Origin of the sequence: Brevibacillus brevis NBRC 100599, assembly GCF_000010165.1 — a bacterium.
Lineage (GTDB): Bacteria > Bacillota > Bacilli > Brevibacillales > Brevibacillaceae > Brevibacillus > Brevibacillus brevis_D.
Genome location: NC_012491.1, coordinates 2,234,722 through 2,292,392 on the forward strand (window position 1 = coordinate 2,234,722; position 57,671 = coordinate 2,292,392).

At 47.6% G+C, this 57,671-nt stretch carries 55 protein-coding genes and 1 other RNA gene (2 of these 56 only partly in view); 40 read left to right on the forward strand and 16 right to left on the reverse strand.

Going from position 1 to position 57,671, the window contains the following annotated elements:
- From BBR47_RS11030 to BBR47_RS11035, 3 genes are all read left to right on the forward strand, one after another.
- Positions 1 to 2,215 carry the 3' portion of a bifunctional diguanylate cyclase/phosphodiesterase gene (locus tag BBR47_RS11030; RefSeq protein WP_012685848.1) on the forward strand. It extends 203 nt beyond the left edge of the window, so 2,215 of the gene's 2,418 nt are visible here — the last part of the coding sequence; the start codon falls outside the window, past its left edge; the stop codon is at positions 2,213 to 2,215.
- A 145-nt stretch (positions 2,216 to 2,360) separates the two neighbouring features.
- Positions 2,361 to 2,504 (forward strand): hypothetical protein, encoded by a 144-nt coding sequence (locus tag BBR47_RS31225; protein WP_012685849.1) that lies wholly within the window; start codon positions 2,361 to 2,363, stop codon positions 2,502 to 2,504.
- A gap of 4 nt (positions 2,505 to 2,508) precedes the next feature.
- Complete coding sequence (locus tag BBR47_RS11035; RefSeq protein WP_012685850.1) at positions 2,509 to 4,041, forward strand: amino acid permease; 1,533 nt, start codon at positions 2,509 to 2,511, stop codon at positions 4,039 to 4,041.
- An 88-nt stretch (positions 4,042 to 4,129) separates the two neighbouring features.
- On the opposite strand, the gene BBR47_RS11040 is transcribed toward BBR47_RS11035, so the two are convergent.
- Both BBR47_RS11040 and BBR47_RS11045 read right to left on the reverse strand, forming a co-directional pair.
- Entirely contained in the window at positions 4,130 to 4,996 is an 867-nt protein-coding gene (locus BBR47_RS11040; protein ID WP_162023108.1) for an IS3 family transposase, read from the reverse strand.
- On the reverse strand, positions 4,963 to 5,292 hold the full coding sequence (locus tag BBR47_RS11045; RefSeq protein WP_012685852.1) for a helix-turn-helix domain-containing protein: 330 nt from the start codon (positions 5,290 to 5,292) through the stop codon (positions 4,963 to 4,965). The genes BBR47_RS11040 and BBR47_RS11045 overlap by 34 nt, the downstream gene beginning before the upstream one ends.
- 187 nt (positions 5,293 to 5,479) lie before the next feature.
- Here BBR47_RS11045 and BBR47_RS11050 point away from each other — a divergent pair, with 187 nt between their 5' ends.
- The 6 genes from BBR47_RS11050 (at position 5,480) to BBR47_RS11075 (ending at position 10,360) form a co-directional block, all read left to right on the forward strand.
- Positions 5,480 to 5,938 (forward strand): hypothetical protein, encoded by a 459-nt coding sequence (locus tag BBR47_RS11050; RefSeq protein WP_012685853.1) that lies wholly within the window; start codon positions 5,480 to 5,482, stop codon positions 5,936 to 5,938.
- A gap of 276 nt (positions 5,939 to 6,214) precedes the next feature.
- Positions 6,215 to 7,390 carry an amidohydrolase gene (locus BBR47_RS11055; RefSeq protein WP_012685854.1) on the forward strand — a complete coding sequence of 392 codons (1,176 nt, stop codon included), beginning with the start codon at positions 6,215 to 6,217 and terminating at the stop codon, positions 7,388 to 7,390.
- A gap of 27 nt (positions 7,391 to 7,417) precedes the next feature.
- Positions 7,418 to 8,248 (forward strand): DUF3100 domain-containing protein, encoded by an 831-nt coding sequence (locus tag BBR47_RS11060; RefSeq protein WP_012685855.1) that lies wholly within the window; start codon positions 7,418 to 7,420, stop codon positions 8,246 to 8,248.
- On the forward strand, positions 8,245 to 8,682 hold the full coding sequence (locus tag BBR47_RS11065) for a hypothetical protein (RefSeq protein WP_012685856.1): 438 nt from the start codon (positions 8,245 to 8,247) through the stop codon (positions 8,680 to 8,682). Before BBR47_RS11060 ends, BBR47_RS11065 begins: the two co-directional genes overlap by 4 nt.
- 93 nt (positions 8,683 to 8,775) lie before the next feature.
- Positions 8,776 to 9,564, forward strand: coding sequence for an ABC transporter ATP-binding protein (locus BBR47_RS11070; protein ID WP_012685857.1), 789 nt, complete (start codon positions 8,776 to 8,778; stop codon positions 9,562 to 9,564).
- 106 nt (positions 9,565 to 9,670) lie between these two features.
- On the forward strand, positions 9,671 to 10,360 hold the full coding sequence (locus BBR47_RS11075; RefSeq protein ID WP_012685858.1) for an MBL fold metallo-hydrolase: 690 nt from the start codon (positions 9,671 to 9,673) through the stop codon (positions 10,358 to 10,360).
- 52 nt (positions 10,361 to 10,412) lie between these two features.
- Here BBR47_RS11075 and BBR47_RS11080 read toward each other — a convergent pair whose 3' ends face one another.
- The 3 genes from BBR47_RS11080 to BBR47_RS11090 all read right to left on the reverse strand — a co-directional run bounded on the left by BBR47_RS11080 (position 10,413) and on the right by BBR47_RS11090 (position 13,900).
- On the reverse strand, positions 10,413 to 11,063 hold the full coding sequence (locus BBR47_RS11080; RefSeq protein ID WP_041749371.1) for a SurA N-terminal domain-containing protein: 651 nt from the start codon (positions 11,061 to 11,063) through the stop codon (positions 10,413 to 10,415).
- A 108-nt stretch (positions 11,064 to 11,171) separates the two neighbouring features.
- A complete protein-coding gene (locus tag BBR47_RS11085; RefSeq protein WP_012685860.1) occupies positions 11,172 to 11,858 on the reverse strand; it encodes a tetratricopeptide repeat protein in 687 nt (228 codons plus the stop codon).
- An 80-nt stretch (positions 11,859 to 11,938) separates the two neighbouring features.
- Positions 11,939 to 13,900: a beta-propeller domain-containing protein gene (locus tag BBR47_RS11090; protein WP_012685861.1), complete on the reverse strand. Its 1,962-nt coding sequence runs from the start codon at positions 13,898 to 13,900 to the stop codon at positions 11,939 to 11,941.
- Positions 13,901 to 14,083: 183 nt separating this feature from the next.
- Here BBR47_RS11090 and BBR47_RS11095 point away from each other — a divergent pair, with 183 nt between their 5' ends.
- The 5 genes from BBR47_RS11095 (at position 14,084) to BBR47_RS11115 (ending at position 19,378) form a co-directional block, all read left to right on the forward strand.
- Positions 14,084 to 15,619 carry a fumarate hydratase gene (locus BBR47_RS11095; protein ID WP_012685862.1) on the forward strand — a complete coding sequence of 512 codons (1,536 nt, stop codon included), beginning with the start codon at positions 14,084 to 14,086 and terminating at the stop codon, positions 15,617 to 15,619.
- A gap of 166 nt (positions 15,620 to 15,785) precedes the next feature.
- Positions 15,786 to 17,006 carry a metal-dependent hydrolase family protein gene (locus BBR47_RS11100; protein WP_012685863.1) on the forward strand — a complete coding sequence of 407 codons (1,221 nt, stop codon included), beginning with the start codon at positions 15,786 to 15,788 and terminating at the stop codon, positions 17,004 to 17,006.
- A 150-nt stretch (positions 17,007 to 17,156) separates the two neighbouring features.
- Positions 17,157 to 17,498: a LysM peptidoglycan-binding domain-containing protein gene (locus tag BBR47_RS11105; protein ID WP_012685864.1), complete on the forward strand. Its 342-nt coding sequence runs from the start codon at positions 17,157 to 17,159 to the stop codon at positions 17,496 to 17,498.
- A 100-nt stretch (positions 17,499 to 17,598) separates the two neighbouring features.
- The gene (locus tag BBR47_RS11110; protein ID WP_007724315.1) at positions 17,599 to 17,787 is read left to right on the forward strand and encodes a hypothetical protein; all 189 of its coding nucleotides are present in this window, start codon (positions 17,599 to 17,601) and stop codon (positions 17,785 to 17,787) included.
- 181 nt (positions 17,788 to 17,968) lie between these two features.
- Positions 17,969 to 19,378 (forward strand): MDR family MFS transporter, encoded by a 1,410-nt coding sequence (locus BBR47_RS11115; protein WP_050763826.1) that lies wholly within the window; start codon positions 17,969 to 17,971, stop codon positions 19,376 to 19,378.
- Between the two features lie 2 nt (positions 19,379 to 19,380).
- On the opposite strand, the gene BBR47_RS11120 is transcribed toward BBR47_RS11115, so the two are convergent.
- Positions 19,381 to 19,635 (reverse strand): alpha/beta-type small acid-soluble spore protein, encoded by a 255-nt coding sequence (locus BBR47_RS11120; protein ID WP_012685866.1) that lies wholly within the window; start codon positions 19,633 to 19,635, stop codon positions 19,381 to 19,383.
- Between the two features lie 31 nt (positions 19,636 to 19,666).
- Positions 19,667 to 20,782 carry a radical SAM/CxCxxxxC motif protein YfkAB gene (yfkAB, locus tag BBR47_RS11125; RefSeq protein WP_012685867.1) on the reverse strand — a complete coding sequence of 372 codons (1,116 nt, stop codon included), beginning with the start codon at positions 20,780 to 20,782 and terminating at the stop codon, positions 19,667 to 19,669.
- 77 nt (positions 20,783 to 20,859) lie between these two features.
- On the opposite strand from yfkAB, the gene BBR47_RS11130 reads away from it, so the two are divergent.
- On the forward strand, positions 20,860 to 21,543 hold the full coding sequence (locus BBR47_RS11130; protein ID WP_012685868.1) for a DUF1385 domain-containing protein: 684 nt from the start codon (positions 20,860 to 20,862) through the stop codon (positions 21,541 to 21,543).
- Positions 21,544 to 21,637: 94 nt separating this feature from the next.
- Here the strand turns inward: BBR47_RS11130 and BBR47_RS11135 are convergent, their stop codons facing one another.
- The gene (locus BBR47_RS11135; RefSeq protein WP_012685869.1) at positions 21,638 to 22,171 is read right to left on the reverse strand and encodes a gamma carbonic anhydrase; all 534 of its coding nucleotides are present in this window, start codon (positions 22,169 to 22,171) and stop codon (positions 21,638 to 21,640) included.
- Between the two features lie 13 nt (positions 22,172 to 22,184).
- On the reverse strand, positions 22,185 to 22,493 hold the full coding sequence (locus tag BBR47_RS11140) for an iron-sulfur cluster biosynthesis family protein (RefSeq protein WP_012685870.1): 309 nt from the start codon (positions 22,491 to 22,493) through the stop codon (positions 22,185 to 22,187).
- A gap of 116 nt (positions 22,494 to 22,609) precedes the next feature.
- Between BBR47_RS11140 and rnpB the strand changes: the two genes are divergently transcribed.
- The 8 genes from rnpB to BBR47_RS11180 all read left to right on the forward strand — a co-directional run bounded on the left by rnpB (position 22,610) and on the right by BBR47_RS11180 (position 32,371).
- An RNA gene (gene rnpB / locus BBR47_RS29905) (RNase P RNA component class B) lies at positions 22,610 to 22,999 on the forward strand.
- A 278-nt stretch (positions 23,000 to 23,277) separates the two neighbouring features.
- Positions 23,278 to 25,614: an S-layer homology domain-containing protein gene (locus tag BBR47_RS11150; RefSeq protein ID WP_041749372.1), complete on the forward strand. Its 2,337-nt coding sequence runs from the start codon at positions 23,278 to 23,280 to the stop codon at positions 25,612 to 25,614.
- A 162-nt stretch (positions 25,615 to 25,776) separates the two neighbouring features.
- Complete coding sequence (locus BBR47_RS11155) at positions 25,777 to 27,288, forward strand: monooxygenase (protein WP_012685872.1); 1,512 nt, start codon at positions 25,777 to 25,779, stop codon at positions 27,286 to 27,288.
- A gap of 103 nt (positions 27,289 to 27,391) precedes the next feature.
- A complete protein-coding gene (locus BBR47_RS11160; protein ID WP_012685873.1) occupies positions 27,392 to 27,877 on the forward strand; it encodes a MarR family transcriptional regulator in 486 nt (161 codons plus the stop codon).
- Between the two features lie 151 nt (positions 27,878 to 28,028).
- Positions 28,029 to 28,622 carry a TetR/AcrR family transcriptional regulator gene (locus BBR47_RS11165; RefSeq protein ID WP_012685874.1) on the forward strand — a complete coding sequence of 198 codons (594 nt, stop codon included), beginning with the start codon at positions 28,029 to 28,031 and terminating at the stop codon, positions 28,620 to 28,622.
- Between the two features lie 43 nt (positions 28,623 to 28,665).
- Positions 28,666 to 29,889, forward strand: a complete 1,224-nt coding sequence (locus BBR47_RS11170; RefSeq protein WP_012685875.1) for a DUF418 domain-containing protein — start codon at positions 28,666 to 28,668, stop codon at positions 29,887 to 29,889.
- A gap of 44 nt (positions 29,890 to 29,933) precedes the next feature.
- Positions 29,934 to 31,976, forward strand: a complete 2,043-nt coding sequence (locus tag BBR47_RS11175) for a molybdopterin-containing oxidoreductase family protein (protein ID WP_012685876.1) — start codon at positions 29,934 to 29,936, stop codon at positions 31,974 to 31,976.
- A gap of 83 nt (positions 31,977 to 32,059) precedes the next feature.
- Positions 32,060 to 32,371 (forward strand): hypothetical protein, encoded by a 312-nt coding sequence (locus tag BBR47_RS11180; RefSeq protein ID WP_041749373.1) that lies wholly within the window; start codon positions 32,060 to 32,062, stop codon positions 32,369 to 32,371.
- A 544-nt stretch (positions 32,372 to 32,915) separates the two neighbouring features.
- Here the strand turns inward: BBR47_RS11180 and BBR47_RS11185 are convergent.
- Complete coding sequence (locus BBR47_RS11185) at positions 32,916 to 34,097, reverse strand: NupC/NupG family nucleoside CNT transporter (RefSeq protein WP_012685878.1); 1,182 nt, start codon at positions 34,095 to 34,097, stop codon at positions 32,916 to 32,918.
- Positions 34,098 to 34,304: 207 nt separating this feature from the next.
- On the opposite strand from BBR47_RS11185, the gene BBR47_RS11190 reads away from it, so the two are divergent.
- The gene (locus BBR47_RS11190) at positions 34,305 to 34,841 is read left to right on the forward strand and encodes a DL-endopeptidase inhibitor IseA family protein (RefSeq protein ID WP_012685879.1); all 537 of its coding nucleotides are present in this window, start codon (positions 34,305 to 34,307) and stop codon (positions 34,839 to 34,841) included.
- Between the two features lie 56 nt (positions 34,842 to 34,897).
- Here the strand turns inward: BBR47_RS11190 and asnB are convergent, their stop codons facing one another.
- Positions 34,898 to 36,745 carry an asparagine synthase (glutamine-hydrolyzing) gene (gene asnB, locus BBR47_RS11195; RefSeq protein ID WP_012685880.1) on the reverse strand — a complete coding sequence of 616 codons (1,848 nt, stop codon included), beginning with the start codon at positions 36,743 to 36,745 and terminating at the stop codon, positions 34,898 to 34,900.
- Between the two features lie 131 nt (positions 36,746 to 36,876).
- Here asnB and BBR47_RS11200 point away from each other — a divergent pair, with 131 nt between their 5' ends.
- The 8 genes from BBR47_RS11200 to BBR47_RS11235 all read left to right on the forward strand — a co-directional run bounded on the left by BBR47_RS11200 (position 36,877) and on the right by BBR47_RS11235 (position 46,243).
- On the forward strand, positions 36,877 to 38,628 hold the full coding sequence (locus BBR47_RS11200) for a LytS/YhcK type 5TM receptor domain-containing protein (RefSeq protein WP_012685881.1): 1,752 nt from the start codon (positions 36,877 to 36,879) through the stop codon (positions 38,626 to 38,628).
- Entirely contained in the window at positions 38,628 to 39,356 is a 729-nt protein-coding gene (locus BBR47_RS11205; protein ID WP_012685882.1) for a LytR/AlgR family response regulator transcription factor, read from the forward strand. The genes BBR47_RS11200 and BBR47_RS11205 overlap by 1 nt, the downstream gene beginning before the upstream one ends.
- A 150-nt stretch (positions 39,357 to 39,506) precedes the next feature.
- The gene (locus tag BBR47_RS11210) at positions 39,507 to 39,854 is read left to right on the forward strand and encodes a DUF485 domain-containing protein (protein ID WP_012685883.1); all 348 of its coding nucleotides are present in this window, start codon (positions 39,507 to 39,509) and stop codon (positions 39,852 to 39,854) included.
- Complete coding sequence (locus BBR47_RS11215) at positions 39,854 to 41,380, forward strand: solute symporter family protein (protein ID WP_012685884.1); 1,527 nt, start codon at positions 39,854 to 39,856, stop codon at positions 41,378 to 41,380. The genes BBR47_RS11210 and BBR47_RS11215 overlap by 1 nt, the downstream gene beginning before the upstream one ends.
- An 88-nt stretch (positions 41,381 to 41,468) precedes the next feature.
- Positions 41,469 to 43,013: a solute symporter family protein gene (locus BBR47_RS11220; RefSeq protein ID WP_419761084.1), complete on the forward strand. Its 1,545-nt coding sequence runs from the start codon at positions 41,469 to 41,471 to the stop codon at positions 43,011 to 43,013.
- A 24-nt stretch (positions 43,014 to 43,037) separates the two neighbouring features.
- Positions 43,038 to 44,027: a patatin-like phospholipase family protein gene (locus tag BBR47_RS11225; protein ID WP_231850584.1), complete on the forward strand. Its 990-nt coding sequence runs from the start codon at positions 43,038 to 43,040 to the stop codon at positions 44,025 to 44,027.
- Positions 44,028 to 44,147: 120 nt separating this feature from the next.
- Positions 44,148 to 45,209: an HD-GYP domain-containing protein gene (locus BBR47_RS11230; RefSeq protein ID WP_012685887.1), complete on the forward strand. Its 1,062-nt coding sequence runs from the start codon at positions 44,148 to 44,150 to the stop codon at positions 45,207 to 45,209.
- Between the two features lie 167 nt (positions 45,210 to 45,376).
- Positions 45,377 to 46,243 carry a universal stress protein gene (locus BBR47_RS11235; RefSeq protein ID WP_012685888.1) on the forward strand — a complete coding sequence of 289 codons (867 nt, stop codon included), beginning with the start codon at positions 45,377 to 45,379 and terminating at the stop codon, positions 46,241 to 46,243.
- Between the two features lie 59 nt (positions 46,244 to 46,302).
- Here the strand turns inward: BBR47_RS11235 and BBR47_RS11240 are convergent, their stop codons facing one another.
- Together BBR47_RS11240 and BBR47_RS11245 are read right to left on the reverse strand one after the other, a co-directional pair.
- Positions 46,303 to 47,550, reverse strand: a complete 1,248-nt coding sequence (locus tag BBR47_RS11240; protein ID WP_012685889.1) for an MFS transporter — start codon at positions 47,548 to 47,550, stop codon at positions 46,303 to 46,305.
- 62 nt (positions 47,551 to 47,612) lie between these two features.
- Positions 47,613 to 48,206, reverse strand: coding sequence for a TetR/AcrR family transcriptional regulator (locus tag BBR47_RS11245; protein WP_012685890.1), 594 nt, complete (start codon positions 48,204 to 48,206; stop codon positions 47,613 to 47,615).
- A gap of 138 nt (positions 48,207 to 48,344) precedes the next feature.
- On the opposite strand from BBR47_RS11245, the gene BBR47_RS11250 reads away from it, so the two are divergent.
- Complete coding sequence (locus BBR47_RS11250; protein WP_012685891.1) at positions 48,345 to 49,187, forward strand: deoxyribonuclease IV; 843 nt, start codon at positions 48,345 to 48,347, stop codon at positions 49,185 to 49,187.
- Between the two features lie 51 nt (positions 49,188 to 49,238).
- Positions 49,239 to 49,640, forward strand: a complete 402-nt coding sequence (locus BBR47_RS11255; RefSeq protein ID WP_012685892.1) for a hypothetical protein — start codon at positions 49,239 to 49,241, stop codon at positions 49,638 to 49,640.
- 455 nt (positions 49,641 to 50,095) lie between these two features.
- On the opposite strand, the gene BBR47_RS11260 is transcribed toward BBR47_RS11255, so the two are convergent.
- The gene (locus BBR47_RS11260; RefSeq protein ID WP_012685893.1) at positions 50,096 to 51,517 is read right to left on the reverse strand and encodes a sigma-54 interaction domain-containing protein; all 1,422 of its coding nucleotides are present in this window, start codon (positions 51,515 to 51,517) and stop codon (positions 50,096 to 50,098) included.
- Between the two features lie 280 nt (positions 51,518 to 51,797).
- On the opposite strand from BBR47_RS11260, the gene BBR47_RS11265 reads away from it, so the two are divergent.
- From BBR47_RS11265 to BBR47_RS11290, 6 genes are read left to right on the forward strand one after another with little or no spacing between them, the layout of a single operon-like run.
- Positions 51,798 to 52,463, forward strand: a complete 666-nt coding sequence (locus tag BBR47_RS11265) for a CoA transferase subunit A (RefSeq protein WP_081437295.1) — start codon at positions 51,798 to 51,800, stop codon at positions 52,461 to 52,463.
- Positions 52,463 to 53,125, forward strand: coding sequence for a 3-oxoacid CoA-transferase subunit B (locus BBR47_RS11270; protein WP_012685895.1), 663 nt, complete (start codon positions 52,463 to 52,465; stop codon positions 53,123 to 53,125). The genes BBR47_RS11265 and BBR47_RS11270 overlap by 1 nt, the downstream gene beginning before the upstream one ends.
- A gap of 45 nt (positions 53,126 to 53,170) precedes the next feature.
- Positions 53,171 to 53,989 carry an ABC transporter substrate-binding protein gene (locus BBR47_RS11275; protein ID WP_012685896.1) on the forward strand — a complete coding sequence of 273 codons (819 nt, stop codon included), beginning with the start codon at positions 53,171 to 53,173 and terminating at the stop codon, positions 53,987 to 53,989.
- Positions 53,990 to 54,038: 49 nt separating this feature from the next.
- On the forward strand, positions 54,039 to 54,704 hold the full coding sequence (locus tag BBR47_RS11280) for an amino acid ABC transporter permease (protein WP_012685897.1): 666 nt from the start codon (positions 54,039 to 54,041) through the stop codon (positions 54,702 to 54,704).
- A 17-nt stretch (positions 54,705 to 54,721) separates the two neighbouring features.
- Positions 54,722 to 55,462, forward strand: a complete 741-nt coding sequence (locus BBR47_RS11285) for an amino acid ABC transporter ATP-binding protein (protein WP_041749374.1) — start codon at positions 54,722 to 54,724, stop codon at positions 55,460 to 55,462.
- A gap of 28 nt (positions 55,463 to 55,490) precedes the next feature.
- Entirely contained in the window at positions 55,491 to 56,672 is a 1,182-nt protein-coding gene (locus tag BBR47_RS11290; protein ID WP_012685899.1) for a thiolase family protein, read from the forward strand.
- Between the two features lie 73 nt (positions 56,673 to 56,745).
- Here the strand turns inward: BBR47_RS11290 and BBR47_RS11295 are convergent, their stop codons facing one another.
- Entirely contained in the window at positions 56,746 to 57,117 is a 372-nt protein-coding gene (locus BBR47_RS11295; protein ID WP_012685900.1) for a hypothetical protein, read from the reverse strand.
- Between the two features lie 124 nt (positions 57,118 to 57,241).
- A protein-coding gene (argS, locus tag BBR47_RS11300) for an arginine--tRNA ligase (protein WP_012685901.1) crosses the window boundary here: on the reverse strand, positions 57,242 to 57,671 show its final stretch. The gene runs 1,286 nt beyond the window's last position; 430 of the gene's 1,716 nt are visible here — the last part of the coding sequence; the start codon falls outside the window, past its right edge — the gene reads right to left on this strand; its stop codon occupies positions 57,242 to 57,244.

A 57,671-nucleotide genomic window follows, 5' to 3' on the forward strand; every position in this document is an offset into this window, starting at 1 on the left:
GCATCTGCCGATTGCTGTCGAGTATGATCACTTGATTGTATTTTTCTCGATTGTTTTGGCCGTGTTATCATCAGCGCTTACATTATGGATCGTGAGCGAGCAGTCCATGTCCAAGACGAGGGTGGTAAAAGGATCAGTTGTCATTGGAACTGGTATCGCAGGAATGCATTATACAGGGATGGCAGCGATGATGATGAACGCCGTTATTCTGTACGATTGGCTATGGTTTACTGTATCCATTTTCGTGGCGATCTTGTTTTCGATGGTTGCGTTGATTCTTACGTTTCAATTGCGTTCGGTGGACCCAGTAGAAGGTCTCTGGCGTAAAATTTTTGCAGGGCTGTTGATGGGGGCAAGCATTACCGGCATGCATTACACTGGAATGTACGCCACCACATTCGTCGCTCACGAGCACATGACAATCGCAGTGATCCCATATGATGATTCGGGGCTGATCGCTACCATGATTGGCATTGTCAGCGTGTTGATTCTAGTCGTGACCTTGGCTTCTGTATACGTGGACAAGCAATTCGCAGGGAAGACCTTGCGCGTTCTAGAAAGTGACCAGCGCTATAAATCGCTATTTGAGCACAATTACGACGGAGTAATCTTTTACTCGATCGATGGTACGCAAAGCGTCATGAATCCAGCGGCGATGCGATTGACAAAGGAGCAGAGCTTGCCACTCGAAAAATTAAAGACGATGTGTATTTCTACAGATGCCGAGCTCATATCGACCCATTTTACAAATGCCGTGCAAGGTGACGCGCGCAACTGCGATATTACCTTGACGACGCGCGAGGGCTGTCAGCTTCATCTGAATATGACTCATACCCCCGTATTTGTCGATCAGCAGATTACGGGTGTCTTTATGATTGTGAGAGACATTACCAATAAGAAGGAATACGAGGCAAAAATCAATTATCTCGCTTTTCACGATTCGTTGACGGGTTTGCCGAATCGCCGTTTTGTCGAACAGCAACTGGATCAGGTGATCATGGAGGCACAAAAAACAGATCAGCAAGTTTACGTGCTGTTTCTGGATCTCGACCATTTCAAACTGGTAAACGATTCCTTGGGGCATGATTTTGGTGACCTGTTACTTCAGGAAGCCTCCTTGCGTTTGCGGGAATGTGTAGGAAAAAAAGGAACGGTGTATAGGCTCGGCGGAGACGAATTCATGGTGATTCTGACAGATGTCACGGAAAGAGAAGTATCTTCCATGGCGAATGAAATCAACGAGACGATTGAACAGGCATTTTTTATCCATGGGCACGAGCTGTACATAACGACGAGTATCGGGATTTCTCGCTATCCAGAGGATGGGCAAGACAGAAGTGTCTTGATGCGGAACGCAGATGCGGCGATGTATGCAGCCAAAGACAAAGGGAAGAACAGCTTCCATCTGTACGTACCGAATCTGGAGCAAGCAGTGAATGACAAAATGAATATTCAAAATGAATTGAATCGCGCTTTGGCCAGGCAAGAATTTTTATTGCATTACCAGCCACAGGTAAGTGCCAAATCAGGCGCAATCGTTGGCGTAGAAGCACTGATTCGGTGGGATCATCCTGAACGAGGCTTACTGTTGCCAGACCAGTTCATCTCGGTAGCAGAAGAAACCGGGTTGATCGTACCGATTGGAGAATGGGTGCTGCGGACGGCCTGCAAGCAGAACAAGCAATGGCAAGATCAGGGACTCAAGCCGCTTCGGGTAGCCGTCAATCTATCTGCACGACAATTCCTCAAACAAGATTTTACCCAGATGATCGCTGAGATTCTGCACCAGACTAGGTTAGCACCGGAATACTTGGAGCTTGAAATCACAGAAAGCAGCATGATTGACGTCCACCGTGCCACACAGGCACTTAAGGAACTGAAGCAATTAGGCGTGCACGTTGCGATTGACGATTTTGGAACGGGCTACAGTTCTCTCTACTATCTGAAAGAATTCCCGTTGAATCGTTTGAAAATAGATCGCTCGTTTGTGCGCGACATGATCGAACAGCCTTCCAATCAGGCCATTGTGTCCACGATTATTTCCATGGCGCATCATTTGCAAATGCATGTGATCGCAGAAGGGGTCGAGACAAAGGAGGAGCTTGCGTTTTTGCAGGAGCATCTGTGTGAAGAAGTGCAAGGCTATTTATTTAGCAGACCGTTACCGAGTGAAGACGTAGCATTTTATTTGCAAGCCCAAAAAGGCGTTAGTTAAACAAGAGGAGCAGCTCTCACGAGTTGCTCTTTTGTTTTGCTTCTGCCAGCCGAATGAGGTGGTATAGCTGTCAAATTGGCACGTAAAATGTACTATTCCTGCTAACTTGTCTAGGAATTGCATCTAGGACGAAAGGAGGGAGAGAATGCTAGCTCTAGGTGTCATCTTATTGCTGTTTACCATTGGAGTTGCGATTGCCATTGGGTATCGGGCAAACGAAAGCGTCAGGCACTTTGATGAAAGCGCGCATGAAAGTTTTATCGGTTCCCAAGCAGAGAGGGAGGGATAACGAAATGCAGCAGGAAAAAGAACAGCAATTGCTCGAGGACAGGAGAGACCTGAACAAGTTTGGTTATGCGCAGGAATTACTGAGGGATATGGGTGGCTTTTCGAACTTTGCGATCTCATTTTCGATTATCTCTATTTTAACAGGTGCAGTATCCTTGTATGGGCACGGATTACTGTATGGCGGCTCTGGCATGATGGGCTTCGGATGGACCTTGGTCGCGCTATTCGTCATCCTGATAGCAGCATCGATGTCTGAGCTCGCATCTGCGATCCCTACAGCCGGAGCATTGTATCATTGGGCAGCTATTTTAGGCAGCAAACGGTGGGGCTGGTACACAGCGTGGATCAATCTCATCGGCCAAATCGGGATTGTCGCAGGTATTGACTATTCGTTCTCTTTGTTTGCGGACCCGCTGCTCGCGAGTGCGTTTGGCTATACCTCAACGGAAACGACTACGTTAATCCTGTTCGGGATTACACTCCTTTTGCACGGTACGTTTAACCACATTGGAATTCGACTCGTTGCCCGGTTAAATGATTTCTCTGCTTGGTACCATATAGGCGTCGTCGTCATACTCGTCGGAAGTCTCGTTTTTTTCTCCCGTAATGATCTGCAACCGCTTGATTACCTCTTCCAAGTCGGTCAAACCTTTTCAGACAAACCGTACGCGATTGCTTTTTTGATTGGGTTGTTACAGGCGCAGTGGACATTTACTGGGTATGATGCATCGGCGCATACGATTGAAGAAACGATTAATCCACGGGTTCGTGCTGCTTGGGGGATTTATACGTCTGTGGCCTTTTCCTTTATTTTTGGATTTATCATGCTTGCTTTTGTCACTTTATCCATCAAAAACGCAGCGGCTGCCAGTGAAGCGGAAAATGCATTTATTTATGTGATTAGCGAAGCATTAGGTGGCACATTTGGTTCCGTTGTGCTGTGGCTCGTCACCTTTGCGATGTGGTTCTGTGGCTTGGCATCGATTACTTCCTTTTCGCGAATGTTGTATGCGTTTTCGCGTGACAAAGGAATGCCGTGGAGCCATCAGTGGGCAGAAATTTCGACCAAATACCGAACGCCGGCAAAAGCAATTTGGCTGGTTATCATTCTTTCCTTTGCGCTTGCCTTGTTCGATTACATCGTGAAAAGCATCAATCCGAACACGTCGTATACGACCTTGGCATTTTTGACTGCGGTAAGTGTCGTTGGGTTATATGTCGCTTACGGGATTCCGTTGTACCTCAAGCTCCGGGCGGAATCCCGGGGACTTTTTCAGCGGAAGCATTACGGTCCTTGGCATCTGGGGAACTGGAGTAAACCCATTAATGTGTTGAGCCTGATTTGGATCGTCTTCATCTCGATAATGATGGTGATTCCGCCGAATCAAACAGCTGGGTATGCCTTGATCGCCATGTTTTTGGTGCTTCTAATCATGGATTTGGCTTATTACCGGAAGCATTTCAGGGGCCCGCAAGCTGCGCTGGGCAATTCAGAGGAAGACATAAAACGTCAGGAAGCAAAATTTCGTGACTCCTAATGGAAAAGAAGATCTGGCTCACGGAATGTGAAGGGCCACCCTTATGTCAGTTGGTCAAGACCCCATTTAGTGGACATTGAAATAAGCCCTAGGCTATAAGCTGGCGTCGGTATTCAACCGGCGTCAGCTTATTTAGTTTTCGTTGTGCTCTTTTCTCGTTATAAAAGAGAATAAATTCTTCTATTCGCCTTTGTGCTTCCTCTATACTTCGGATATCATAGGGATAGAGTGCTTCAACTTTCAGATGCGAAAAAAAGCTCTCCATAGAGGCGTTGTCATAACAATTGCCTCGGCGTGACATGCTGATTTGGGCTCCAACCTTTGGCAGCATGTCGTGGTAAGCATGGGACGTGTACTGGTACCCTTGATCGCTGTGAACGATCAATCCAGCCACGTCTTTTTGTTTTTCAAATGCTTTCTTGAAGGTTTCTAACACAAGTGGATTATCGTTACGCTGGCTTAGATGATAAGCGACAATCTCATTGTTCCATAGATCTTTTATAGCAGATAAGTAAATCCGATGGTCAAATACCCGAAACTGTGTGACATCCGTTACCCACTTTTGATTAGGCCCTTCCGCAGTGAAATTCCGTTGCAGCAAATTTTCCGTGATTCTGCCATCCGACACAGCCGTTTCATAACTGGTACGGTGGATGTATTTACGACGGATGATTGCCTGCATGCCTAGCTCCTGCATGAGACGTAGCACTTTCTTGTGATTTACTTTCAGGTTATATTGGCGGTATAACTCGTCCTGGACACGACGATAGCCAACCGTCTTGTCCCGTTCTTCATAAATGCTTCTGATTTTGCGTTTGAGATGTTCGTCGGGATCATTGTCCTTGCGTTTCACATACGCATAGTAACCGCTTCGGCTTATACCTAAACAAGCGCACAGTTCTTGAACGCTTCGTTTGTCCCTTAGCTCGTCAACGACGATGTGCTTGTTTTGCAACCCTCCCGATTCAAGATTTGTAACCACTTTTTTAAGACATCTACCTCCAGTTGTAGACGCCGAATTTCCCGGTCCTGCTCCGTTTCAACCCGATAAGGATTTCCACGCCCGTCCTTGAATGATGCATCTCCATTTTCACGATACTTTCTCATCCAAGTTCTGACGCGGTATTTATCCTGGACCCCTAGGTGTTCTGCAATCTTTCTGTAGCTCCATCCTTCTTCCACGTGCAAGCGAACCGCTTCTACCTTGAGTGTTTCTGGATAATGTTTACATTTGTGTCCTTTCACTGCCATGACGAAAAGCACCCCCTAGAATTACATCGGATTAACCTAGGGGTTTTTTCCAATGTCTATTCTAAGGGGTGCACTTCAAGTATTGGCATAGGGGTTTTTTTCGTGAAGGACGGTTTTGCATAACGAATGGCAGAGGACGAAAAGCTATCAGTAGGAAGGAAATAGCAATACAGATGGGAGGTAGGCGATGAAAAGGATGAGATGGCTGCTACTAACAATGGGAATCGTGCTGATGGCTCAAGCAACGAGCTTGGTTCCACAGGTGAGTGGGTATGACAAATATGTGCGAGAAGGAAACTCCTCGAATCGGTATGAAGTCGCGGGTATTACAAATGCAGGCGCATTCGAAGCCTTTTTTGAAAAACTTCAAGAAGCGGTCAAAAATAGTGACAAGACAGAAGTAGCCAAGCATGTCAGGTATCCTCTGCGAGTGAACAAAGACGGAAAAAGTCAGTTTATCCGAGATGAACAGCAATTTTTGGAAGAGTACAATCGAATCATGACTGAGAAGGTAAAGGAAGCGTTTTTACAGCAAAAGGTAACCGACACGTTTGTTAATGATCAAGGTGTGATGGTAGGGAATGGAGAAATCTGGCTGGGGCAATTTTCGAATCGCTTTGTCGTTTTTGCAATAAATGTGGAATAGGACAAGAGCTTTTCTCTAGAAAAGCTCCCACTCTAGTAGCATAAATCTTTTTATTGTTACAAATAGTATATTTAACATGGACATTATCGGTGGAAAATTCTAAAATAACAAATAAATAGACAGCTACAAATGTGGATTCGACAGCCTTGTCCTCGTGGAATGGACATTTGTTATTTTCATCGTTCCGTGATAGAATTCACAAAACGATATTTTTTTTAGCTAAACTTAACTGACTCGGGAAATGTTGAGGGATAAGGCAAAAAGAGGAGTGATTGTGTGAGTTTGGAAACGAAGAAATGGGCGGATGAAGTAGCTGAGCAGGTAATCTCATGGCGACGATATCTCCATCAGCATCCAGAATTGTCGTTTGAAGAGGAAAAGACGTCTCAATTTATTTACGAAACGTTGGAATCTTTCGGGAATTTGGAGCTTTCGCGGCCAACCAAAACGAGCGTGGTCGCTCGACTGATCGGATCACAGCCAGGAAAAGTTCTTGGCATTCGCGCTGACATTGATGCTCTCCCGATCCATGAAGAAAATGATGTGCCATATGCATCAGGAAAAGCTGGCGTGATGCACGCGTGCGGACATGACGGTCATACAGCGATGCTGTTGGGAGCCGCAAAAATTTTGTCCCAGTACAAGGATCAAATCAAAGGTGAGGTTCGGTTCTTCTTCCAGCATGCCGAGGAGCTGCCGCCGGGTGGGGCTGCTGAAATCGTAAGAGCTGGTGCAGCGGACGGACTGGATTCGATCATCGGTATTCATTTGGCATCGTACATGCCTGTAGGGAAATTTGGTGTACTTTATGGGGCACTTACTTCATCGACAGATCGCTTCGATATCAAGATTCAAGGAAAAGGTGGACACTCCTCGCAACCGGAGGCATCCGTTGACCCGATCGTCATTGGGGCACAGGTTATTACTGGCCTACAACAAATTGTATCCCGCAACGTCAGTGCGTTGGACAAGGTCGTTATTTCGGTGACGATGCTGAATGCAGGGACAGCTTATAACATCATCCCAGATTCGATGACGCTGACGGGCTCCACACGCTGCTTCGATGCACAGATTCGCCAAAATATTCCGATGTGGATTGAACGAATTGTCAAAGGAATTACCGAAGCGCATGGAGCAAGTTATGAATTCACGTTCTCGCACGGCTACACATCCGTTGTCAACGACAAGCAGGTGACGAAGCTGATGGAGGATACGATCCGCGAGCGTTGGGGAGAAGAAGAGATTATTTACATTGATCCTTTGATGCCGGGTGAAGATTTCTCTGAGTATTTGAAAAAAGCTCCTGGCTGTTTTATTCAATTGGGTGCTGGCAATCCGGACAAAGGCTTCACGTATCCGCACCATCATCCTCGCTTTGATTTTGATGAGGATGCAATGGTACGCGGCGTGGAATTGTTTGTTCGGGCAGCTCAAAAAGTTGTCATGGAGTAGAGCGAGATAGAATGAGGGGGATGTTGTATGGCAGAGGCACGCGTCAATGAGTACAAGCTGCATTTTCTCGTACTTATTCTCGTCGCATTGACAGAATTTATCGGGACAAAAAAAATCAGTATTGGCATCGGGGTTATCGCTCTGTTTCCGATGCTTTACGCGCTCGTTTTAGGCGGGGCAATCAGTTGGCCTAAGTTTAAATTCTTGAGTGAAAAAGAAATGAACGTCGCAGCCAATATTTTGGGTGTTTCGTTTTTGATCTTTATTGCGAAGCTGGGAGCCAATATCGGTCCTGAGCTGCCTAAGCTGCTCGGCTCTGGTGTATCCTTGGTTGTACAAGAGATGGGACACATTGTAGGGACAATTGCACTTGGTCTGCCCATCGCATTGTGGCTGGGTCTGAAGCGTGAAGCAATTGGGGCGACTTATTCTCTTGACCGCGAACCAAACTTGGCGATCATTGTAGAAAAGTTTGGAGGAAACTCTGCCGAAGCTCGCGGCGCGCTGGGCGTCTATATTTGCGGAACCTTGTTTGGTGCCATTTATATGTCGATTCTTGCAAGTATTTTAGGAAGCAGCGGGTTGTTTCACCCGATTTCACTGGCGATGGGAGCCGCAGTTGGTTCTGGTAGTATGATGGCAGCAGCTACAGGCTCATTGGCTGTTATTTTCCCGGAAGCGCAAAAAGACATTGCCTTTTATTCCGGAGCGGCAAATTTGATGATGAGTATCGTCGGAACGTACGTATGTATCTTCTTCTCCTTGCCGGTTACACAAAAGCTGTACGCATGGCTTGAGCCTATCATTGGACGTAAAAGCGCTTCTTCTGCAGCAGAAGGGGGGAGAAAAAGCGCATGAATCAAATCTTGACGATTTTTATCATCGGCTTCATTGCTCTCATCGGTAACTGGATCGGTTATAAAGTACCAATCATGGATTCTTTGCCAGGTATTTTGCTCTTGGCGGTCATTACGCTGATTGGAATGGGCTTCACGCGCATCCTGCCGTTCAAATCTCCCGTCATTGTATGGATTTCTTTGTTTGCGATGCTTGCGACATCCCCGTTTTTCCCAGGGAATGAATATACGGCTGCTGCGATTGCCAAGATCAATCTGCTCGCATTGGCCACACCGATTCTCGCCTATGCAGGTCTGTCACTCGGAAAAGATGTTCATCTATTCAAACAGCTTAGCTGGCGTATCGTAGTCGTGTCTCTCGTCGTCTTTACTGGCACGTTCCTCTTCGCTACGTTGTTTGCGGAGATTGTCTTCAAGATTCAAGGTAAATTTTAACGAAACTGTTTTTGGGTTAGGGCCTCCGTGTGCTTCCATATGCCATGGAGGTTCTTTTCACATAAAACTGTGAGAGTCAGGAGTGGAGAGAGTATGGTCATTGATGTAAGAAAGGTTACCTGGCAAAGAGATGAAACAACCATTCTGCGAGACATTGCCTGGCAAGTACAAGACAAGGAGCATTGGTGTTTAGTCGGGTTAAATGGCTCTGGTAAAACCAGTCTGTTGAAAATCATTTGTGGTTATGTATGGCCGACAAAGGGGGAGGTCAGTGTATTAGGCAACCTTTATGGAACCGTCGACTTGCGCGAGGTGCGTAAATCAATCGGCTGGGTAAGCACAGCGTTGATGGCACAGCTTCATGAGCATGAAACTGCACTCCGTGTCGTCTTGAGTGGACGGGAGGCAACCATCGGCTTGTATTCCGTTCCTGAAGAGGCGGACGTAGAGAAAGCGTCGGATTTACTCGATACATTTGGATGCCGTGCACTGAAAAACAGACCTTTTGCGGCTTTATCGCAAGGGGAGAGACAAAAAGTACTGATTGCTCGCGCATTGATGGCTTCCCCTCGCTTACTCATCCTAGACGAGCCTTGCACTGGGCTGGACCTCCTATCAAGAGAACAGCTGTTGGCCATGATTGAACAAATCGCCAAGCAGCCTAACGGACCCACTCTCATTTATGTCACCCATCACATCGAAGAAATTTTGCCTTGCTTCACGCATACTTTGCTGCTAAAAGCGGGGGAAGTTGACCAGGCTGGAAAAACCGATGAGGTCCTAACGGCGGAACGTCTGACAAGCTTTTTCGGCGTACCTGTTCACATTCAACGTTCGCAAGGAAGATCTTGGGTCAGCTTAGGGGAAGAGGCGACCGTGTGATTGTGTAGTGTGTTGGATAAGTTTGGGCACGAGTCAGCACGGTTGTGCATGATTGTGTATAATAACAATAAGAAATTGTATCTGGGAGGAGAGGAGAGATGGAGGCATGAACAATGTGATTGCACCAATCACAGACTCCACCTGGGCGATCATCACCTATGAGGAAGCGTGGAATAGCTACGTGAACAGCTATGTGATCAAACAAGGGAATGCCTTTGTATTGATTGATTCTCACCAGCGCAAGCAACGCTCATTTTTTCAACAGGCGTTGGAAGAGATCGGGGTCAAGCCAGATCGAATGGAATATGTCTACTTCACTCATCGACATGCTGATCATATTGGAAATGCCGATATGTTCCCTTCTCGTAACAATTGGATTCACCTCGACGATTATTACGAACTGGATGATTTTTCACAGACGCTATTCGGCCATACGTTTACAGGTAGTGGGGGGGATCTGCCGTCCCTGCGTTTCCGACAGCTTTCTTTTCATACAGAAGGCTCCGTTGCCTTCTTTGATCCCCAGTCGAAAATATGCTTTGTTGGCGATCATTTATGCTTTGAAAACACAGAACTCGGCCAAATCGTTGGCGGAGAAGTGGACTGCCGGGCAGCTTATCAAGAACAATTGAAGCAATGGGTAGCACGTGAACCAGAGCGAGCGGCGGAGTTTACGGGGGGCTTGGAGATTTTGCAGGATTGGCCCATTGAGTATTTAGCTACTGGTCATGGCCCCATTCTTCATGGCGAAATCAAGGAGTTTTTGCAAGAGCTGATTGCGATTGCTCGTCCGTAACAAAAAAAGACTTGTGTGCCGCGCATTGACGGCTCGCACAAGTCTTTTTGCATTACTTGCTGGAAGGTGTTGTTTCTTCTTCTTCACCCACTTGTTTTTCGCTTTCTAAATCTTTATCCATGATTTGGACGTTATGCTTTTTATACAATTCTTCGATCCATTTATCCATATTATTTCGTTTGTTTCTGGATTTTACTTTTTCGATTACTTTCGGGCGAGCTTCTTCAAATGTTCCCTCGAACTTATCTTTGTTTTTCTCATAGTATTCTTTGATTTGCTCTTCGGTAATCGGGTTATCCTTCTCGAACAGCTTGTCCCGCAGCATAACAGCGCGCACGCCTTCACGGAGCTCTTGCTCAGTCATTTGCTTATCCTTCAAATACTGTTGGAATCTTTCAGGTGATCCCAATTTTTCTTTGACTGGGTTCACACGTGCATCGAGTTCTTGATCGGTTACAGTAATTCCTCGTGCAGCGCCTTCCTGTTTGTACAGCTCCAAGGTGATGATATCAGCCATGACACGCTTACCAGCATCTTTTTTCAATTTGTCGTACATTTGCTCTTGCGTAATTGTCACATTACCGATTTTGGCAACAGGGTTATCCGCAGAGAATGCAGAATCTTTTCCAGGTGTACAGCCCGCTACAGCGAGACCGAGTACAAGTGCTGAGGCAGCAAGTATAGATACATTGAATTTTTTCATGAAAAATACCTCACTTTCTTGATAGTAATACGACTGTGCATAGAGCAGCGTTACGGGAAGCGGAAAATAAAAACCGCACACATAAAGCAATGTGCGGTCGTCAATCGATTAGCTGGCTTGTGTAGAGGCTTTTTTCCACTCTTCCAAGCGTTTTTCCAGTACGGAGTGATTCAGATGCACAAGACTAGCTGATTTGTCCATCAATTGTTTCAGATAGGAAAGGGCTCGCTCATAATTTCCTTTGGCAGCTTCAATCTCTGCCAAGCAAAAGAGCTTCCAGTCCTTTGCCGAGCGTTTGCTTGCGATCAGCTGGTAAGCTTCTATCGCACTCTCCACTTCACCCAAGCGGGCATGCGAGCAGGCAATAAGTGCTAAGGAATCAGTCATTCCCTGATCACGCTGGTAAATACGAAACGCCACTTCCAATGATTCGTTGTATCGTTCGGAGGAATAGTAAACGATCGCCAGGTTGTAAAACAAGTAGTGAATCATCGCTTGATTGAATAACGTTGGTCGTTCCTTGCAGACGTTGATTCCTTGAACGATATATTTTTCGGCCATTTCATAATTGCCAAGCATGATCTCATGGGTTGATTTATCCAGCATAGCGACAGCACGGGAACGGTTCTTCCGATAGGAAGCCTCCAGCCAGCGCAATCGAATATTCAAACGGCGTTTGAACAGATTGGCCATGTACTGAAAGCGGAAGGGCCAGTGCAGGCGAATAAACATAACCAACAGCACAGCCGCAATCCCTGCCAGCGTTGATGTCAAATTAAAACTCAAATACTCCACTTAGTGACACCCTCTCTATATACGCTGCATCTATTAACCCATCTTAGCACAGAACCTGTCCGCATGACAGAGCATTACCGCTATTTCGCCAATGGCAAGATATTCTCTTTTTTAGATGCAGAGAGCTGCTGCGTTTTGACGTAATCGTCTGAAACGGTATAGAGTGTGTCGCCAATCGTGAGTATCCGCTTAATGTTACTGGAGCTGTCGTACCAGCCTTCGCCTGCTTTCGCAACATCTTCCTTCGAGAGATGGGTGATCTGATCTCTCAGCTGAAACCCTTTTTGTAGATCAAGCTGATATACGTAGGCACCTTGGAAAGTAAAGTGGCCATACTCGCGCATATCGTTTTTGGCTTTTTGTTCAGCCGTGCGTTCGTGGACGGATACAGGAAAGGCGAGCAGATTTTTTTCTTTGGAGAACAGCAGCGCCTTGTGATTGCGCAACAGCTCGGAATCCGTTCCTCTGTCCCCGATCACAGTCTTGAACTTTTCCTTCGGTTTCGTTACATCACTGACATCAAAGAGGGCAATTTTCATCCCTTGGTAGTACGCCCAGTCTTTATCTGATTCTGCGTCTTTGCCAAAACCAATGATATGGTTTTCATCATACGGGTGTAAATAGTCGCTGTAACCTGGAATTTTCAGGGCACCTAGTACGCTTGGTGCAGAAGGCTTCTTCAGATCGAGAACGAACAGCGGGTCGACTTTTTTGAAGGTGACCATGTAGGCACGATCTCCCATGAAACGGACCGAATATATACGTTCTCCTGGAGCGATGCCTTCCAGCTTCCCAAATACCTCAAGTTTATTGTTCAGCACATACAAGTTGTTTTTGGACGTAAGCTCATCGTCCCGCCACATGTTCCCGCTCGTGGTGGCGATTCGGAAATAACCGTCGTTTTCATCCATGGAAAACTGGTTCAGAATGCGTCCAGGCACCGACCCTTTTCCTGTAAATCGAATGTCACCCTTATTCATGGCAAATCGATAAATGGTTGTATCTGACTCAAGGGGAGGGGCAATCAAAGGAGCTGTCACTCCTTTTTGCTTAACGGCTACTGGCTGGGCATTGTTCTGCGTGACGGCTACATACAGATTTTTGGTGGATGCATAGATGTTCTCACCAGCACCAAGGTACGTATTCAGTGACATCTTTTGTTTCGAATCATCCAGATTCACGCCAGTGACGATCAAATACTCTGGACGAAAGTGATCCGGGAAGTAACGAATCTCGCTGTAGGGAATGGTTTGGTATTGGTTATGATGGGCGCTGTCTTTATATGTTGGGCCTGGCACTTCTGCTTTCTCTTGCATGATACGATACGCATCCATGTAATGGTTGGCTGTCACGTACAAGCTCGCGCCGATTTTGCGGGACGACATGTACTGGCCTTCCAGCTCCAGTTGACGAATGAGCCGCGGTTGTTTTTTGTCCGTAATATCGTAGATCATGGTTTTCACGGACTGCATGCTTTGGAAACGGGGGATGCCTCTTTTGGAAGCGATACCAGGAGGATAGGAGATGTTCTCATCCGCTTGCCCGATAACGATGAGTCTGCGATCGTCTACGTACATTTCTTGTGGTACGAATTTTCCATTGTCATAGCTGATACGGCTTGCGACCTTCATCTCGGTTGCTGGATACGCTTTAATGATGCGCACTTCATTTTGCGTGGATTGATAAAGATAAGTTCCGTCTGATTTGACGATATCTGCTTCATCGACGCCTTGCACTTGTGTGTTCGTTGTGGAAAAATCACCGCGAGCAGCGCCGCCGGAAGTGTCCGCTACTTTGTTGGCTGTGCTAGGTGCGGCTACTGGCATAGCGGCAGTCGTTTCCAAGATGCCGTAATGATAGCTATCCAAGTCAGATGATTGGATGAGCTTTTTTAGCTCCGCATAGGAATCGACTACTGGCAACTCTTCTGTAGTTGCTGCGGCTTGAACGGTTGGCTCCGCAATTGTACCTGTCGTGAACAGGAAGGGTATAGAGGCCACCACCATCACGGAGGCGAGAAGCCCGGTAAATGTTCTTTTCATTATTAATCCCCCTCATATCTGCTTCTTGCCAAAATTTGCTGTCGGTAATAAGACGACGCACGTTTACGGAATGTTTCACACACTCTTTGGGCAGCAATCTACGGACAGGTGGGGGAGCGTGTGCTATAATAATAGGCGGTTTATGCTACCATTTACACCACTACGTCAAAAGGGGCGTCATAGATGGAAAACTTGAAGAAAAGCATTCTGGAACTCATCACGGATACTTCTACGAATCTACCACCAGACGTGCGTCGTGCCGTCAATGCAGCTAAAGTGAAAGAGGATCTTGGTACACGTGCAGCGCTGTCTTTGTCTACAATTGCGCAAAACGTCGTCATGGCAGAAGAAAATGTTTCTCCGATCTGCCAAGATACGGGGATGCCTACATTCGAAGTGAAAACTCCGGTTGGAGTCAACCAGTTGATTATTAAACAAGCAATCAAAGAAATGATTGCAGAAGCAACCAAAACGGGTAAGCTGCGTTCCAACTCCGTAGATTCCTTGACAGGTACAAACACAGGGGACAATCTCGGACCAGGTACTCCTGTCATTCACTTTGAGCAATGGGAAGAGAATGAAATCGAAATCAAGCTGATTCTCAAAGGCGGCGGCTGTGAGAACAAAAACATCCAGTACTCCCTGCCTTGTGAGCTTGAAGGCCTGGGCAAAGTGGGCCGCAACCTGGATGGTATTCGCAAGTGCATTCTGCATGCGGTATATCAAGCGCAAGGACAAGGCTGTAGTGCCGGCTTCATCGGCGTAGGAATCGGTGGCGATCGCACCTCCGGCTATGCACTGGCGAAGCATCAATTGTTCCGCAAAGTGGACGATGTGAATCCAATTGCTGATCTGGCTGCTTTGGAAGACTACATCATGGAAACAGCGAACCAACTCGGAATCGGAACCATGGGCTTTGGTGGTAACTCGACTCTCTTGGGCTGTAAAATCAGCGTGGAAAACCGCCTGCCAGCGAGCTTTTTCGTATCCGTTGCGTACAACTGCTGGGCATTCCGCCGTCAAGGTGTTCGCCTGAATCCGGAGACTGGCGAAATCCTCCATTACCTCTATAAAGACGAAGAAGTGGCGATGGACTTGTCCCCTGTAGCAGCTACGGACGATGCGGGCGAGAAGCGCAGAGAGGTTGTTCTGCAAGCGCCAATCTCTGAAGAACAAATCCGCAGCCTGCGAGTGGGCGATGTGGTCATTATCAATGGTGAAATGCACACAGGACGCGACGCCCTGCATAGCTACCTGATGGATCATGACTGTCCAGTGGACTTGAACGGTGGCATCATCTACCACTGCGGTCCAGTCATGCTGAAGGACGAAGCAGGCGAGTGGCATGTAAAAGCGGCTGGCCCGACTACCTCCATTCGCGAGGAACCATACCAAGGCGAAATCATCAAGAAATTTGGAATCCGTGCCGTTATCGGAAAAGGTGGAATGGGTGCGAAAACCCTGAAAGCATTGAACGAGCATGGCGCTGTGTACTTAAATGCGATTGGTGGAGCGGCTCAGTATTATGCAGAATGCTTGGAAAAAGTAGAAGGTGTCGACTTCATGGAATTCGGTATTCCAGAAGCGATGTGGCATCTGCGCGTAAAAGGCTTCGCAGCAATCGTCACCATGGATTCCCATGGCAACAGCTTGCACGCGGATGTGGAAAAGTCTTCCGCGGAGAAATTGGCTCAGTTTGCTGCACCTGTATTTAAATAAGGAATGTAACACGAAAGCCTCTGGCGCACTTCACGTGCTGCCGGAGGCTTTTTTTTTCAAACTAGACGAAAGAGGAGAAGGAAATAGTCGGATAGATGATGAACTTTCGAGGAACTAGCCACGATTGCGGACAGATGGATTTTCATTTTTGACAGGGGGGACAGAAATGAAATGGTTGATTGCTGATCGCGTCATTATCGGAGATGGAGAGCATGTAATCAAACAAGGCGCTGTCGGGATTGATGAGCGTGGAAAGATTGTAGCAGTGGGGACAGAATCGGAGCTTACGGATTCCATATCGGGAGGAGAGGTAAAGCGGTACAGCGGATGCTCCATTTTGCCAGGCTTGATCGATTTACATGTTCACATCGGGTATTGGTGGAGCAAACCAGACTCCGCTGAGTATCGCAACAACGACGGACTCGTGGCTTTACTGGCGACAGCGAATTTGAAAGAGGCACTTTCCTTGGGGGTTACGACGATCCGTGATGTGGCAGCACCGGATGGATTGTGCAGTACGCTGAAGCTGGCAGCCAAGAAGGGCTTCATTGTTTCCCCTCGTCTTTTTCATGTAAACCAAGGGATTATTATGACCGGGGGGCACGGCTGGCAATTAGAGAGTGCCCTGCGAGAAGCAAATGGTCCGTGGGACGTGCGGACAGCCGTACGTGAACAAGTAAGAGCAGGAGCAGACTGGATCAAGCTCATGACGAGCCATCGTACACCAACGCCGGAGTTCACACAAGAGGAGCTGGATGCGGCGGTTGATGAATCTCATCGCTTGGGACGAAAATGCTGTGTACATGCCTCGCTCCAACCGGCGATCCAGATGGCGATTGATGCGGGATTTGATACGATCGAGCATGCGACGTTTATGACCGTTGAACAAGCAGAGCAGATGAAAGAAAAAGGACTGGTATGGGTACCGACTATGGTTACCTTCTTCCAGATTGCTGATTATTACAAGCATATTTGGAATGAGCAGCAACAGGCGAATCAAGGCAGCTTGAGCGAAGAGATTATCGAGCAGGGAGCCTTTTTCATCGAATCGGAAAAGGCGTATCGCGAGAACTTCGTACAATTGATGAATACAGGCGTAAAAATCGCTACGGGTACGGATATCGTATTGGAAGGCTATCCAATTACGCCTGTGGCAGAGGAAATCAAGCTGATGGTGGAGCTGGGGATGGAGCCAATTCGGGCGATCCAGGCTGCTACTCAAAACGCAGCTGAGGTGCTGGACCAAGGAAGTAAGATTGGGACGTTAGCGCCAGGTTATTTTGCAGATTTGCTTGTGGTAAAAGGTGATCCATTACAAGAGATAGAGGGATTGAAGCAAGTAGAAGAAGTGTTTCTTGAGGGTGTTTCTGTCTATTCAAAGTGTTGATGGGACTGAGCCTTGCTCTTTCAGGTTTGTAACGGCGTTTGTACTGGGTGTTTGACTATTTTCAGACAAAATGGGTATTGGTTTATTGCGCGTGTACCAGGGCGGGCATAGGTTAATAGCGAATGATCACAGAAAAAAGGAGTGAGATTCGTGAACTATGTAGTCCGTTCGGGAGATACGCTAAACAGCATTGCGGCTCGATTTGGTGTATCCGTTCAGGAATTGATCCGTGTGAATAATGTCGCCTATCCCTACTACATTTACGTTGGTCAAAATTTGTACATCCCAATTACGCCGACACCAGCTCCTGGTGGGGATGTCGAGCGTCGTCTGAATCGACTGGAGAATCGAGTAGATGCGCTGCGTGAAGACTTTCGCAGGCTGGATAATCGAGTAGATCGGTTGGAGAACCGTGTCACTCGTCTGGAGCGGGCCACTACGCCGACACAACCTCCGCGCCCGCGTCCGACCGCTACGCCTCGTCCACGCTAAGCAGCTGGATAGAGGGCCAAATAATTTTCCACATTTGGCAATTTCCTCTTCGCTTGATCCTGCATAAAGTAATACGAGAGGATTAAGAGGAGGTGCGGCCATGCTAGGGTTAAATGGAAAAAACGTCCGACACCATTTCATGGGCGTCTATGGAAAAGTGGTGCAGATTCGGGAACTGGTGGATGTGATCGACCAAGTTTTTGACTCTGTAAACAAAGTGGGCGACATAGGTAAGGCGATGCTTGGACCTCGTAAGGCAAGTGCCAAAAAGCTCGACAAGCTGAGATGAATGGCAAAACAAAAAAACCGCGTCCGTAATGGAGGCGGTTTTTATTTATAATTCATTCGTGATTCCTAGGGGCAGACTCTATCATCAGAATAACTCATCGGAAAGAAAAAGTCTAGTCTTTTTCTAAAAATTCCCTTATATTTTTGGAGCTGTTATCAACTACTTCAAAAAGGGGAGTGCGATGGAGATGGAAAAGGAAAAGCGTCGCGTAGGCTTAGTCACGTGTGGAGTGCTGATGGGATTAGTCTTGTCAGCGTTGGATCAGACGATTGTCTCAACAGCCATGCCGACAATTACGAAAGAGCTGGGAGGTCTATCTCTTTATAGCTGGGTGTTCGCGATTTATATGCTCACATCGACCACGAGCATGCCCATTTATGGGAAAATGGCGGACTTGTTTGGAGCGAGAAAAATGTATTTGATCGGGTTGTTTGTGTTTCTTTTAGGATCTCTCCTGTGCGGCATGGCGAATTCCATGACGGGTCTTATTGCAGCGAGAGGTGTTCAAGGCTTGGGAGCTGGGGCATTAATGCCGGTTGCATTCATCATTGTGGGTGAACTGTATCCACCCGAAAAGAGAGGCAAATTTCAAGGACTTTTCGGAGCTGTCTTTGCCATGACGAGTATATTCGGTCCCTCGTTGGGAGGAATGATCGTGGAGCATCTGCCATGGGGATGGATCTTCTTTATCAACCTTCCTATTGGTATTGTTGCCTTTTTGATCATTGCGCTAGCCTTTCGTGATCAGCGGCACTACGATAAGAAGTCAGTCATCGACTGGTACGGGGCGATTAGCTTGAGTGCAGCCATCATTCTCATCCTGCTGTCCCTTGTCATGGAGGGGAGGGAATACAAGATCGGATTAGGGGGAGCAGGTACCTTATTTCTCGGCTTGTTCATCTGGATTGAAACCAAAGCAAAGGAGCCCCTGCTTCCGCTCTCCCTATTTCGCATTCCGGCCATTGGATATGGCAATCTCGCAGGATTCTTTGTGAGTGCCGCTTTGTTCGGTGCAATCGCATATGTCCCTCTGTTCGTCCAAGGGGTACGCGGTGCGAGTCCCTCAGAGGCTGGATTCCTTTTAGTCCCACTCATGCTGTCCGCAGCGATTTCTTCGACGATTGGGGGAAGATGGATGGCAAAAGCTTCATTTCGGGCGATTCTGATTCCCAGCCTACTCATCATGGCGACAGGCTTCTTCCTTTTAAGCACCATGGATGGAGAGACAACGAACGCACAGCTCGTTATCTACATGATTGTCACAGGTCTAGGCATGGGGGCAATCTATCCGGCACTCGGTACAGCAGCACACAGCGCTGTCAAACCGGAAGATCGGGGTGTTGCCATGTCGACATCGCAATTATTTCGTTCCATTGGGGGGACGATTGGAGTGAGTGTGTTTGGGAGCATCGTAGAATGGCGGATGCGGGCAGGACTGGTGTTTAGTGAAGCTTTGCACGACGTCTTTATCACTGGTCTGATTCTGATTGGAATCAGTTTGATAGCCAGTGTCCGACTTGGCAATACTCGATTACTCGACAAAGAACCCCGCCATTCGCATTCAACAAATAGCGGGGTTCCCAAACAATAGAATTACGGTTTTTTATTCATACCTTCCATTGCCATCCGAACCATCTCTTTGACCATACTGCCGCCTAAGCGTCCTCCGATTCGACCGGCATCGTGAGAGGTTAACTGTCCATTGTAGCCAGGCTGCAATGGGACATGAATTTCTTCTGCGACCTCGAATTTGGCCTGCGCAGGATCAGCAACGTGTGCAACCTGCGCTTTTAGGGCGTCCAGCCCTTTTCTCGCCTCGGGAACGAGAGGGCGTTTGCGTCTGCTCATGGTAGATCACCTCACGCCCTAGTGTGCCCAATTAGACGAATGCTTTTCGCAGAGTAAAATCAGTCTCCTGATAGTAAGTATTAGCAACGAGCAGGTTCGGTCCTGCACATCCAGCAGCAGGGCAGAAGCAATTGATCTTCTGATTCAGCGTGTGTTCTTGCCATTTTTCAAACATCGACTTGAGCTGATCGGTTTGAATATTGCCCAATGGCTCTACATCCCCGAAATCGGTCACGATGACATCACCGGTGAAAATGTTGATGTTTAGACGATTCCGACCATCTGGATCATTGCGAGTCGTCACATTTTTCGCAGAGCGCAGTCTGCTGATCAATTCCCTGTCTGCTGCTTCAGAACTACAAGCAAAAAACGGAAGCGTCCCGAAAAGCATCCACAAATCTTCATTACGTACATCGAGCATCCGATGTATGGCTTGACGGAGCTCATCGAGCGAAAGGACATCCAGATCACGGGCAAAATCACTCGCATACATCGGGTGTACCTCATGTCGCTTGCTGCCCATCTCCTGAATTTGACGGTGGAGAGTATCGAGCTTTGTCCATGTGCGGTGATTCAGCATCGTTTCGGCTGAGACAAATACACCTGCTTCCGAGAGCTTGCGTGCATTTTCTATCATCTCATGAAATTGTGCTTCCGCTCTTTTCATTGAAACCGGCTGCCGTGCTTTTGCGTAAACAATATCATGGAATTCTTCGGGAGTAGACCAGTTCCATGAAATATGCATAACATCGATGTAAGGCAGGATCAACTCATACCGAGAAAACGGCATGGACATGTTGGAGTTGATTTGCGTCCGCAGCCCACGATCTGCTGCATATTGTAGAATAGGTGCGATCACAGTTTTCACGGTGCGCTCGCTGTACATCGGTTCTCCGCCTGTTATACTGAGAGTAAGCAGATCTTTTGCTTCATCGAGACGACGGAGTATGAGATCAACAGGAAGAGCGGGATCGTCTTTGTATCGCAATGTATCACCAACCGCGCAATGCTCACAGCGGAGATTGCACAGATTCGTTACAGTAAACTCGACGCTGGTAAGTTTATAGGCGGGGGGTGTCGCATTGAACAACGGCTCCCATGGATCGTGTAAAGGTGTTAATGGTGTAGTTGGAACCATGCGGATCAATTGTGAAACCTCCTTCATTCTGCGTACAACTCAACCTATTATAACGACATTAGGGCGGAAGGAGAATAGCTAACGAGATGATTATGGGGATGTCTTTTGGACGTGGTGTGCTTTTTCATGATCGAAATGTGCTGGCTTGCGCGGAAGTAAAAGACGGCGTGATTCATATGTGGGCAGAAAAAATCACATTGAAAACGATAGGGAAGCTCTGGTATCGAATATTTTTCTCCTTTCCTTGGTACTATCAATTGTTTCATCTCCTGCTTGCTGGTTATGTACTGGTAGCGATCGTGAAGCCTGACTGGGCCATCCTCGATCCGATGTGGGTAGCTGTATACATCGCAGGCTTTCACTTCGTTTTTCCGAAAAAGATGAAAAAATTTCACGGTGCAGAACATAAAGTGTTTAGCTATGGAGGGAAGAAGTCACTAGGAGCACTGAATGAGATTCAACGGGCAAATATTGTGAATGACGGTTGCTCGACGAATCTGGTCGTGTGGTTTTTTACAGGATTCATCTTGTCTGTATTCTTTTTACCTTTAGAATGGAGCGTCGCATGCGGGGTAGCAGGACTGCTTGTTGGCATGCTCGGTGATCGCTACGTGCGTAAATATTTCGGTTTTCTTTACAAGCTGTCGGCTTTCTTTCAAAAATACAGCACGACCAAAGAACCGGATCAGCTTCATTTAGAGACAGCGATCCGCTCGTATATGCTATTTGAGCACATTCGTGAGGTAGATCGATTGCAGAATGCTTCGTAAGGAAAAAGCGGTGTTAATCGGCTTGGATCGCCAATCATAAAAAACAGGGAGGATAGAAGGTGCTTATGCGCCCTCGACCTCCCTTTTCTTTTTCCTACTCCCGTTCGAGCGGGCTTTCTTCCAGTTGGCGATACATCTTTCCTTTATCCACATACGATTGGCGAATGCGTACGAATTCTTTCAAGTCTGCCTCGTTGAGTTCACGTTTTACTTTTGCTGGGTTGCCGACAACAAGCGAGCGAGGTGGCACCTTCATGCCAGGAGGAACGAGTGCACCCGCAGCAACCATCGCTTCTTCTCCGATTTCTGCACGATCCAGCACGATCGCACCCATTCCAATCAATGCGCCGCGACGTACCACGCAGCTATGTAAAACGGCGTTATGTCCAACGGTCACCTCGTCTTCAAGGATCAGCGGGTTGTTCGGGCTTTGGTGCAGGGTGCTGTTGTCTTGGACACTGACGCGTTTTCCAATGACGGTCGGAGCGATGTCCCCGCGGATCACAGTGTTGTACCAAATAGAAGAATCCTCGCCGATTTCGACATTGCCAGAAACGACGGAGCCTTTTGCCAGGAAAACGGTAGGGTGAATCTTCGGTTTGATGTTTTCAAATGATAAGAGCAGCATAGTTACCTCCTAATCAATGAGTAAGCGAGCAATCTGTTTGCATCGGACGCGGATGGAAAATAGAGAAGCGGCCAGTTGCAGGGTCGCAGTCGATGACTGTCCCGGAGAGCTGGTCTATCTCATGTGTTTGATAAAAGAAACGAATTCCACTTATTTCTCGGGCGTGATCATGTTTGTCCGCTTCCGTAATGGCGATGCTATATGTATAGCTGCCACAACCCGTCGTAGTCGGGACGAGTCTGATTCCGAGCTGTTCTGCATCCGATTCTTCCGCGATCATTTGTGCAAGACGTACCGCCGCAATTGGAGTAATGGTTATCATCGTCATACCTCCTTGTAGCCATTTCTATTGTACTACAAATGGCCCTTCCAAATCCTGCTTGTTGACCATGTAGGAGGCATGTGATAGAGTAAATGTTACTGATTCTGATGTGCAGGAAATGTGGGTAGTCGCTGCCGCAATCGTTTCGACGATTGGCGGTAGAGGAAAGTCCAGGCTCGCCCAGGCTGAGATGCCTGGAGTGTTCGTACCTGGTGCAAGCCAGGGCAGTAAGGTGTTGAGCCTTGCTGACGGCGTGGAAAGGGCTCTCTCTGAGGCCCGAGTACGCTGAAAGTGCCACAGAAACGTAGCTTTTCTGGCGACAGAAAAGATGGAACGCGGTAAACCCTGCGAGCGAGAAACCCAAATTAGGTAGGGGAACCGTCCTGAAGGAATCAAACGGAAAGGACGGATGGTATCTTCGGATGCCATAGATAGATGGCTACCGCTCTTAGTGCGAGGGATTGCCCCGCTTGAAGCACGGGAGAGACAGAACCTGGCTTATAGCATTTCCTGCTGGAATGAAAACGTAAAACCACCTGAGATCTCAGGTGGTTTTTTTACGTTCTGCGAAATATCGTGAACCCGCTACCTATTCATGTTTGAGGAGCAGTGGAATGATTTACCCGAACAAGCTTTGAAACTTTTTCGGAAATCGTGTCGTCTAAAAAGAGCGTTCAGCCGAAGAAAACAGTTCTACTGTGGACTATTCCATCATTTCTTCAAATGGGAGAGTCTGCTGGAGAGAAAGAACTGATAAACGGTTACATTGATGGAGGGGTTTATTTTGAAAAAAGAAAAGAATCGAGCAACCATGGATTTTAAAAAATTAGTAGCGACTGCGGTTCTGGCAGGATCGCTTGCGCTGCCGGGTACCGGATGGGCTGCTACGGCACTGCCATTCTCCGACATCGGAGGAAACGTGAACAAAGACGCGATTCTGAAATTGAACTATGCGGGTGTTCTGAAGGGGTATACAGATGGCACATTCAGACCGTATAAAGAAGTGACGAGAGCAGAGTTCGCCAAAGTTGCGGTGCTGGCACTGGGGTACACAGACGCGCAAGCAAAGCTGCTGCAAGGAAAGACCGCATTTAAAGATCTGCCAGCAGATCACTGGGCAACTGGGTACATTAATCTTGCGGTATCCCAAGGCATCATCAAGGGATATCCAGATGGAACCTTCAAACCGAACAACAATGTAAAAATCGCGGAAGCATTGACTGTTTACGTACAAGGCTTGAAGATTGACGTTCGTCCATCAGGCTCAAGCGAGTGGTACATCCCATACTTGCTGGAAGCGGACAGAGCAGGTATTTACGATGCAAAAGAAACACCGACAGCAGCAGCTCCGCGTGATATCGTCGCGAAGTACACGGATCGCTTTATGGAAACGCCTGTATACGCAAACGGCGCGTACTACGACAAAGATGGTAGCGCAAAAGGAACCAATCAGAAGCTGCAAGTAGTGAAGGGCGCAGTTGCTTCGTATGACAAGTCTGGCAAAAAGCTGAAGCTAGTCGGACAAAACAAAGAAATCGAATTGGCTGATTCCGCGCAAGTATACGGCAATCTGATCGTAGGCGCGCAAGTCGAATACATTACGAAAAATGGCCGAGTGGCTTTCCTCACCGTTGTTACTTCTGACTCCGAAATCGTGGAAGGAATCGTGAAAACTGGGCTTAATTTTACAACGGCTGTAGGCGATGAAAAGAAATTCAAGGCAATCGTCAATGGAAGAGAAGTTGTTTTGGAAGTAGAAGATGGCGTAAATGTAAGCCGCTCTCACATCGGCCAAAAGTTTGTGGCAGTGGTTGGCGACAATGGCAAAATCAAGTCCATCACGATCAGCGACAACACGACAAAAGGAATCGTGGAAAAAGTATCTTCCGTGAGCGGTTCCAACTCGAAGAAAGAGCTGAGAGTAGACGGCACGACCTACACGCTGGATTCCAAAGCAACGGTCAAAGGTAAGGCGCATCCAGAGGCAAAAGCAACGAGTGCTTCGTTCTCTGACATCGAAAAAGATGACTTGGTCGAGCTGACACTCAATGTGGACGGCAAAGTATCTGAGCTTGTTTACACGAAGCTGAGCTTCACAGATACGATCACCGTTGATACAGACAAAAACCTGATTCGCGTTGGCGGCGTCAATTACGAGGTGCATGAAGATACAGAGTTGTTCGTAGACGAAGACGAAGTAGATGAGCTGGATGAGTTGACGAGCGGCAAAATTGCAGTGCTTACGTTTGACAAAAATGGAAATCTGGTGAAAGTAGAGCAGGGTGTAGGGGCAGCTACGAACAAGCAGGTCTCAGACACAACTGCGTATGCCCCAGGAAAACTGGCAACCGTGAAAATCGACGGGAAAACCTACGATATCTTGACCAACGCGAAGCTGACTGTCGATGGCAACTCCGTATCTCCAACGACGATTAAAAACGATCAGTTTAATGACCACCGCATCCTTACGTGGAAATACAACGTCGGCACGAATGACATTGTGGAGCTGACTTTGGAAAAGCAAACGGTAAAAGGATACGTGACGAAAAAATCCGGTTCCAAAATTACCGTGAACGGGAAAGTGTATGAGCTCTTGTCCGGGGTTACGATTGACAGCGATGCAGCATCCAACGACAACGAGTACACGCTGACACTCAACAACGATGGCAAAGTAAAGGCCATTACAGGTGCACCTAAGAAAGTAAGCGGCGTGGTTGACTCTGTTGAGGTCCGTAACGATAACGGCAAGGTGACTTCCGCAAAAGTAGAGGTTAACGGCAAGACGTACGATGTAACGGATGAGGACGCGATTGAAGATGTCGATCAATTTGAGTACGTAACATTGACTCTGGATCGTGACGGTGATGTCATTGCTGCTTCCGTCAGTGGAAAGCTGGCGAAAGAAAACGTGCGTTTCGTCGGAATTGAATCCCGTGTGAACAAAGACAAATACGTATTTTTCGATGACGTATCGACGAGCTTGAAGCTGACAGAAGACGCGAAGATCAAATACTACAACGGTAAGGACATGAAAGAAAGCGAGCTTTCCTCCAAGGACAAAGTGGATTTGTGGACAAATGATCAAGGTCTTGTCTATGCCATTGTCGTAGCAAAACGATAAGAAAATAGAAAAGGGCGATCTCTTCCTCCATTCGAGGAGAAGGGGTCGCTTTTTCTTTTGTTGGCATAGGCTTTAAAAGTATTTAATTGAAAATCGTTTTCAATGAAAAGAAGATGTGATATATTTATTTTGTTTCGCACAAAACAAAAAGGAGTGATTTCAATGCAGGTCGATTATGAAGTGATTATTGTTGGTGGTGGACCAGTTGGCATGATGGTGGCTGGTGAGCTGGCGTTGGCGAAAGTGAAGGTGTGCGTACTTGAGCGCTTAAAGGAAACGACTCCGTATTCACGGGCGCTCACGGTACATCCGCGCACACTGGAAATCCTGGATATGCGCGGGTTGAAGGCGAAACTACTTGAGAGAGGAAAGCCGATTTCGACGACGCATTTTGCTGCGCTTGATACACGCTTGGATTTTTCAGTCTTGGATTCTTCCTCCAACTACACCCTGATTATTCCCCAACATGACACGGAGAAGGTACTAGAGGAGTGGGCGAAAAGTCTAGGGGTAGAAATACGAAGGGAAGAGGAGGTAGTGGCCATACACCAAGATCAGCATGGGGTTGAGATTGAGGCTTCCGGGCCGAATGGAAAGGCTGTGCTGACAGCAAGCTATGTCGTCGGTGCAGATGGCGCTGGCAGCATTGTCCGCAAGCAGGCAGGCATTCCGTTTGTCGGTAAGAATGCGACCTTTACGGCTATGCAAGGGGATGTTGTTTTGAAAAATCCGCCGGAATCAGGAGCTCCTTCCTACTTTAATGAACAAGGCTTGGTCATGATTGTACCCTTGCCAAAAGGGATGCATCGGGTGGTACTGATCGATACGGAGCGAATGGCTGTACCAAAGGAAGAGCCAGTTACTTTGGAGGAACTGCGCACTAGTTTGCTGCGTATTCTTGGAGACGATTTTGGAATTTCCGATCCGTTTTGGATGACTCGTTTTGGCAATACGACCTTGCAAGCTCAGCGTTATCGAGAAGGGCGGATTTTCCTGGCGGGAGATGCTGCCCATATTCATTTTCCAGCCGGAGGACAGGGGATGAACGTTGGCTTGCAAGAGGCAATCAACCTGGGGTGGAAGCTGGCGGCCCATTTAAAAGGCTGGGCACCGGATTGGCTGTTGGACAGCTATCATACGGAGCGTTTCCCCATCAATACCGCATTACTTACGAATACACAGATGCAATCACTGCTGTTCGGTAGTTCGGAATTCTCCCCATCCGTTATCGCTTTAAGAAATATGGTGTCCGACCTGCTGCAAATACCCGAGGCAAATTATCGGTTGGCTACTCAAATCTCTGCGTTCAATGTCCAGTATGAACCGGTTGGGGAGATGCCGTCGCATGTATTGAACGGTCGACGTTTTACAGAGTTGAATCTGCGTCTGGAGAACGGTGAGTGCCAGAATGCATACGAGCTTTTTCATTCTGGTTCATTCCTGGTGCTGCATTTCGGCTCGGATGAACGATTGGATGAAGCTCTCGATTGGTCGAAATATAAGCATGTCCATGTAGTTCGTGCTTCGCTTGCAAAGGGAGCTGCTAATTGGCATGACGTGCATACAGCGTTGATTCGACCGGATGGATATGTCGCGTGGGCTGTTTCCCAAGAGGAGTCTAATCCGCTGGAAGCGATTCGGAAAGGAATCTCCTACTGGTGCGGACATGATTGATTGAAAACGGAATTGTTTTGCGAAAAACAAAATAAAATTGTTTTTCTCGAAACAATCAGTATATAATGGAGGCGAGATGAGATGGTAATCTAGGAGACATGATATGCAAAGCACAGAACTTTCCAAGCAGCGGATCATACAGCTTTACATACAGCTAGTCACGCAGCAAGAGCTGCGAGAAAGCAAATTGACTGCGCGAATGGCAGAGGAGATGCAGAAGCTGGAATCCGAGATGGGGATGAAGCTAAATCTTACCCTATCCGAAATTCATTTCATTGCCTGTATCGGGGATCATGGTCCCATCAATGTCACCACGATTTCGGAAAAAGTCAATTTAACGAAAGGATCCATAACACGGATCAGCAAAAAGCTATGGAAGCTTGATTTAATTAAAAGGCAACAGCTGGTTGATAATAAGAAAGAAGTGTACTATCGGCTAACTGCAAAGGGTCAGAAGCTGTACAAGATTCATCACCAGTTGCATCAGGACATTGAACAGCGTTTTAAGAGCTTTCTGGATAAATACACACCGGAGCAATTAGCATTTTCCCGCGAATTGTTGGAGGACTTGCTGGATTGGGATTTCTGAGAACGGAAACAAAGGGGCGCCATCGACTGATGGTGTCCTTTTTATTGTCTTGGGGTCTTCTTGACAAATGAAACTATTCTTCATACAATTTGGTCGATCAATCAATTTTTTGATTAATTGATCAAAAATGAGCATCAGGAGTGGAATAATAATGACTGATTCTTTTATTGCCGAGGCTAGAAGAGAGCAGATTGTTCTTGCATGTATGGATACATTAGAAGAGGTCGGCTATCACAACTTAAGCCTAACGAAGGTAGCAAAAAAAGCCAGGATCAGCACGGGACTTATTTCTTATCACTTTCATGACAAGCTTGATCTCATGAATCATACTTTACAGTTTCTAGTAGAGAAGCGACTTGATTTTATTCGTATGAACGTTGTGTTATCACATTCTGCAACGAAAAAACTGGAAGCTTTTATAAAGGCACATCTGACCTATCAAGAAACCCATTATAAACATACGATTGCCTTGATTGAGATTGTCTTTACTGCTCGGAATGAAAATGGGGTGCCTTATTACAGGATGGAAGAAGAACAGGAAGAGGACGGACTACGAACGATATTAGTGGATATTCTCAAGGAAGGCCAACAGAATGGGGAATTTACGTCATCCTTTCAAACAGAAATAGTCGAATCTTTTATTATCGGGGCAATCGAAGAAAGAATGCTTAAGCCAAATTCATCTATACCCATGGAGCAATACGCTGTTGAGCTCGTAAAAATGGTGATGAAGCTCATTGTCTAACGATACCGTTGAACTTTTGGCAATGAACAAAGGAGAGGATCGTATGTCCGCTTTACCTCATATGAAAACGGCGGAGACAAAAAAACGTGCCGTTTCATTAGATCTGGCCAGAGGCGCTATGTTATTACTTATTGTACTCGCGCATGCCCCACTGTATCTGTACGCTTTGGAACCCGGGATCGTTCACAGAATGGAAAGTCAGAATTTCTTTGATCAAGTTGTCAATCTTTTTGGTATGTTCATCATCGATAACAGAGCGAGAGCGATGTTTGCCGTTTTATTTGGTTATGGTTTGGTACTGGCTTTTGATAGTCAAATGGCGAAAGGAAAAAGAGAAAAAGATGCTTTAAAGGCAGTCCGTAGCCGTTCCTGGTATTTGATTGTATTTGGAGCCGTTTTAGTGGTGATCATTGGCGGTCAAGATATTTTAATGGCCTACGGGGTAGCTGGACTTCTCGTCAGTTGGCTGTTAACACGTGAAATCAAGACTCTGATCCGAACCTTTATTGTTATCACGGTATTTTATATCATCGCAAATCCGATAATGTGGGGCTTCACGATGGAATCCATCGGAGATTATGGGTTTCCTCCAGAGGTTTTAGCTACAGACACCTATCTGAGCACACTGATACTAAGCTTGACTTATTTTCCGTTTGTTCCCGTTTTTATTCATGGTATGTTTCCGATTCTTCCTTCCGTTTTGTTGGGTATGTGGATTGCCAACTATCAATTATTAACCAAGCCCGAGCAACAGTTACGAACACTTTCTATTATTACAACGATCGGCTTAGCTGTTTCCATACTAGGAGCATTGCCTGTAACCTTTATTGGGAGCATATGGAACCCAAGCTTTTTTCTCGCTGGTTTCGTTTATGGATTCCACATTTTAACTGGAATTGCTGGAGGATTAGCCTACGCGGCTTTCTTTGGAATTATTGGGGCAAAGGTAAAAAAAGCGGGGCCTTTACTCCAGTCATTTATGGCTTTAGGAAAACGTTCCTTAACATTCTATGTATGGAATGAGGCGATGCTGGTTTTATTCTTGTCGCCAGTAGCACTTGATTTAGGGGGACGCGGTAGTAACGGAATGGCTGCTTTGGTTGCGGTTGGAATATGGATTCTCTCTCTGCTACTGGCCACAATTTTAGAAAAATACAAGCGGAACGGACCATTAGAAATCGTAATGAGACGATTGGTATATAAAAATAAAACTCATGAACTTATCATTCGCGCAGGGGTAGTGCCTTCTTTTTTCAATCGATTATAATAGCGTATAGAAGCGATTACTGTTATGAGAAAGAAGGAACCTCCATGACCTATACGACCCAGGAAAACGGTGTTTTTCCAGCAGTCTGTTCACTTGATTGCCCGGACCAATGTGGATTGCTCCTTCATAAAAAAGACGGGAAAATCGTCAAAATCGAAGGGGACCCGAATCATCCGGTGACGAAGGGGAATATTTGCAACAAAGTCCGCAACATGACTGAGCGCATTTACGATCCCAAGCGACTCACGCATCCGTTAAAGCGTATTGGCAAAAAAGGGAGCGGGGAGTTTGTTCGAATCAGTTGGGAAGAAGCCATCACTACCATAACCGAACGCTGGCGTGCCTTGATCGATTCAGACGGTCCCGAGAGCATTTTGCCTTACAGCTTTTACGGGAACATGGGGCGGATTAGTGTTGAGGGAATGGATCGCCGCCTTTTCCATCGGATGGGGGCTAGTCAACTTGACCGTACGATCTGCAACAGTGCAGGGGCTGTAGGCTACAGCTACACGATGGGCGGAGCCTTTGGGACAGATCCGGAAGACACTGTACATTCCAAGCTGTTCATCATGTGGGGGATCAATACGGTTAGCACCAACATGCATCAAGTGGTGTTCGCGGAACAGGCTCGAAAAAATGGGGCGGAGATCGTCGTGATTGATGTCCATAAAAATCAGACGGGTCGATGGGCTGATTGGTTTATCCCGATTTTACCCGGAACAGATACGGCTTTGGCTCTGGGCATCATGCATGTGCTTTTTGCAGAAAACTTGGTGGATTCAGCCTTTATGGAAAAGTACACAGTAGGACATGAAGAACTCAAGGAGCATGTACGCACCTACGATCCTGCCACCGTATCATCCATAACGGGTGTCCCTGTCGACGATATTTATAAATTGGCAAGAATGTATGGCACCATTTCTCCATCCTTTATTCGCATTGGAAACGGCATTCAGCATCACGACAATGGTGGAATGTGTGTAAGGACGATAGCTTGTCTTCCGGCCCTAACAGGGCAGTGGCTCGTTAAAGGTGGTGGGGCGAATAAAGGGAATAAAGGTTTCTTGGAGCACAACAAGCTTGCCGTGCAGCGGCCAGATTTGCTGGTCAATAAACAGACGAGAGTCATCAATATGAATGAGCTTGGAAAAGCGTTGCTCGATGCAGAGCCGCCGGTGAAATCGCTCTTCGTCTATACGAGCAATCCAGCCATTGTTGCACCGGATGGAAACAAAGTGCGGCAAGGCTTGGCGAGAGAGGACTTGTTCACAGTCGTACATGACTTATTTTTGACGGAGACGGCTCTTTATGCCGATATCGTTTTGCCAGCGACGTCTTCCTATGAAAATACGGATTTTTACACGTCGTATTGGCATCATTACATTCAGCTTCAGCAGCCGGTGATCGCCCCATTTGGAGAGAGCAAGTCCAACACGGAGGTTTTCCGCTTGCTGGCTGCCGCCATGGGATATGACGAACCTGCTTTTCAAGACAGTGATGCAGAGATGGTCAGACAGGCGTTGGAGGGGCACGGCAATCCTCATCTGGAAGGAATCACGTATGAAACTTTGGTCGAAAAACAATATGCCAAAGCAAATTTGGAACCTTTCTTTTTGGAACACCTTCCCACCCCAAGTGGCAAAATTGAGCTTTACTCACAAGCAATGGCAAAACGAGGGCTGCCCCCATTACCGACGTACACGCCATTGGAGAATGATGGGGATTTCCCGTATTTATTTGTGCCGGGGCCGAATCACAATTATTTGAACTCCACGTTCTCGAATAATGAGAAGCATAAGAAAATGGAGAAAATACCACGTTTGCATATGAATGTGGCAGATGCGTCTGCATCAGGCATAAGTGACGGAGATACCGTCCGCATATGGAATGAGCGGGGAGAGTGCGAGCTCGTGGCAGCTGTCGGAGAAAATGTTCTAACGGGTGTCGTCGTGAGTCAAGGCTTATGGGCAGATAACGAAGGTCCGAAGCATTATGTAAATGCCCTCACACCAGACCGAATCGCGGATATGGGTGGAGGCGCGACGTTTTTCTCTGGACGTGTTGATGTAGAAAAGATCGTCCGATAACAAACAGCGAGTGCCCTTACTGCAACGGCACTCGCTGTTCCATTTTTTCGTGAATGTACCGCAAAAAGGGGAGGAAGCGTCTTATGCTTGATTCCAATCTAATAAAGCAACTCATAAAAGAACGGTCAGAACTTCACCTGAATGATCCAAAGGGATATGATTTCTGGGAAAGGCTAACAGAGCTTTTGAGTGCCAACACTCTAGAAACCATCGAGTTCTTCGAGGCTTGCACAGAGCAAGAAGCTTATTGGCTTAGTGAAATTTTTGAGGATATCTCAGCAAGAGTGAATAGTCGGGATTTTATCGAATGTATAAAGCGAGTGGACAGAAAATATCCAGAATTACAACTTTCAAAAGATATTAGGGTAGCGGAGGATTTTATGGACCGAACATGATGAGTGAGTATACTCCTTAAAGAACGAGGATTGTACGAAAGAAAGGAGTGGGCAATGATTAATCCTATATTCAAACAATGGTTGAGTTTGGTAGTGGTCATGGAGGAGACGGTTCCCCATGTACCCAGAATGAATTGTCAAATTTGCACGAGTGAAAGCGTCAGTTATGATACATTGGAGATCCAGAGAAGAGAGTGGGATATTTTTTGATTTGTGCTACGAGTGTTTGGAAGGAATTCATATCTCAAGAATCAGAATCCCGGAAAGCGCAAGCATCATACCGTTTCATGCAGGAGAAGAACAAATGGCCCATATCCCAAATTTCAAGAAGGTTTCCCCATAATACAGGAGGATAACGGTAAAACCATTCATTTATTAAGAAGGAATGATGTGTTGTATATAAACGAGGGATGCTAAACTTTAGGAAAACGAAACGTTTCTTCGCTTCTTGAACCAGTTCGACTATGAAATTTTAAAAGCGCTAAACCAACCATACAAAAAGTGTCCCTACTGCACATGGCAGTGGGACACTTCTTCTTTTCGATTACAAAACAAAGCTGACGATGATACCAGACAAAAGACTAACGAGTGTGGCACCGAACAACAGCTTCAACCCAAAGCGAGCAACCACATTGGATTGTTTCTCATTCAGCCCTTTCACCGCACCAGCGATAATGCCGATAGAGGAGAAGTTCGCGAACGAAACAAGGAAGACGGAAAGAATTCCTACTGTACGTGGGGAGAGTTCAGATACGACTTTGCCCAGCTCGATCATCGCTACAAACTCGTTCGTTACGAGCTTCGTCGCCATGATACTACCAGCCTTCATCGCTTCCCCAAAAGGAATGCCCATCAGGACGGCAAAAGGAGCGAAGACGAAGCCAAGCATTTCTTGGAACGTCCAGCCGAAAATCATGCCGAACAAGCTATTCACAGCTGCGATCAAAGCAACAAAACCGAGCAGCATTGCGCCAACGACTACCGCTACCTTGAAGCCGTCCATGATGTACTCGACGAGCATTTCGAAAAAGGACTGCTTTTCATTGCTTTGAATCTCCAGTAAATCGTCTTCTTCTTTCACGGTATAAGGGTTGATGATCGAAGCGATAATAAACCCGCCAAACAGATTCAAGAACAGGGCCGTGACAACGTATTTCGGCTCAATCATCGTCATGTACGCACCGACAATCGACATCGAAACAGTGGACATAGCTGACGCGCACAGCGTATACAGACGGTGCTCCGGCAAGGAACCGAGCTGTTTTTTCACCGTGATGAATACTTCATTTTGGCCGACGATAGCAGAAGCAACAGCGTTGTAAGACTCTAGCTTACCCATGCCGTTAATTTTGCTTAGAACAAAGCCAATTGCCTTCATGATAATCGGCAAAATCTTGAAGTGACGCAAAATACCGATGAGAACAGAAATGAAGACGATTGGGAGCAATACACCAAGGAAAAAGGACATTTGTCCGTCGTTTGCCAGATTACCAAATACGAAATTGATTCCTTCCGCAGCAAAAGCAAGAAGCTTTTCAAACGATTTGGAAATGGCTGAAACGAATATAACCCCAAACTTGGTTTGCAGAAGAAGAAAGGCGAGCAAAAATTGCAGAGCAATCATGACGATGATCGGTCTGTATTTGACCTGTTTACGTCCATTGCTTCCTAGCAATGCTAACCCGATCACGATGAGTATGCCAGCGATGGGAATGATAAAATTCATTACAACCTCCAAGAAATTAAATAGTGCTAAACTTAAAAGGCAAAAAAACGCACTTCCCGACAAGAGAAGTGAAAGCGGTTTATATTCTATCATCCCGATAATATGATTGCAATTTATATGTATGTTCAGAATTGTTGTCCGTTACGTGTGGAACGCTGAAATCGGGCGTACTAGCATAAGCCTACCGCCATACGGTTTATGGAGGAGGTGAAATCCTTGGATGAGTTGCAGAGGCTCAAGCAGTTTATTACTTCAGCAGAGCATGTCTGGACTCAGATCGCGAATTCGCCGAGAGGAAAGCCTGTATATACCGTAAACGGTGTGGATTACACGCCATTGCCCGAAAAATACAACACCAAACGAAAAATCTCCCGTATTTTCCGCCGGTATTGGGGCAAGCAATTGACGGAAGTGATGATTCGGAATCTCCATTTGCGGATGCTGAAAGGAAAGCTCTGTATTCCTTATCGTGACATCCCAACTTTTCCAGCAACTGTGCTGTCGTTGCAAATAAAAGTGAATCTGCCGGATCATCGGACCGTGGCTGCGATACTGAGCGGGGGAGGGAAAAAAACAAGAGTGGACTACCGTTTGATCCGAGTCGGCGCAACCAAAACGTTTACGATCATGAAACGCTCAGGCGAGCAGTTTGATCTGAGATATCAATCTCTTGCTACGATACCCCTCAACCCGAAGGCACAACCCGTACGTAGAAGCAAGCAACGGGGAAAACCCAAAAAGTAACGAAAAGCTCCTCAATTCCCCCGAAACATAAGGGGCGAGGAGCTTTTGTTATACCGTTACGTACGAATGGAAACGTGGTACTCCCGCAGCCAATAATCTAGCTGGCCGAGATAGGCAAATAACTGTGGGGTACTCATGAGCTGACCGAAAAACGGAATGCTTGAAGCCTGGGCATCTGACTCGGCAATTTTTCGAATCGTTGGAACATCTACCAGTTGAAGCAGTGGAGAGGAAGAGTCGTTTATGATATCCAGCAGCCAAGAGCGAACGGCTTCCGTATAGGCGGGATTGTGTGTTTTCGGATACGGGCTTTTCTTGCGATATAAAACCTCATCAGGCAAGATTCCTTCCATGGCTTTTCGCAAAATTCCTTTTTCCCGATTCCCGTGCGTCTTCATATCCCATGGGATGTTCCAGACATATTCCACGATGCGGTGGTCACAAAACGGGACGCGCGCTTCCAGACTGGCTGCCATACTCATTCGGTCTTTGCGATCCAACAGCGTGTTCATGAACCACGTAATATTCAAATAAAACATTTCCCGACGGCGCGCTTCAATTGGGTCTTCCCCTGGAAGATGCGGGACTTCATCGAGAGATTCCTCATATCGCATGGCAACGTATTCCTCGGGTTTGACCCAATCACGAAGCTCAGGTGATAGCCAGGAGGCACGTTCTTTCGTCACTCTCGACCAAGGAAACGTTCCGGCATGCAGCAGTTCCTCACGATGAAACCACGGATACCCGCCAAATACTTCATCTGCGCATTCTCCAGAGAGGACGACGGTCGTCTCTTTTTTTATTTCGCGGCAAAACAGGTAAAGGGACGCATCCACATCAGCCATCCCCGGCAAGTCGCGGGCAAGTGTCGCAGTTTTCAAGGAGTCGATCAAATCGTCAGTGTCGAACTTAATCGTGTGGTGCTCGGTTCCGAGAAACTTTGTAACGAGTTGCACATAAGGTTCATCCTCATTCGGTTGAAAAGCACTCGCCTTGAAATGTTTTCGGTTGTCGACGTAATCGATAGAGTAGCTGTGCAGAGTTCCGCGGCCTGTTTTTTGAAAATGATCTGCCGCAACAGCTGTAATAATGCTCGAGTCCAACCCGCCTGACAAGAGGGTCGAAACGGGCACATCTGCAACCAATTGGCGTTCAATCGAATCCGTGACTAGCTCCCTGACACGTTCCGCAGTTGTCTCCAAGTCATCCGTATGTGGGTGGCTTTTGAGCTGCCAGTAACGTTTTTGCTTGACGCCATCACGAGTCACCAGCAGATAAGCACCGGGCCGAACCTCATGTACATTGTGAAAAACTCCATGGCCAGGCGTACGGGCGGGACTGATTCCGAAAACCTCTGCCAAGCCTTCGCGAGAGAGCTCTGGTTTGACTTCGGGGTGAGCGAGCAAGGCTTTTAGCTCGGAAGCAAGCAGAAATGAACTGCCTCTTTGCGCATAAAACAGCGGCTTAACCCCCATACGGTCACGGCCAACAAACAGTCTTTGTTCCCGTTCGTCCCAGATCGCAAAAGCAAAGATGCCGTTAAGCTTTGACAGACAATCTGGGCCCCACTCTAAATACGTGTGCAAAAGCACCTCCGTATCCGAGTGAGATTGAAAAGTATGTCCGCAAGCAAGCAGTTCTGCTCGCAAATCCTCGGTATTATACAATTCACCATTGTAAATCATGGTGCAGGCATGTTCGTTTTTGAGTGCTGACATAGGCTGCTGTCCGCCAGCAGGATCAACGACCACAAGGCGACGATGACCGAGGGCCGCGCGAGGAGTCAGCCAAAAGCCTTCTGCATCAGGGCCTCGATCCTTGAGGCATTGAGTCATTTTTTGCAGCATATTACGTTCACCAGATAAGTCCTTTTCCCAATCAATCCATCCTACAATTCCACACATGGCATACTCACCCTTCTCCTGAAGCATTGCACACACAGCGTATGCAATCAGCCTAGCGCGGTTGTCTGTCCAGCAGGGAATTGAGGGTAATACGCGGAATTTATAGAAGATTTAAACTAAGGGAGGCTGCGGTGGACAATCTTACGTTATTGCTCATTGAGAGGATGGGCATTCTTTTGACGCTGGCATTTATTTTGACAAGGACATCATTGTTTCGCCAGCTTTTAGACCGCGAATTGCACGTAGGGACGTCAATCGCATTTTCCGTCATGTTCGGGTTGTTTGGGATTGCGGGTACATATGCAGGAGTGGTCGTGCAAGGGGAGAGCTATCACCCTGCATTTTGGATTTTTCGTTTATCGCATGACGAAATAATCGCCACTTCTACGTTGGTAGGGGTCGTCATCGGAGGTTTGCTAGGGGGACCTCTCGTTGGCCTGGGGGCAGGTGTCATTGCTGGGCTTCATGTCTTTCAATTGGGAGGATTCGCCGCAGCACCGATGGGCTTGTCGATCCCGATCACGGGATTACTGGCAGGATACGTAGCGCGTTTTTTCTCGCAGGAGCGGGTTATTTCTCCGTCCAAAGCCATGTTTATCGGCATGTTCGCGCCCATTATTCAGATGTCGCTTTTATTGATCATGGCCGCTCCACCTGAGCTGGCGCGAACCATGGTCAACGTGATCGGGATTCCGATGGTACTGACAAACAGTGTTTCGATTGCGATTTTTACGACGATGATACGGGTTGCCTTGCAAGAGGCAGAGCGTTCCGCTGCCATTGAAGCGGAGCGTTCCTTTACGATAGCGGAAAGAATTTTGCCACACTTGAAAAGGGGGCTTACACCGCAGACAGCTCAGTCAGCAGCCCTTGTCTTACAAAAAGAAACGAAAGCAGCCGCCGTTGCAGTAACAAATCGGGAACGGCTTCTTGCGCACGTTGGAGTGGGGGCTGATCATCATCATCCGGGAGAAGCGCTCCATAGTGAACTCGATAAGCGGGCTCTGTTTAGCGGTGGAATCGACAAGGGATTGACGCGAGAGACCGTCGGGTGCAAGCGTAAAAATTGTAGCCTGCATGCAGCGATTCTCGTGCCGATTAAAGAGGGGGACAGCGTCGTTGGTCTGATCAAACTCTATTATCGGAGGCCGCAACAAATAGGAAAAGTTCAGGAGGCATTAGCAAAAGGGCTTGGCAACCTGATCTCCAATCAATTGACCCTATCTCTCACGGAGCAAATGAAAGGCTTGATGAAGGATGCTGAGTTGCGAATGCTGCAGGCACAGATTCAACCACACTTTTTGTTTAACACGCTGAATTCAATTGTGACCTTGATACGAATTGATCCGCAGCTAGCCCGGCATATGACCATTCAGCTTGGCGTGTTCATGCGTTTTAACCTGAAGCTCACAGCAAGTCCGCTTGTCACCGTGAGACAGGAGTTGGATCACCTGCATGCTTATTTGGAAATTATCAAGATAAGATTTTCCGAGCAATTCGCCGTTCGCACCATCATTGAGGCGGGGGTAGAGGAAGCCCTTATCCCCCCTGGCACGTTGCAGCCGTTATTTGAAAATTGTATTCAGCATGGTGTTCGCGACATCACGAACGGCGGTGAGATCATTCTCCATGTGAAACGGCAGGATGTGCACGTTGCTTTTCAAATCGAAGATAATGGCCAAGGTTTTCCCGACAACTTACTGCCAGTTCTCGGAAAGGTGCCAATGGAGAGTAAGGAGGGCAATGGAATTGGCATTCATAATGTCAACCAACGCCTGATCAGCTTGTGCGGACAAGAGGCCCAACTTCATTTTGCCAATAAACAAGAAGGCGGTAGTATGATTACCTTTACGATTCCGATTACAAAAGAGGTGAGTACCTGATGCCAATACGCGTCATGATTGCAGAAGACGAGCGACTAGCACGCGAAGAACTGAGCTATTTACTGCTTCAAGAAGGAGACGTAGAGCTGCTGCCCTATGCCACCAATGGACGAGAGCTGTTGGAAATGGTCGATGTGCACGAACCGGATGTCGTCTTCCTCGATATGAAAATGCCTGAGCTGGAAGGAGCGCAGGCAGCGAGAATGCTGGCTTCGCGTAAGCAGCACCCCCTCATCGTTTTTTGTACCGCGTATGAGGAATTTGCCATCGATGCGTTTAAGCTGTACGCCGTCGATTATTTGTTGAAGCCTACGGAGCCCAAACGGCTGGTGGAAACGATGCAACGAATCCGAGAGCGTCTAGTCAAGCCAAAAGTAGAGCCTGTCCAGACAAAACGAACGAAGCTGTTGGTAGAAGACAACAGCCGATTAGTGGTCATTGATCCAACGACGATTGTCTATGCGGTGCGGGAGGAGCGATATGTGCAAATCGTCACCCAAACGGCTACCTATTCGACGCGGATGACCCTGACACAGCTGGCTGAGAAGCTTTTTGCATACGACTTTTTCCGTACCCACAAAAGCTATCTGGTCAATCTTCAATTCGTAAGCGAGCTCGAACCATGGTTCAACGGTGCCTACAACCTGATTTTGAAGGGAGAAGGAAGACCGCGTATTCCCGTATCCCGGACCTCCGCCAAGGATTTGCTCAAACGTCTCGAGGAGTAAGCCAGGTGATCCATGGTTTGCAGATCATGGTTGAAAATCTGCCACTGACACACTCTCCCCGACATCTTACGCAGAAAAATACACGGATAAAAAAGGATTCTCTACAATGTAGGAAGCGCTTACATTTCGGTTGATAAAGGGGAGGTTCCTATGGGCAAATCCGCTTCGGCAAAAAAAGCCGAGGATCAGAAGAAGGATGCTGTTGATTATGCCGCAGTGATTCAGTCAGCCACGTTCAAAGAGCTTTTGAGAAGAAAAAAAGCGTTTATTTTGCCATCTTCTATTTTTTTCTTTGTATTTTACTTTACCCTTCCGATATTAACCTCCTACTTCACCGTACTGAATCAACCAGCATTTGGGGCCATTTCGTGGGCGTGGGTATTTGCCTTTGCTCAGTTCGTCATGACATGGGGTCTCTGTATCCTGTACACCAAGCGGGCAGAGCAGTTTGATCAACTCGTAGAGAAAATCAAACGAGAGGCAGGTGGGAGGGGCTAATGAACGTTACTGCATTTTTACTCTTTCTCGTCATTGTTCTTTTGACGCTTGTCATCACCTTTTACGCGTCGAAAAAGACGAATACGACTAGTGAGTTTTACACCGCTGGAGGAGGCTTAACAGGTTGGCAAAACGGCCTTGCGATTGCGGGAGATTACATGTCCGCTGCTTCCTTTCTTGGAATTGCCGGGATGATTGCGTTGAGCGGGTTTGATGGTTTCTTCTACAGTATCGGTTTTCTTGTCGCGTATCTCGTAGTGCTCTACTTGGTAGCAGAGCCTTTGCGTAATTTAGGAAAATACACGATGGCTGATATGATAGCCGCGCGTTTTGACAATAAAAAGGTTCGTGGTGTCGCTGCTCTCAATTCGATTGCCATCTCGATTTTTTATATGATCGCGCAATTAGTCGGAGCAGGCGCCTTGATCAAGCTACTGTTGGGTCTAGATTACACGACCTCCGTATTGATCGTAGGGGCATTGATGACCATCTACGTCGTCTTCGGCGGGATGACGGCAACCTCATGGGTGCAGATCGTCAAAGCCGTTTTGTTAATGATTGGGACATTCATTATCTCTATGATGGTTTTCGCCAAATTCGATTTTAATCTTTTGAAAATGTTCGAGCAAATGAAGCTGGCGACACCATTGGGAGAGCAATTCCTCAATCCTGGCAACAAGTTTAAAGTGGGGCTCGATACGATATCATTGAATCTCGCGCTTGTGCTCGGAACGGCTGGATTGCCGCATATTTTGATTCGTTTCTTCACAGTAAAAGATGCCACGACAGCTCGCAAATCGGTTGTGTACGCAACGTGGATCATTGGTGTCTTCTATGTCATGACGATCTTCCTCGGCTTCGGTGCGGCAGCGTTTGTCGGAGCGGGCAATATGGACCCAGCTGGTAACATGGGCGCTCCATTGCTAGCGCAAGCACTCGGCGGTAACTTTTTGTTCGCCTTCGTATCTGCGGTTGCCTTCGCTACCATTCTCGCAGTAGTGGCTGGGCTGGTGCTGACTGCGGCTTCTGCCTTTGCGCACGACTTTTACGGACACGTATTACGCCAAGGAAAAGCAACAGAAAAGGAACAAATGAAGATGGCCAAATGGGCGTCTGTCGGAGTCTCGATTGTCTCTATCCTGCTCGCCTTGTTTGCACAAAATCTGAACGTGGCTTTCCTTGTTGCTCTGGCTTTCGCAGTAGCGGCGAGTGCAAATCTACCAGTGATTTTGTTCACGATCTTCTGGAAAAGATTCAATACGGCAGGAGCAATTAGCGGGATGCTCGTCGGACTGTTCAGCGCTCTCATTCTGGTTGCCTTGAGTCCGAACGTTTGGAATCCTGTGGCTGGAAAAGCCATTTTGGTCGGCGAAGCGCTGTTCCCATTGCCGAATCCGGGTATTGTCTCGATCCCGTTAGGGTTTTTGGCAGCATGGATCGGAACCTTGTTGTCTAGCTCCCGTGATGATAAGAAGTACGATGAAATTTTGGTGAAAGCGAATACAGGAATGAAAGATTCAGCGTAGAAACAGTAAACATAGGAAGCTCATGCCACGAAGAGAAGGCTGGGGTTAACCCCTGGTCTTTTTTCATTTTTGCAAGAAGGGAGAGGTATTGTCCGTGACGACGATCATCTTTTTCCTTGCCGTCATTATTGGAACGATGGCTATCACTTATTCGGCTGCCAAACAGACAGGAACGACGAGGGACTTCTATGCAGCAGGAAATCGCTTGAACGGGTTACAAAATGGCATTGCCATTGCGGGCGATTATATGAGTGCTGCCTCGTTTTTGGGGATTGCGGGAACGATTGCGATGTACGGCTTTGACGGGTTCGTGTATGCGATAGGCTTTTTTGTCTCTTATCTGATTATTTTGTTTTTAGTTGCGGAGCCGTTGCATAATTTGGGACGCTATACGCTGGCAGACGCGATTGCCGTCAGGTTTGACAGTCTTTGGCTGCGTGGCGTTGTTGCCTGTACGACTCTATTAATTACGATTTTTTACATGTTGGCGCAATTAGTTGGGGCTGGTGCTCTCATTCATTATTTATTAGGAATCCGTTACGATACGGCGGTCCTGATCGTCGGGAGCCTGATGACATTTTACGTGGTGTTCGGCGGGATGGTGGCGACCTCGTGGGTTCAGATTATTAAAGCGATCTTGCTCCTGACAGGGACATTGATCCTAAGTCTGATCGTATTTGCCCGTTTTGATTGGAGCTTATCCGAAATGTTTTCCCATGTGAGTACGATTACACCTCTTCAGGAACAGTTCTTACAGCCAGGTAATCAACTTCATAATCCGCTGGAAACGATCTCCCTGCATTTGGCTTTGATTCTCGGTACCGCCGGACTCCCCCATATTATCTCCCGGTTGTTCACAGTCAAAGACGCAAAGACGACTCGCAATTCGATTTACACCGCTACTTGGGTCATCGGTGCCTTTTATTTGATGACGATCTTCCTCGGCTTCGGAGCGAGCACGTTTGTAGGCTACGAGGCATTGAAAAATGTGGGCTTCGGGGGGAATCTGACTGTCACGCTCTTGGCGAATGCTCTCGGTGGAGAGTTTTTGATGGCATATATCGCTGCGGTTGCCTTTGCGACGATATTGGCTGTCGTGACAGGACTCGTGCTCTCCGCGTCTTCAGCGTTCGCGCATGATGTCTACAGTCATCTGATCAGGCGAGGGATGGCATCGGAAAAAGAACAGGTCACCATGGCAAAGCTTTCGTCAGTTGCGGTGGGCTTGATCTCCATTTCGCTAGCGATCGGTGCAGAAAAAATGAACGTGGCGATTCTCGTTGCGCTGACGTTTGCAGTAGCAGCATCATCCAATTTACCACTGCTATTGTTTACGTTATATTGGAAGCGGTTTACCGTGAGAGGAGCGATTTGTGGCGTCCTGACAGGGTTAACGGCATCCGTAGTCCTTGTCATTCTAGGACCGACTGTTATGCATCCCGTAGCTGGACTTATTCGTGCGGAGCCTTTATTTCCACTGACGAATCCCGGATTGGTCTCGATACCACTCGGCTTTCTAGGGGCGGTGCTCGGAACACTACTGGATCGGCCTGATCCGGATGCTGAGAGGAAGTATGAGCGCGTACTGTTTCAGGCGTTGACGGGAATCCGAGTTCCATCTGGGAAAACGTAACGATTAATCCGTGATGAGCACAGCATGATGAAAAAAGACGATAGAGTGGCGACCCTTTTTGAGGGTCGTTTTTTGATTGGCACGATCCGGTCTTGCATGTTTCATTGGGCAATCATTCATACTACGGATAAAACGACATCAAAATGGGTGATAGATATGGAAAAGGTCGGGCTCGTTTTGCAGGGAGGAGGTAGCCGTGGGATTTATACTGCTGGCGTTTTGGATTACTTCATGGAGCAGGAGCTATACATCCCGTACGTGATTGCCGTATCAGCAGGTGCGTGCAATGGGGCGGCATACTTGGCGAGACAGCACGGATTGGGCAAGATTTATCATACGAAATACATTCGCGATCCCCGATACTTTCACTATAAAAATTTGATCAAGAAACGCTCGCTGTTTGGCATGGATTTTATTTTCAGTGAGATGCCTAACAAGCTGGAGCCGTTCGCCTTTGATCGGTTTCGCGAAGCGAAGGAACAGTTTGTCGTCGTCACGACGGATTGCGCGACAGGGGAAGCTGTTTACTTTACGAAAGACGACTGTGAGGATATTTTTCATGTGATTCGGGCTTCATGCAGTCTCCCGTTTCTATCCCCAAAAGTTGCCTTCAACGGACGTAAGTTATGGGATGGAGGCATCGTGCATCCGGTACCTCTCATGAAGTCCATGCTTGATGGCAATCAAAAGCATATTATTGTGCTTACGTCTTCTTGTCCGCCTAGTGAGTGGATGCGCAAGCTTTCGCGTGTCGAGCGTCTTTTTTCCAGAGGTACGCGCTTGTGTCAAGCATTCATTCGTCATTTTCGCATCTATTACGAGGCAATAGAGCAGATCAAAGAGATGCAGAAGGAAGGCAAAGCGTTTGTTATCGCACCTCCAGAGGGTACCTTTCTACGAGGATTTGAACGTCAAGAGGAGAAGCTGGAGCATTATTACAGACAAGGCTATCAGGATGCTCGTACTCAATTTTCTGGGCTTTGTACATGGCTTGGTCTTGGCGGGAACAGGTGAAAACTGAGGAGACATCGATCCCGCGGATGTTTTTTCGGCAAAATCATGTGAAACAGGTTTTTCCAAAGCAAAGATAGGGAAGAAGCATCAGGGGAGGATGGAATCAGGAGGAAAGACCCCATGAAATATGTGAATGTAGACCTAGTAGAGCCAGGAGACGTTTTGGCTCGAAGCATTTATACAAGCGAAGGCTTGACGCTCTTGCATGCAGGTGTCCAGCTGACTGTCGGAATGATAAATAAATTGCGTCGGTTTGGCGTCACGATGTTAAGCATCAAAGACCCTCTGCTCGATGAAGTGAAAGAGCAGGAGGTCGTCACGGAGACCACTCGGAAGGACGCAATCCGCAATCTATCTCAAGCGATTTCGTGTGTGCAGACTGGCAAAAATTTTGATGTCCGAGGCATTCAAAAATCAGTGGGAAGTATCATCGACGAGACCTTGAAAAATCGTCGCGTGCTCTTGAATCTTGGAGAAATTCGCACGACCGACAACGCGATGTACATTCATTCCTTGAATGTGTGCATGATGGCGACAGTAATGGGAGTAGGATTAGGTTATAATACGGCTCAATTAAAAGAGCTCGCCATCGGAGCCCTCTTGCATGACATTGGAAAGCTGTCAGTCGACAAGGAAGCACCCGCTTACAAAAAGAACAGCAAAACCAATCATCATACCTGGCTAGGCTTTGATCTGTTGCGAAAAAAACATGAGATGAGCATTGTGTCCGCACACGTTCCTTTACAGCATCATGAATGGGTGGATGGAAGTGGGCAGCCACGAGGATTGACTGGCGATGAGATTCATGATTTCGCCAAGATTGTGGCGATTTGTAACTACTATGATAATCTCATCTCGCCTTTTTCAGCGGAAGAGGAGACGTTGCCTGCGTATGAGGCTTGCGAAAAAGTCATGGGGCTCGCGGAGAAACGCTTTGATCATAAAATGGTCATTCACTTTTTGCGCTCGATTGCCATGTATCCGACAGGAACCTCGTTGAAGCTGTCGACAGGAGAGATCGGTGTGATCATTGACCAAAATAGAGGCTTGCCTTCGCGCCCAGTCGTTCGGGTTATCCGAAGAGACCAACAGGCGAATCGGCGGATCGTCGATGATCATGAGATTACGGACATTGATTTGAGTGAAAAGCCTACTATCTTTATCTCAGCTGTCATGGACTAGGCCATAGAAAGAATAGGACTCCCTATCAGGGAATATCCCTATCAAGATCAGGGAATACCCCTACATACACGTAGGGCCCACGGGGCTACAATGAACTCAAGGCAGATGGATACAAAGAGCTACACCAACACATTTGCCAGATGAAAAAAGAGGAAGGACGTGTCATTATGTCCCGTATTCTAGTTCCTGTTGATTTCTCAGCGCAGTCCATTCAGGCGGTCCGCTTCGCGCTGGCCTACGCCAAAAATAAGCATGATATCACATTGCTTCATGCCATCTCGCCGTTCCCTTCACGCAATGTTGTCAGAAGGTTGGGACGAGAAGTCGTTGAAGATTATCAATTGGATGAGGCAAGAGATGATCTGAAAAAATTCCTGTCGATCATAGAAGAAGCAGGTATCACGTATGAATTGGAAATTGAGTTCGGAGAGCCGCATGAAGTCATTGCGAAGCACGCTGCGAATGACTATGCTGCCATCGTAATGGGAACACATGGCTACGGCCGAATCACAGGCTTCCTGTTGCAGAGTGTCAGCTATCCGACACTCCACGATGTCAAAGTTCCGGTCTTCCTCATTGCAGAGGAGACAGATGAGAAACGCTTCCCTTGGAATAAAGTGCTCATTGCAGTAGATGGTTCCGATCATTCGATGGAAGCTGCGAAGAAAGCCATCGAGATGGGTCAGCACCTCCCGAATGTATCCTATACACTTCTGTCCGTTGTCATACCGCCAGTCACATACGCAGGTGTATATGGCGTAGGCTGGGATAACATGAATACACTCGAAGGTTGGGGACGTGAATCGTTAAAACCTTGCGAGGAGATGCTTGAAGCTGCATCGATTCCTTTTGAAAGCATGGTCGTAGTTGGAGATCCAGCTACTGTGATTCGCCAGACCGCTGAAGAAATCGACGCTGGACTGGTTGTGCTCGGTCATCATGGCCAAGGTGCGGTTGCAGGGACATTGCTTGGAAGTGTTACATTTAAGACGATTCATCGTACGAAAACACCACTCCTCATTGTGAAAACATAGCATTTCGCTAGAAAAAGCTGTCCGATTCGTGGACAGCTTTTTTGCTTGGGCGCAGCCTCTTACGATAGCGTTTGCGCTTGTTTTTGTTCGAAAGGTTGATTCGCCCCATCTGGTGTAACCTCTGCCGAATCCCACTTGATTCGCGTACATCCCCATGCAGCGATCAGAAGGATGACAGATGCGATCAAAAATACGGTAATCAACGAGGTCATCTGCATGAGCGGACCTGCAACAAAGGAGCCGACCATCATGAGTCCGACCATGAGGGGGGAAATCGTTCCACTCACCCGTCCGATATACGCCTCATCCACGAGCTTGATCATGAACATACTGATCGCAATCTGTAAAAATGCCATCCCAATTCCGGTGAAAAAGCGCATTGCTGCGGTTACGTATACCCAAACAGAGAGAACTTCTACGGCGACGGAGAGAGCGAAGAATATCAATCCACTTGTAATAACCCAGCGACTATTCATGCGCTCCAGATAAACAGAAGCCAAAATACCGCCCAACAACATACCCAATCCGTCTAACGCGGTAAACCATTGGATGGCTTCTTTGGAGAGTAAAAGACGATCCGTGACGACGAATACTTCAAGCGAATTAATAAAACCCGAGGATAGCCCCAGACACGAAAAGGTAATGGCAATCCCCAGCAAGGCTGGTCGCTTTTTTACATAGGCAAAACCTGCTTTAATCTCAGAAAGGAGAGTTCCGTCTTCCTCTGTTGCAGTGGCAGATGAGGTAGGGAGCGTCAAGAGAATCAATGCCGCGACGAGGAAGAGGCCAGCCATCGTCAACAGGGAAGGGTAGATGCCCCAATGTTCAAAGAAGAAGGTACCGACAATCGGGCCAACCAGTAGAAAAATAGAACCCGTACTTTGTGAAATAGATACAGCTGCTGCCATTTGCTCATCAGGAATATGACGCTTCAACATCTTGGCAGAAGAAGGCTGGGAGAACTGCGACACGACAGCTGAGATAAATGTCGCAAAGAATACAGCGATCCACATCCCTTGCCAGAGCAAATACACGATGACCAAAACAGAGAGGGCGCTTAACAGGTTCCCGGCTATCATCGTTCGTTTTGGATTCCAGCGATCAGCCAATGCTCCGCCAATAATCGAAAAAACCAAGATCGGCGCGAGTTCGATAGCGGTCAAAAGCGATACCGCGGTCGGATTGTTGCCGCTCGTTTCCATTACATAGTAGAGCAAGGCCATGTTACGGATCCATATACCGATATTTTCTAATGTATCCGTGATAAAGACGGTAAGAAAAACTTTGTTTCCCCAAAGACCTTTCATAGGTCATATCACTCCCGAAAGGTTATACCGAACGTCCGGTCTAATTAAAGTTGAAAAAAATGCTACTTGGCAACAATGCCATGCAGCAAAACGTCAATGCTCCTCTTCAGCAGAGCATGAAGACGCTCATCATCCATCTGATAACCTACATTAATGATTCCGTTCATAAGCCCTTCTAGTATCATCGCCATTTCTTCAGGATCGCATGGGGCAAAATCGCCTCGATTGATTCCTTCTTGGAAGATTGAGGTATAGAGGGTATACGAGGAGCTGAGCATTTCCAGCACTTGTTCCAAAATGGCTGGATCGGCGAGCTGGCTGCCGGAGAACTCTTCGCCTGCTTTTTTTAGAGGGTGGGACAAAAAGTCCTCCAAGAAAAAAGTAGCTAAGCCGTACAGTTTATCGATGGAAGTCTCGAATTCTTTTTCTTTTTCCTGCCATAGATCTACCCATTCGTTGTACTGCTTTTCAAGCAAATGCAGGAACAACTGCTCCTTGTTTTTGAAGTGGTAATAGAGGCTGCCCTTACTCGCTCCAGTTGCTTGGCAAATGTCCTCAATGGAAGTGGCTGAATAGCCTTTCTGAGAAAATAACTCGGTGGCTTTCTCTACGATATGTTGTTTGGTTTTCTCCCCATCGAGACGGCGCTTTGACATGATTGAAATGCTCCTTAATCTAGACTGAACGTTCGGTTTAGTTTTAGTTTATTCGATCTGAAAGGGAAGTGCAAGTGCTCGATTGAGAAAAAGGACAGAGGGAAAAATGAGAAGAAGCGAGTAAGAGGAGGGATTATTTTGCAAGTCGGTTGTCATGTCAGTATTCGTCATGGGTACGGGGAGGCGGCGAGAACGGCATACAATGAAGGCGCGTCATCCTTTCAATTTTTTCCGAAAAACCCGCGTAGCTTAGGCATCAAGCCATTCGATGCTCGGGATGCAGAGCGTTGTCGTGCTTTTTGTCAGCAAAACGGCATGCTGTCGATTGCTCATACGCCATACCCGGTGAATCTTTGCGTCGAGGAGCAGGAACTATTCGCCGTCACAGTGGGCTCCGTGCGAAATGACCTTGAAATTGCCGAAGCTTGTGGAGCGTTGGGCGTGGTCGTTCACTTTGGCCAGTATAAAGGCGCTGATGTCCTTGCCGGTTACAAATTCATGATCCAGATGGTCAATCAAATACTGGATGGCTGGAATGGGAAAGCCCAGCTGTTAATCGAAAACAATGCCGGACAAGGCAACCGCATGGGCACGACACTCGAAGAGCTTACGCAGGTTCGACAATTGTTTGCTGAGCCACAGAAAGTTGGATTTTGTTTGGATACGTGTCATGCATTTGCCAGCGGATTGTGGAAAGGGAATGATTGGGGAGAAGTAGCCGATCGGATGCGAGAGCTTGAATATTTTACGAGCTTGCGGGCCGTTCATCTAAACGATTCTGTTTATCCGAGTGGTTCCTTTCGAGACCGGCATGCCTCTATCGGAAAAGGGATGATCGGTGATGCAGCCATTGCCACTTTTTTGCAAACACCCGAATTGCAAGGACTTCCCATCGTTTTGGAAACGGCGAGAGGCTCAGAAGGGGGCCATGGTGAAGAAATCAAACATGTTCGTCTGCTCATAGACAATTGGCAGGGCTGACCATGTTATGGTAGAGTGTGAAATGATGTGTTCAACACGGGAGGGGTACCAATGAAAAAGCGTATTAAGGTGACGATTGCGGATTTTACTCATCTGACAGAAAACTTGAATAACCCAGAGGAGCTCGCTCTGTACGAAACGGCGAACGGAAATACATACGATGCTGAAATCGAGCATGATGGATATGCGATTGTGGATGTGACAGACGAGGATTACATCGAGCTGGCTCCAGGGGAATATCAGCTGATGATCGAGGAGTGGACAACCGCCGGACAAATCGGTGAATGGACACTGCAAACCATGTCTGACCCAGCAGATGACAAAGCTTTGCTGTACCGCACAGTGGACAAGGCTGGAACAGAAATACAAGCACCACAATCTTTGCCGAAGCAAGTAGTCGAACTGGTTGCAAATACGTGGTTTGGTAAAAAAGCAAAGAAGATTGAGGAGTAATCCAAGATAGAAAAGGAGCGCTGCGAGATAGCGCTCCTTTTTTATCAATAAGAGTGTATAAGCACTAACGCCACGCCAAAGGTTTGCTGTAGTCAAGTTATCGGATAAGTAGCATTTACATTTTGAAGGGACGATCAACTATAGCATTGTACGTTGCGAAGATTATCTCTCAGTTTATACTTACGAGGATCTTTCGTTTAAAAGGAACCGATGAACCAACAAAGCTGGTGAGAAGAAAAAGCGCAGGACTCGCAGACCTTGACAACGCCTACCCAGTCGGAACTTCAAAAAGGGGACCCGGTTGTCGAACACTTCTTCCCTGAGATACGTCCGCCCGTAGGGTGGCTTTGGCTCGACGGTCCCCTTTTTGAAGTGGAGACGGACAGTCAATCCCCCTTGCGGGCGTGTCAGAGCCGAAGAGAACTGCGCTTTTTCTTCTCCTGCACTATGTTGTCTCACTCATCCTCAGAATCCAGTTGAATCCCATACTTTCTAATCCGCCGCATAAGTAGGGACTGGGTTATACCGAGGCCCGCTGCTGTTTTGCGAGTCGTTTTGTGTGTACGCAATGCTTGCAGAATAAATTCCACCTCAATTTTCTCCATCCGCTCTGTAAGAGAAAGAGAACCGAGTGAAAGAATCCCTTCCTCCAGCTCACGAATACTCCGCAGTTCTTCCGGCAAATCACTGACTTGGATTTCATCCAGCTTGGACGTAATAACGATCCGCTCTACCAAATTTTCCAGCTCCCGCACATTTCCAGGCCACTCGTATTGATGCAAGACATCCAGCACTTCCGGGGAAAAACGCCGTTTCTGGTTATGCTTGCTATTGAATCGCTGTAGGTTGTGATGGAGTAACGGGAAAATATCGTCCTTTCTCTCCCGTAATGGCGGAACATTGATTGGCAAAATATTAAGACGATAGTACAGATCGTGTCTGAATTTGCCCAATCGCACAAGTTCCTGAAGGTTGGCATTGGTTGCTGTTATGATGCGGATGTCAGCCGTGTATGTTTTCGTACCACCAATCGGCATAAATGTTTTGTTTTGCAAAAGCAGCAATAATTTCGATTGCAAGTGGTAAGGAAGCTCACTGATTTCATCCAAGAAAAGCGTCCCTTTGTCCGCCATTTTCACTAATCCGATTTTCCCCGAGTGACTCGCCCCCGTAAAGGCCCCTTTGTGGTAGCCGAACAGCTCTGATTCGATCAAGGTTTCGGGAATAGCGCTACAGTTGACGTGGACAAACGGCCCGCTGCTTCGCTCACTCAACTGATGGATTTGCTCCGCAAGATAGCTTTTTCCTACACCTGTTTCTCCTGTAATAAACACGGTCGTGTCGACAGGGGCTGCTTTTTTCATTAATTCCAGCAGAGCGAGGTAGGATCGGCTGTTTCCTATCAAGGTTTGGGAGGAGCTCTGGCTTGCTTCCCACTTCATGTGCTGAATCTCTTCGCTGTACCGCTTAAGCAAAGCGACTGTCTCTTCCAGCTGTGAACTGGCACGGGCTGCCTCAGTGATATCGCGTGAGTGGGAAACGATCAGCTCTGGTCTCCCCTCCTCATCCGGGATGATGTGTCCAGTTACTAGGAATTTCCCCTTATTATTGACGAGCTGAATGGTTGTGGTCGGTTTTCCCGTTTCCAAAACCAAGCGGGTGACAGAAGGGCTGAAAATCCCCATTTCTTCGAGGTCGGATACGTTTTGCCCGATGAGTTCGGCTTTTGGTAGACCACACAGGTTTTCACTCGCGTTGTTTAACCATAAAGTAGTTCCCTGTGCATCAGCGATGAATATGCCATCTGCCAGTGTGTTCAGGATGTCAATTAAACGATCAACAGAAGACAGTGCTAGTATCTCCGCAGCTTTTTCCATGTTGAGTAGCTCCCCGGTTTTTCAACTGATTGTACAAGATGATATTGATCGTGTATAGTGAGTCGAATTTAAAATTAGTTGAGTCGAAATCGATTCGAGCGAAAAGTTAGACTTTTCCTACCTTTTCGCTTCAAAAGTGAGTCTATTTCGACTCAGCAATCAGAATGGCTTTTAGCTTGATCGCGTTTTCTTGCCGTTTTGAGGCTTGGCACAAGAGTTGCTATTACATAGTGGGACGTAAGCGATTTATCCAAGAATAAGAGATAAGGAAATGCATGCGATGTTATCAAAACTGGTGACGCACGAACAGGCAGTGGAGCATGTTCAGGATGGCACCCGGCTGATGTATGGCGGATTCGGCACGATAGGCTCCCCGGCACACATGATTGATGCGATCTTGCACAAAGGCGTGCAAAGCTTGACACTCATTGGAATTGATGCGGGGTATCCGGAAATCGGAATCGGAAAGCTGATCAGTCATGGACGGGTGAGGCGGCTAATAACCACACATATTGGCTCCAATCCCGAGGCAGGTCAACAAATGATGGACGGGATGCTGGAAGTGACATTTTGTCCACAAGGAATTTTCGCAGAAAAGATTCGGGCAGGAGGTGTTGGCATTCCGGGAATCGTTGTGGATGCGCATGTGAGAGGAGAGCGAATGGAAGGAGCAGAGCCGTTTGCTTTTGCCGGAAGAACTTGTCAGATTGAAGCCGCCCTGACTGCGGAAGTAGGGATCGTCTATGCGAAACAGGCAGATACTTACGGAAATCTTATTTATGACAAGGCGGCAAGAAATCTGAATCCGCTAGTAGCGATGGCCGCAGATATCACGATCGTTGAGGTTGAGGAGATTGTTCCGGCAGGAGAGCTAGACCCGGATAAAATCGTGACGCCTGGCATTTTTGTGGATTATATCGTGGTTCGTGGTGGAGGGAACAGCTAATGGGGTTGGAAATGGATCAGCGAAATATGGTTGCGTGGCGCGCGGCCAAAGAGGTCGCTCCCGGAATGGCTGTGAACTTGGGGATCGGGATACCTGAGCTCGTCGCTGATTTTATCCCGCATGAATGGCAAGTCATGTTTCACTCGGTGAATGGAATCTTGGGTGTCGGACCTACGCCGTTAAAGGGAGAAGAGGACCAGCATATTTCCAACGCTGGTGGAGCACCTGTTACCGTTGTTCCGGGGGCATCGTATTTCGACAGTACCATCGCGTATGGCATGATCCGAAGAAGGAAGCTGGATGCCGCGTTTATCGGGGCTTTGCAGGTGAATCGCCGAGGAGATTTGGCAAACTGGATTGTTCCGGGCTCACGTGTTCATGGCATTGGTGGAGGAGCGGAGCTGGCCTATTACGCTAAGAAAGTGATTGTGCTCATGAGCCATGTGAATCAGGCAGGAGAGCCTAAAATTCGCAGGGAGTGCACATTGCCGCTCACGGCGAAGGGCTGCGTCGATCTTATTATCACGGAGCGGGCGGTAATCGAGATCACGCAAAGAGGCTTGCTTTTGACAGAGGTAATGTACCCGTTCACCTTGGAAAATGTCATCACGAATACGGGAGCACCTTTGATGATTTCAGAAAATTTACAAATGGTAGAGTAATGAAAAAATGTAAGCGTGAACAGAAAGAATTGGGGGATGAAACAGATGAAAAAAACATGGAAAACAATCGCAGGGGTCGTATTTTCGTTGTCACTACTCGTAAGCGGATGTAGCCAAGGAGCATCCACTAACAGTGCGGGAGGTCAAGCGGGTGGCGCTACTGCTGGAAATGCATCATCGATGACAAAAGAGGCAGGCGTATTTGTATACGCGGCTTCCGGTGAATATCAGCCATTCAGCTACTTCAAGGATGGTCAATTGACCGGATTTGATGTCGAGATCGGCAATGAGATCGCCAAGCGTTTGGGGCTTGAGCCAAAGCCAGTCACGTCGCCTTTTTCCGGTATTATCGCAGGGGTAAAGGAAGGACGCTACGATGCAGCGATTGCCAGCCATGCGATTACAGAAGAGCGGAAGCAACAGGTTGATTTCGCAGACCCGTACTACTTGTCTGGTGGTCAACTGTTCGTTCGCCCGGATGGGACGATTAGCACACTGGAAGGCTTAAAAGGCAAAGAAGTGGCAGTCGCACTCGGCACCACACACGAAAAGATGGCGAGGGAGTATACGGATAACATCAAGACGTATGACAGCGATGTAACGGCTCTGCGTGCCTTGGAGCAAGGAAAACACGATGTCGTGATTACAGATAGCGTCGTTGGGGAAATTGCCATTGCCCAAGGCTTGAAGCTCAAGAAAAGCGGGTCGCCACTCTCGGAGGTCAAGCATGGAATCGCAGTGCGCAAAGGAAATACGGAATTGCTGAACAAGATCAACGAAGTGCTCAAGCAAATGATGGAGGATGGAACCTACGTCAAATTGAGCGAAAAGTACTTTAACCGCGACATCAGTAAAGCAGAATAGTGATCTGATATAAAAAGTAAATTCCATTACGAGTGAGGGGTGGCATCTAGTGCCCAGTTTTGCCCATCTGACAGAAGAGTTTTTCCGGACATTGCCGTTTTTTTGGAAGCCGTTGCTGCTGACCTTTCAGCTGACGATCGCTTCTGTTATCGTAGGCTCGATTATCGGATTGTTTGTCGCCTTGTTAAAGGTATCCAAGCTTCCAGTTGCACGTTTCATAGCCAATGCATACATCATGATCATTCGCGGTACACCGTTGGTCGTGCAAATTTTCGTCTTGTATTTCGGCTTTTACAAAGTCATTGACCTCGGTCAATTTTGGTCGGCAGCGCTCGCTTTGGCGATTCACAGTGGAGCCTATATCGCAGAGATTTTCCGGGGCTCTATTCAGTCAATTGATAAAGGACAAATGGAGGCAGGGCTGTCTTTGGGTATGTCCGCTCGTCAGACCATGCGTCGGATCATTTTGCCGCAAGCGATGAAACGTTCGATCCCACCGCTTGGCAACCAGTTTATTTTGTCTTTGAAGGAATCGTCTCTGGCCGCTTTCATTGCCATGGATGAGTTGTTCTCGCTGGCCCGCCGCTTGTCTGCGGAAACCTTTGATGAAATGACGTACTTTTTGATTGTGGCGCTCTATTACCTGGTTATTGTCATGGCGTTTACGTTTGTGGTCCACATCATGGAGAAGCGTTTGGCAAAAGGAGAGGCGTAAAGCGGAGGGGAAAAACGATGGAAAAGCAAAGAGAAATGATTCGCGTGCAAAATTTGAAGAAAAGCTTTGGAAAAGTGGAAGTTCTCAAGGATGTTACCTTGCAAGTCGGAAAGGGCGAGGTCGTCGTCTTGATCGGTGCCAGTGGATCGGGGAAAAGCACATTGATTCGATGCATTAATTTTCTGGAGATCAAGGACGGCGGAGAGATTTATATCGAAGGGAACAGCATCGACCCGAAGAAGGATGACTTGACCAAAGTACGGCAAAAGGTAGGCATGGTGTTCCAGCACTTCAATCTGTTCCCGCATAAAACGGTTCTGGAAAACATCATGGAGGCACCGCTGATTGCGAAGAAAGCGGACAAGGAAGAAACGAAGCAGGAAGCGCTCCGGCTGCTGCAAAAGGTAGGTCTTTCTGAAAAAGCGGATGCCTACCCATCCAGCCTCTCCGGTGGACAAAAGCAACGCGTGGCCATTGCTCGTTCGCTGGCGATGAAGCCTGAGATCATGCTCTTCGACGAGCCAACCTCAGCGCTTGACCCAGAGCTGGTAGGGGAAGTGCTAGAGACCATGAAGCAGCTCGCACAAGAAGGAATGACGATGATTATTGTGACGCACGAAATGGGGTTTGCCAAGGAAGTGGCCGATTGGGTGGCGTTTATGAATCAAGGCAAGATCATCGAGATGGCTAGACCCCACGAAATTTTTAATAACCCGAAAGAAGAGCGCACGAGAGAATTTTTGAACCGTGTACTGTAATAGCGTAAAAACGAAGGGGAGCTGGAGTATGAGAGACGTAGTCATTGTCGCGGGTGTGCGCAGTGCTGTGGGTGCATTCGGAAAAAGCCTGCGTGACGTACCAGCAACAGAGCTGGGGCGGCAAGTATTGGAAGGCTTGATGAAGAAGGTTGATTTGCCGAAGGAACAAGTCAATGAAGTGATTTTTGGCAATGGGTACGTACATGGGGGAGGACTCAATGCTGCACGTATCAGCTCGCAGCTGGCGGGATTTCCACGCAATGTCTATGGTCACATCGTGATCAAAGCCTGTGGTTCAGGTTTGAAAGCAATTGGCAACGGTGCGCTAGCCATTGCAGCAGGTCAAGAGGATGTGGTGATTGCGGGCGGAGTGGAGTCCATGAGTAACGTTCCCTACCTCGTGAAGAATCGCTGGGGCAGCAAATTCGGCAATTTGTCCATGGAGGACGCTCTTTTGTCCGATGGCTTGATCTGCTCGCTGACCGGCGAGCATATGGGTATGACCGCAGAACGGCTGGCTGTACAATACGGTATTTCCCGTGAGGAGCAGGATCGTTTTGCCTACGAAAGCCACGTAAGAGCAGCGGCAGCAATCGAAGCGGGCACGTTCACGAATGAGATCGTACCGATTGAAATCAAGGATCGTAAAGGCACACGTGTTTTTGCGCAGGATGAGTCCGTACGCCATGATATCAAGCTAGAAGAACTCGCCAAGCTGAAATGTGTTTTTCAAAAGGAGGGGACCATCACTGCCGGAAATGCGTGTCCGATGAATGACGGCGCAGCCGCTGTATTGATGATGTCCCGTGAAAAGGCGGAGGAAGCGGGTTTGACTCCACTCGTGAAAATAAAGGCTTTTGCCAGCGCAGGAGTCGAACCTGACGTGATGGGGATCGGGCCAGTTCCCGCCACGCAAAAAGTACTGGAGAAAGCGGGCTTGAACCTCGAAGACATTGGGCTCATCGAATTGAATGAGGCATTTGCCGCCCAGGCTTTGTCTGTGATCAAATGCTTGGAGCTGGACTCGAGTAAGGTGAATGTCAATGGAGGCGCGATTGCCTTGGGTCACCCTGTGGGAGCAACTGGAGCCAAACTGACAGTGACGTTGATGAACGAAATGATGCGCAGACGCGAGAAGTATGGCATGGTGACGCTGTGCATGGCAGGTGGCATGGGAATGTCAGTGATCTATGAAAATTTGACCATGTAAACTGCTCATGTGCAAATGAAAAAGCCCCGAACGTTGAAATTTCGGGGCTTTTTGCCATGGAGCTTGAGCGCTATTAGGGGGCCTTTTGGTCGCGTAAGTATTTTCGCAAGGTAGCCGCTACTTCTGTTGGGTTTTCCAGCTGTACAATGACATGCTGATATTTGGCATGACCCTCTACTTCTAGGATCAACAACGAATCCGTCTGGGCAAAAGAAAGGAAGTACCATTCATTTCGATGCTGAAAGCTTCCTTCATAAATGTTTAAAGGTCCAAAAGACGTCCCTGGCATGCGTAACATCCATGTTGGTGGAACAAAAGAACCAACCTCGACATGCTTGATCGATTGATAAGGGATCGTGATCGTGTTCTTCAAGGCTAAGAGTGTATGCAAGCCAGTGAGACGCAAGGTAAAATCCGTCTTGCCGAAATGTACACTTCTTCCCATCGTTGCTCACCTCTTTCATCTACCATCGTTCCATTATCTCACAGAAGAATGATGATGACACGGGACAATCAAAAAAGCCGGCGCATCCCCACAAGAGGAAGCAACCGGCTTTTCGTATGCTTTCTTACATTTCTTCTGGAGCAGCCAGACCGAGCAGACGCAGACCTTCCTTCAGCACAGCAACGACTGCTGCAACGAGCTGGAGACGGGATGCTGTCACATCTTCCTCCTCAGCCAGGATGCGTACATTCGCATAGAATTTGTTGAATGTTTGCGCCAGGTCGATCACATACTTGCCGATTTGCGACGGATCGAAGTTATCGGCAGCACGTTCGATTACCTCTGGGAATGCGTTCAAGAGGGTAATCACTGCCCAAGCCTCTTTGCTGTCGAGTGCACCGGAAGCCAGGTTCACAGTCGTTGCTGGCTGGTAGCCACCTCTGCGCAGCAGCGAGCATGCACGCGCGTGTGCGTATTGCACGTATGGTCCTGTTTCCCCTTCGAAGGTCAGCATCTCTTCCCAGGAGAAGTTGACATCATTCAGGCGGAAGTTT

Excerpts from the sequence above, each read along its gene's own strand:
- BBR47_RS11165 (WP_012685874.1), top strand. The coding sequence starts at position 28,029 with ATGACTGATTCTTTTATTGCCGAGGCTAGAAGAGAGCAGATTGTTCTT.
- BBR47_RS11110 (WP_007724315.1), top strand. The coding sequence starts at position 17,599 with ATGCTAGGGTTAAATGGAAAAAACGTCCGACACCATTTCATGGGCGTC.
- BBR47_RS11050 (WP_012685853.1), top strand. The coding sequence starts at position 5,480 with ATGAAAAGGATGAGATGGCTGCTACTAACAATGGGAATCGTGCTGATG.
- BBR47_RS11240 (WP_012685889.1), bottom strand. The coding sequence starts at position 47,550 with ATGAAAGGTCTTTGGGGAAACAAAGTTTTTCTTACCGTCTTTATCACG.
- BBR47_RS11135 (WP_012685869.1), bottom strand. The coding sequence starts at position 22,171 with ATGCTGCTCTTATCATTTGAAAACATCAAACCGAAGATTCACCCTACC.
- BBR47_RS11140 (WP_012685870.1), bottom strand. The coding sequence starts at position 22,493 with ATGATAACCATTACTCCAATTGCGGCGGTACGTCTTGCACAAATGATC.
- asnB (WP_012685880.1), bottom strand. The coding sequence starts at position 36,745 with ATGTGTGGAATTGTAGGATGGATTGATTGGGAAAAGGACTTATCTGGT.
- BBR47_RS11255 (WP_012685892.1), top strand. The coding sequence starts at position 49,239 with ATGAAAAAGCGTATTAAGGTGACGATTGCGGATTTTACTCATCTGACA.
- BBR47_RS11100 (WP_012685863.1), top strand. The coding sequence starts at position 15,786 with ATGAAATGGTTGATTGCTGATCGCGTCATTATCGGAGATGGAGAGCAT.
- BBR47_RS11170 (WP_012685875.1), top strand. The coding sequence starts at position 28,666 with ATGTCCGCTTTACCTCATATGAAAACGGCGGAGACAAAAAAACGTGCC.
- BBR47_RS11180 (WP_041749373.1), top strand. The coding sequence starts at position 32,060 with ATGCTTGATTCCAATCTAATAAAGCAACTCATAAAAGAACGGTCAGAA.
- BBR47_RS11045 (WP_012685852.1), bottom strand. The coding sequence starts at position 5,292 with ATGGCAGTGAAAGGACACAAATGTAAACATTATCCAGAAACACTCAAG.
- BBR47_RS11295 (WP_012685900.1), bottom strand. The coding sequence starts at position 57,117 with ATGGGAAGAAGTGTACATTTCGGCAAGACGGATTTTACCTTGCGTCTC.
- BBR47_RS11070 (WP_012685857.1), top strand. The coding sequence starts at position 8,776 with ATGGTCATTGATGTAAGAAAGGTTACCTGGCAAAGAGATGAAACAACC.
- BBR47_RS11290 (WP_012685899.1), top strand. The coding sequence starts at position 55,491 with ATGAGAGACGTAGTCATTGTCGCGGGTGTGCGCAGTGCTGTGGGTGCA.
- BBR47_RS11120 (WP_012685866.1), bottom strand. The coding sequence starts at position 19,635 with ATGAGCAGACGCAAACGCCCTCTCGTTCCCGAGGCGAGAAAAGGGCTG.
- BBR47_RS11095 (WP_012685862.1), top strand. The coding sequence starts at position 14,084 with ATGGAAAACTTGAAGAAAAGCATTCTGGAACTCATCACGGATACTTCT.
- BBR47_RS11075 (WP_012685858.1), top strand. The coding sequence starts at position 9,671 with ATGAACAATGTGATTGCACCAATCACAGACTCCACCTGGGCGATCATC.
- BBR47_RS11260 (WP_012685893.1), bottom strand. The coding sequence starts at position 51,517 with ATGGAAAAAGCTGCGGAGATACTAGCACTGTCTTCTGTTGATCGTTTA.
- BBR47_RS11270 (WP_012685895.1), top strand. The coding sequence starts at position 52,463 with ATGGGGTTGGAAATGGATCAGCGAAATATGGTTGCGTGGCGCGCGGCC.
- BBR47_RS11225 (WP_231850584.1), top strand. The coding sequence starts at position 43,038 with ATGATGAAAAAAGACGATAGAGTGGCGACCCTTTTTGAGGGTCGTTTT.
- BBR47_RS11210 (WP_012685883.1), top strand. The coding sequence starts at position 39,507 with ATGGGCAAATCCGCTTCGGCAAAAAAAGCCGAGGATCAGAAGAAGGAT.
- BBR47_RS11035 (WP_012685850.1), top strand. The coding sequence starts at position 2,509 with ATGCAGCAGGAAAAAGAACAGCAATTGCTCGAGGACAGGAGAGACCTG.
- BBR47_RS11205 (WP_012685882.1), top strand. The coding sequence starts at position 38,628 with ATGCCAATACGCGTCATGATTGCAGAAGACGAGCGACTAGCACGCGAA.
- BBR47_RS11285 (WP_041749374.1), top strand. The coding sequence starts at position 54,722 with ATGGAAAAGCAAAGAGAAATGATTCGCGTGCAAAATTTGAAGAAAAGC.
- BBR47_RS11245 (WP_012685890.1), bottom strand. The coding sequence starts at position 48,206 with ATGTCAAAGCGCCGTCTCGATGGGGAGAAAACCAAACAACATATCGTA.
- BBR47_RS11185 (WP_012685878.1), bottom strand. The coding sequence starts at position 34,097 with ATGAATTTTATCATTCCCATCGCTGGCATACTCATCGTGATCGGGTTA.
- BBR47_RS11275 (WP_012685896.1), top strand. The coding sequence starts at position 53,171 with ATGAAAAAAACATGGAAAACAATCGCAGGGGTCGTATTTTCGTTGTCA.
- BBR47_RS11065 (WP_012685856.1), top strand. The coding sequence starts at position 8,245 with ATGAATCAAATCTTGACGATTTTTATCATCGGCTTCATTGCTCTCATC.
- BBR47_RS11175 (WP_012685876.1), top strand. The coding sequence starts at position 29,934 with ATGACCTATACGACCCAGGAAAACGGTGTTTTTCCAGCAGTCTGTTCA.
- BBR47_RS11130 (WP_012685868.1), top strand. The coding sequence starts at position 20,860 with ATGATTATGGGGATGTCTTTTGGACGTGGTGTGCTTTTTCATGATCGA.
- BBR47_RS11265 (WP_081437295.1), top strand. The coding sequence starts at position 51,798 with ATGTTATCAAAACTGGTGACGCACGAACAGGCAGTGGAGCATGTTCAG.
- BBR47_RS31225 (WP_012685849.1), top strand. The coding sequence starts at position 2,361 with ATGCTAGCTCTAGGTGTCATCTTATTGCTGTTTACCATTGGAGTTGCG.
- BBR47_RS11235 (WP_012685888.1), top strand. The coding sequence starts at position 45,377 with ATGTCCCGTATTCTAGTTCCTGTTGATTTCTCAGCGCAGTCCATTCAG.
- BBR47_RS11115 (WP_050763826.1), top strand. The coding sequence starts at position 17,969 with ATGGAGATGGAAAAGGAAAAGCGTCGCGTAGGCTTAGTCACGTGTGGA.
- BBR47_RS11160 (WP_012685873.1), top strand. The coding sequence starts at position 27,392 with ATGCAAAGCACAGAACTTTCCAAGCAGCGGATCATACAGCTTTACATA.
- BBR47_RS11090 (WP_012685861.1), bottom strand. The coding sequence starts at position 13,900 with ATGAAAAGAACATTTACCGGGCTTCTCGCCTCCGTGATGGTGGTGGCC.
- BBR47_RS11060 (WP_012685855.1), top strand. The coding sequence starts at position 7,418 with ATGGCAGAGGCACGCGTCAATGAGTACAAGCTGCATTTTCTCGTACTT.
- BBR47_RS11155 (WP_012685872.1), top strand. The coding sequence starts at position 25,777 with ATGCAGGTCGATTATGAAGTGATTATTGTTGGTGGTGGACCAGTTGGC.
- BBR47_RS11080 (WP_041749371.1), bottom strand. The coding sequence starts at position 11,063 with ATGAAAAAATTCAATGTATCTATACTTGCTGCCTCAGCACTTGTACTC.
- BBR47_RS11215 (WP_012685884.1), top strand. The coding sequence starts at position 39,854 with ATGAACGTTACTGCATTTTTACTCTTTCTCGTCATTGTTCTTTTGACG.
- BBR47_RS11230 (WP_012685887.1), top strand. The coding sequence starts at position 44,148 with ATGAAATATGTGAATGTAGACCTAGTAGAGCCAGGAGACGTTTTGGCT.